The sequence below is a fragment of the Streptomyces marokkonensis genome (assembly GCF_039539045.1).
In the GTDB taxonomy this organism is placed as follows: Bacteria; Actinomycetota; Actinomycetes; order Streptomycetales; family Streptomycetaceae; genus Streptomyces; species Streptomyces marokkonensis.
In genome coordinates, this window is sequence record NZ_BAABCQ010000054.1 from 1 (window position 1) to 41,910 (window position 41,910).

Sequence of the window (41,910 nt, forward strand, 5' to 3'; positions counted from 1 at the left end):
GGGGGGGGGGGGGGGGGGGGGGGGGGGGGGGGGGGGGGGGGGGGGGGGGGGGGGGACGGGAGGGAAACGTCGCCTTCGGGGGAGGGTGACGTTTCCTGCCATGCCGTGTCCGCCGTGCGGGGGGGGGCGGCGGACACGGCATGGGGTGGGTATCGGCATACCCACGGGTACGGGTACGGGTACGGGCACGGGCGCTCGTTCGGTGAGCGCCCAGACGTCGGCGCGTGTGGGCTGCGTACTCTGGGACCCGGTGCCCCCGCCTCCAGTGGTTCGCACGACGCACCGTGGAGGCCTGCCCGAACAGTGAGGACCCACGTTGCCGACGTCCGTGCCCGAGAGGGAGCCGCAGCCCCGCACGGGTGATCTCCGTACCGCCGAGGAGGACGGCTTCGCGGAGCGCCCCGGTGAGGCGTCGCTGCTCACGCTGCTCGGGCTCGGGGCACACGAGGAGGTCGTCTACCGGCTGCTGGTCGACCGGCCCCGCAGCGAACCGGCCGATCTCACCGGAGTGCTGGGTCCGCAGGAGGTACGGCGCGCCCTGGACACGCTCGTGGAACGGGGCTTCGCCAACGTACGGCGGGCGGAGCCCGAGGCCGCGCCCCGCTACCAGGCGGCCTCGCCGCTGCTGGCACTCGGGCCGCTGCTGGAGGCACGCCGAACCGCCCTGCACCAGGCGGAGTTCCAGGTCACCGACCTCGTCGAACGGCACCGCACCGCGCAGGCCCGCATCTCCGGCGCGCCGGTGGAGGTACTGTCCGGGGCCGCGGCGATACGCCGTCGGCTGATCACCATGCAGGAGCGGGCCCGCAGCGAGGTGTGCGCGCTGGTGCCGGCCATGCGGATTCCGACTGCCATCAGCTTCGAGGACAACCTCGACGCGGTGGAGCTCGAGTCCATGCGGCGTGGTGTGCTCCAGCGTTCGGTGGTGGAACGGGGGTGGCTGGAGCGGCCCGAGGCCGCGGCGTCGCTCGACCGTCTCGTCGCCCAGGGACAGCGGATCTCGGTGGTGGAGGAGGTTCCCGTCAAGATGGTCATGGCCGACCGTCACGTGGCGCTCCTTCCGCTGGACCCCGAGCACGACGAGGCCGAGCCGGTGGCGCTGGTGGTGCACGGCAGCGGTCTGCTGACCGCTCTGGTGGCGCTGTTCGAGCAGTGCTTCGAGCGAGGGAGGCTCCTGCGCGCCTTCGACGGCGCGACGGAGGAGGGTACGAAACGCCGTGCCCGGGCCGCACCGCGGGAGACGGTCGATCCGGTCGATCCGGTCGAGGCAGTCGACGCGATCGACGCGATCGACCGCCGGATACTGTCGCTGCTGCACGTCGGCCTGACCGACGCGGCCATCGCCCGCCAACTGGGCATGGGGCACCGCACCGTGCAGCGCAGACTGGGTGCGCTGATGCGGCGGGCGGGGGCGACGACCCGTTTCCAGCTCGGCTGGCATGCGGGCAGAGCCGACTGGCTGGACTGAGCCTGCCGGGGCCGTCGGACCGCTGTTCACGGGGTGTCGCCCTGCCGTCGGCGTGGCGCCTTTGCGCCAAGGCGCCTTTGCGCCGCTCCCCGGGCCTTGTTGGGCTCCGCGACATGACGAACCATCAAGACACCGTAGGCACCGGTGACCACTGGGCGCCGGTGTTGCCTGTGTGATGGGGAGGCATGTGTGAGGAAGAGACCTGTACACCGTGCAGTCGCGATCGGCATCGTGGCCGCGGCCTGCGGTTCCGCGCTGCTGGCGGCGCCGGCGTGGGCCGAGGAGACGCCGGGTGCCGGCGGTTCGCCCGCCGCGACGCCGGCACCGGTCGCCCCCGCGATGACGCAGGGACTGGACGACGAACCGCGGGACGGATCCCCGGCCCAGGCCGCGCGGGAACACCTGAGAGCCCATCAGGACGTCTACAAGGTGCCCGTGTCGGAGCTGAGGACGGTCGGCACCACCGGGGACGGAAAGCAGAAGGCGGTCCGTTTCGAGCAGCTCCACCACGGTGTCCCGGTCTTCGGGGCCCGGTACGCGGTGCAGACCGAGAGCGACGGCGACGGTCGGCGCGTCACCTCCGCCACCGGCACGCTCTACACCGAGCTGACGGTCTCCACCACGCCCGAGGTGGACGAATCCACCGCCCTCGAACGCCTCTTCACGCTGGACCGCGACCTCGCCGGCATCCAGGCCGCCCGCACCGCGAAGAACGGCCTCGTCGTACTGCCGGACGCGCAGGGTGGCCGGCTGGCCTGGCACTTCACCGTCACGGGAGCGAAGAGGAACGGCAGCCCGGTACGGCAGGAGGCGTACGTCGACGCCCGTGTCGGCGCGCTCGCCCTCTCGTACAACAACCTCCACGCCGCGGACGCCTCTCCCGTGGCCGCCACCGGTGTACAGGTCGACGGTTCCGAGGTGCGGCTGAACGCCGACCGGCCGGCCGAGGGCACGTACACGCTGGTCGACTCCAGCCGCCCCATGTACGCCGCGGCCGGCGGTCAGATACGCACCTACGACGCCCAGCGGGCGAACTACAAGGACCTGGTCGGCGGCCCGGTGGCCGACAGTGTGCCGCTGGTGACCTCCCCGACCGACCGCTTCGACGGCGCGAACACCGACTCCGGTGCCGTCGACGCGCACCTCAACGCCGCGAAGGTCTACGAGTTCTACAAGAACGAGCTCGGCCGCGACGGCATCGACGGCAAGGGCGGCAGCATCCACTCGGTGGTGAACGTCTCCAACGGGGGCAACGACTACGCCAACGCCTTCTGGGACGGCTCCAAGATGGTCTACGGCCATATGGACGGCGTACCCCTGTCCGTGGGCCTGGACGTGGTGGGTCACGAGATGACGCACGGCGTCACCGAGCACAGCGCGGGCCTGGTCTACCTGAACCAGCCGGGTGCCCTCAACGAGGCGATATCCGACTACTTCGGCAACGCGATGGAAGTCGAGGACAAGGGCGTCTCCATGGACGACCCGAAGTCCGGTCTGGTCGGCGAGTACCTGTGCAACGGCACCAAACCGCTGGAGGAGTGCGCGCTGCGGGATCTCAACGACCGCCGCAACGCCCAGCGCGACTACGAACCGATCACGCTCGACATCGACAACGGCGGTGTGCACTACAACTCGACCATCGTCGGCGGAGCCCTGTGGGACCTGCGCAAGAGCATCGACCCCCAGCTCGCGGACCGGATCGTCTACCGGGCCGCGCAGAACTACCTCACTCCCCTGTCCGGATTCACGGACATGCGCAACGCCGCGACGCTGGCCGCCAGGTCACTGAAGGTCTCCGAGGCGGAACTGGCCGCCGTCGGCAAGGCGTTCGGTGTCCACGGCATCGTGAAGGGCTGGGAGTACAAGGGGAGCACGCACGACGGCACCACCATCGGCCGTGACGTACTGCCGGCCTACGAGGTCTACAGCGGCGTCGACGAGCAGGCCGCGCAGATCAACGGTGACGTGTACGCCATCAGCCACGGCGACGCGATCGCCTGGGACCGCGGATCCGCCGCCTTCGGCATCACCGTCGGGCGGTTCAGCAAGCAGCACGGCGCGTCGCAGCGCGAGGTGGCCGAGGACGACGCCTACCTCCTGGACCCGTCCCTCGACGACGACCGGATGGTCTTCACCCGCATCACCGCCGACGGCATCGGCCTGTACCGGACCGGCGCCAAGGGCCAGGGCGCGATCAAGAAGCTGGTCGACGACCCGGACGCCGACGAGACCGAGCCGGTTACCGAGGACGGCAAGCTCGCCTACATCCGCACCACCGCGGACGGCGAACAAGACGTCATACTGCGCACGGCGAAGGGCCGGACGGTGAACCTCACCCCGGAGGCCGGCACCCGGGCCGCACGCCTCGCCCTGCACGACGGAACGGTCGCCTGGGCCGGCGGGGCCGACGCGAGCTATCTGCACGTGTACGACATCGCCACGGGGACGACCCAGAACAAGCGCGTCCCGGGCTGGCTGCTGAACAGCATCTCGGACATCCAGCTCACCTCCGACCACGTCTTCTACCGGATCAGCGGCGGACTGTTCTTCCCGACCACCAGCATCGGGTCCGCGCCGGTCTCCGACCTGACGCTGATGGACCGGCTCGAGCACCCGTCGAGCCTCTATCTGGCCCAGTTCTCGGTGACCGACGACTACTTCGCGTACTCCACGTACGACCTCTGGGGCTCGCTCGGCTCCTGGACCGGTCCCGGCAAGGTGCAGGTGGCCACGACCGCGGACGTCCTCGCCGGCCAGAACGCCTTCAGCAGGGTGTCCTGCTCGTCCGGCGCCCAGCTGGCGCCCTCCCTCGGTGACGGGCAGCGCATCGCGTGGCTCGACACCTCGGCCGCCGCCACGGACGTGGTGACCCGCGCGACGTTCGCCGGGAGCTGCGAGCAGTAGCCGCGACGGGGCGAGCGCGACCGAGGAGTCGTGGCGGGCACGCTCGTCCCACGCCGCGTGACCGAGGGCCGGCTCCGGACGTCTCCGGAACCGGCCCTTCACCGCGGGCCAGTCGAGTCGGGACGGCGGGAAGCGAACCTGCGGCCCTTGCCTCCCCCCGGCTTCCCCCCCCCTGCCATCCCGTACAGGATCTTCGTGAACGTGCCGCTGGTGGTGGCGTGGAGGCCGTCCGTCGTGGCAGTCCTCCCGGAATCCCGCGAAGGCCTCGTCCGCCAGCAGCCGCCGCAGAGCACGGCGTACGGAGGGATCCCAGCGGTACCCCTCGGCGCGCGCTGAACGCCCCTTCCTGCACGTGGCCGAGGCGAACGGCGGCGCGATCGCCCTCTACGAGCGCGTCGGTTTCAAGACCCGCCGCGAGGTGACCTTCCAGGGCTTCGCTCCTCTCGGCCGTGGGCAGCGGGGGAACGGCCCCGGTTGGCGTCGAGGACCCGTTCCCGAAGCACTCCCCGCGCATCTCGGCGCGGCGCGGGCACCCGTGGCTCCCTGCCGAGTCCGATCGTCATGACCCACCGACCCGGGTCGAGGGCGCTGGTCCTCAACTGATCCCCAGTAACAATCAAGGGCCGGTTTCGGATTTCTCCAAAACCGGCCCTGATCCGCGACTGTCTCCAGTCGGGACGACAGGATTTGAACCTGCGACCCCTTGACCCCCAGTCAAGTGCGCTACCAAGCTGCGCCACGTCCCGGTGCGTGTCCCACGTCTGCTCGTGCGTCTCGTGTGATCGCGCAGGTCGAGCTTACCTCATCCGCGGAGTGGGGCGGAGTCGCCGGCCGTCCCGTCCAGCCGCCTCCTGCGACGTGCAGGAAGCGTGCCGCACAGCGCCGGACCTCCCGACGATCACATCGCGAGACGGCTCTGCGTCGCCCCGCGCACCAGGCGTTTCCTCGCACGGTGCGAATCGAACGTCCCGAACGTCCCGAGCAACCCGAGCAACCCGAACGACTCGGCAACGGCAGCGACGACGCCACCGGTGACCGCTCCGCGCGGCGCGCCGTGACCGTCTTCCCCGTCCTCGTCCTCCTGGCCGGCGCCGTCGGCCTGCTGCTCCCCGGAAGTTTCACCGGGTGGAGCGAGTCGGTGCCGTATCTGCTCGGTGTCGTGATGTTCTGCATGGGCATCACCATGACCCCGGAGGACTTCCGGGGGGTCGCCAAGCGTCCCTGGGCAGTGGTCCTCGGCCTGGTCGCCCACTACGTGATCATGCCGGGGCTCGGCTGGGCCGTCGCCCACCTGCTCGACCTGCCCCCGCAACTCGCCGCCGGTGTGATCCTCGTCGGCTGCGCCCCCAGCGGCACGGCCTCCAACGTGGTGACATACCTGGCCCGGGGTGACGTGGCCCTGTCGGTCTCCGTCGCCACCGTCTCGACGCTCGTCGCCCCGCTGGTCACTCCGCCGCTGACGCTGCTGCTGGCCGGCGAGTACCTGCCGGTGGACGCCGGGTCCATGGTCACGGACATCCTCAAGACGGTGCTGCTTCCGGTCGTCGCGGGCCTGGCCGTACGGCTGGTGGCGGGGCGGTACGTGGAGCGGGCACTGCCGGCGCTGCCCTGGCTGTCCGCGCTGACGATCTCAGTGATCGTGGCAGTGGTGGTGGCGGGCAGCGCCGACGCCATCAAGTCGGCCGCGGGGCTGGTGTTCGTCGCCGTGGTGCTGCACAACGGCCTCGGACTGGCCCTCGGTTACGGCGCCGGGCGCCTCGGCCGGCTCGGCGAACCGGCCAGCCGTGCCATGGCCTTCGAGGTCGGCATGCAGAACTCCGGTCTCGCGGCCGCCCTGGCCACCGCCCACTTCAGCCCGTTGGCGGCCCTGCCGGCCGCGATCTTCTCCGTCTGGCACAACATCTCCGGCGCCGTGACCGCGGCGTGGCTGTCGCGCCGGGGACGGTGACCCGGGGGGCGGGACGTCTCGGCCTCGCCGGGACTTTGTCCTGTCAAAAGGTTGACATGATGCCGATGCTCCGCCCAGGGTGGGCGGGACAGAGCAGGGACCGGTCCGAAGAGGGGCTTTCATGGTGGATGCACTGGGTGTCGCCGTCGTCGGTTTCGGCTGGATGGGCCGGGTGCACACCCAGGCGTACGCCCGTGTCCGGCACCACTACCCGCAACTCCCTCTGCGCCCGGAGCTCGTGACGGTCGCCGAGGAGGTGCCGGGGCGGGCCGAGGAGGCCGCCGCTCAGTTCGGGTTCGCATCGACGACCCGGAACTGGCGCGACGTGGCCGCCGACCCGCGCGTGGGGGCGGTCAGCATCACCGCCCCCAACTTCCTGCACCGCGAGATCGCCGTCGCGATGGCCGAGGCCGGCAAACACATCTGGATCGAGAAGCCGGTCGGCCTGAGCGCCGAGGACGCCCGGGCGGTGGCGGACGCGGTCGCCAAGGCCGGTGTCCAGGGCGCGGTCGGCTTCAACTACCGCAACGCCCCCGCCGTCGAGGCTGCCCGCGAGTTGATCACGGGAGGCGGGATCGGCACCGTCACGCATGTCCGTATCCGTCTCCTCAGCGACTACGCCGCCCATCCCGAGTCCGCTCTGACCTGGCGCTACGAGCGGGAGCGCGGCGGCAGCGGGGTGCTCGGCGACCTGGCCTCGCACGGCGCCGACCTGGCCCGCTTCCTGCTCGGCGACATCGCGTCGCTGACCGCCGACACGGCGGTCTTCCTGCCTGAGCGGGCCCGCCCGGCCGCCGGGCCCACCGGGGCCGGTCACTCCCGAGCAGCGGGCGGCGAGCCCGGTCAGGTCGAGAACGAGGACTACGTCAACTGCCTGCTGCGCTTCACTTCCGGCGCCCGCGGAGTCCTGGAGGCCTGCCGGGTGTCGGTCGGTGAACAGAACAACTACGGCTTCGAGGTGCACGGCACGAAGGGCGCGGTCTTCTGGGACTTCCGCCGCATGAACGAACTGGGCGTCAGCCGCGGCACGGCGTACCAGGACCAGCCGGTCAGCACCGTCCACGTCGGCCCGGGGCACGGCGAGTTCGCCGCCTTCCAGCCGGGCGCCGCGAACGCCATGGGCTACGACGACCTCAAGGTGGTGGAGGCCCACCGCTTCCTGCGCTCGATCGCGGAGGACACCCCGCACGGCGCCACTCTGCCGGACGCGGTGTACAGCGCGGCCGTACTGGACTCGATGGCGCGGTCGGCCGACCGCGGCGCGTGGGTCGAGGTCCGACCCGAGGGGTGAGGGCGGACCATCGGCGGAGCATCCGGCGGAGCACCACCGGAACCATCGCCCACACCGGTCGGCGCGCCTGCGGCGCGTCCAGCGCGGCCTCCCCGTCTCCGCCCCCCCCCCGTCACCGGCCCCGACCTCCTGGCACCGGTCATCACCGGCACCCCGTCACCGGCCGCGGCAACCACGCACAAGGAGCGAAGAGAACCATGCGTATCGGAATCCTCGGCCTCGGCCGCATCGGCGCCTTCCATGCCGAGAGCCTCTCCGGTCTCGGCGCCGTCGACTCGCTCGTCGTCGCCGACCCGTTCGCGGACGCCGCGAGGGCCGCTGCCGAGCGGTTCGGCGCCGAGGTGGCGGACTCGCCCGAGGCGGTGCTGGCCGCCGGGGTGGACGGGGTGGTCGTCGCGGCGGCGACCGACGCCCACCCTGGCCTGGTCCTGGCCGCCGTGGAGGCCGGGATCCCCGTCTTCTGCGAGAAGCCGGTCGCGCGCACCATGGCGGAGGGCGTCGAGGTGCTCAAGGCGGTCGCGGGCCATGACGTGCCGGTCCAGATCGGCTACAACCGCCGCTTCGACGCCGGCTTCGTCGCCGCGCGCGCGGCCGTGCAGGGGGGCGAGCTGGGCACGCTGCACACCGTGCGGTCGACCACCCTTGACCCGGCGCCGCCGCCGGCCGCGTACATCGCCGCTTCCGGGGGCATCTTCCGCGACTGTTCGGTGCACGACTTCGACATCATCCGCTGGGTGACCGGCCGCGAGGTGACCGAGGTGTACGCCGTCGGCGGCAACCGCGGCGCCGACTTCATCAAGGACGCGGGCGACGCCGACACCACCGGCGCTGTCCTCACCCTGGACGACGGCACGATCGCGGTGGTCTCCAACAGCCGTCACAACGCGCGTGGTTACGACGTCCGCATGGAGATCCACGGTTTCGCCGACTCCATCGCCGTCGGCCTGGGGGACAAGCTGCCGCTGCGCTCGGTGGAGCCCGGCGTGACCTTCCCGGCCGGCACTCCGCACGACTTCTTCATGGACCGCTTCGCCGCCGCCTATCGCGCCGAACTCACCGCGTTCACCGAGGTCGTCGCCGGCACCCGTCCCTCCCCCTGCACGATCGAGGACGCGCTGGAGGCGGGCTGGACCGCCGAGGCGTGCACGCTGTCCCTGCACGAGCACCGGCCTGTGACGCTCGCGGAGGTACGGCGCGGATGAGCCGGGCGTGCGGGCCGGCGGACGCGCGGGCCGGCGGACGCGCGGGCCGCGTGGTCAGCTCGCCGGCTCGCTGATGTCCACCATCCAGGTGACGCCGAACCGGTCCGTGCACATGCCGAAGACGTCGCCCCACATCTGCTTCTCCAGCGGCACGGCGACGGAGCCGCCGTCGGACAGCTTCTCCCAGTAGCCGCGCAGCTCGGCCTCGTCGTCGCCGCTGAGGCTCACCGAGAAGGTGTTCCCCGGGCTGTGCGTCATCCCGGGCGGCGTGTCGGCGCCCATCAGGGTGAAGCCGCCAGGTGTCTCCAGCATGCCGTGCATGACCTTGTCGGCGTGAGGGCTGTCGGAGTCGCCGGACGCGCCGTAGGTGTTGAGCGCAAGGGTGCCGCCGAACACCTGCTCGTAGAACTCCATCGCCTGCCGGGCGTCGCCGTCGAAGTTGAGGTAGGGATTGAGACGTGAGGTCATGACTGCCTCCCGTGATGGGACGAAGTGCCAGTGCTGTGCACGCTAGCGCGCACCACTGACAACGGCCCGCCGAGCGGCGCGCGCCGGCGGGACCCGTCCCACCGGCGCGGTCGGCCTCAGGCGCCGCAGGAACGCAGGAACCTGCGGGTGCGGGCGGCGATGGGCAGGGGCTTGTCGGGCTCGCAGGGGTACATGTCCTGCTCGACGATGGCGAAGAGGTCCACGCCCAGTTTCTGGGCCGCCGTGAGCACCGGTCCCAGCTCGGGCACGCCGGTGGGCGGCTCGCACATCACCCCGCGCTGCACGGCCGGCCCGAACGGCACCCCGCCCGCCCGCACGTCGGCGAGGATGTCCGGGTCGACCTGCTTGAGGTGCAGGTAGCCGATGCGCTCACCGTACGTCTCGATCAGCTTGACGCTGTCGCCGCCGCAGTAGGCGTAGTGGCCGGTGTCCAGGCAGAGGCCGACCAGGTCGGAGTCGGTGGAGTCGAGGAAGCGCTCGACGTGCTCGTCGGTGTCGATGTGGGTGTCGGCGTGCGGGTGGACGACGATGTCGAGGCCGTACGTCTCCCTCACCTCGTGGCCGAGGCGTTCCATGCCCCGGGTCAGGTGGGTCCACTGCTCGCCGGTCAGCTCCGGCGGCTCCAGGATCTCGGCGGTCTTGTCGTCGCGCCAGAAGGACGGGATGACGACGAGGTGCTCCGCGTCCATGGCCCGGGTGAGGGCGGCGACCCGGCCGACCTGCTCCCAGGTGGCGTCCCATGCGGACGGACCTCGGTGCAGGCCGCAGAAGATGGTGCCGGCGGAGACCTTGAGGCCGCGCCGCGTCACCTCGTCCGTGAGCCGGGCCGGGTCGGTGGGGAGGTAACCGTAGGGGCCCAGTTCGATCCACTCGTACCCGGCCTCGGCGACCTCGTCCAGGAAACGACCCCAGGGCACCTGCCGGGGGTCGTCGGGAAACCAGACGCCCCATGAGTCGGGGGCCGAGCCGACGCGGATACGGTCCAGGGCAGAGGGCATGTCAGGCCTTCCCTTCGACGGTGCCGGAAGCAGCAGTGTCGGACACGGAGGTGTCCGTCGCGGCCACGTCGGGCGCGGCCGTGTCCTGCGTGGTGGTGCGCGGCGTGGTGGTGCCGGGCGCGGGGACCTCTGGAGCCGGCTCCGGCCCGGGCACCGTCTCCGGCTCCGGCCCGGGCACCGTCTCCGGCTCCGGCCCGGGCACCGTCTCCGTCTCCGTCTCCGTCTCCGTCTCCGGGAGCGCCTCCACGTCGACCCCGCCGACCCGCGCCAGTTCGTGCTTGAGGGCGGCTAGCTCGGCGCCGCCCGCCATGTGGTTGGTGAGTTCCTCGAGGGTGATGTCAGCGCGGGCGGCGCTGAGTTCGAGGGTGCCCAGGCGCAGCACGCTGAAGTGGTCGCCGACCAGGTAGGCGTGGTGGGGGTTGTGGGTGATGAAGATGACGCCCAGGCCGCGTTCGCGGGCCGCGGCGATGTACTTGAGGACCACGCCGGACTGCTTGACGCCGAGGGCTGCGGTGGGCTCGTCGAGGATGAGGACGCGGGCGCCGAAGTAGACGGCGCGGGCGATCGCGACACACTGGCGCTGGCCGCCGGAGAGGGTGCCGATGGGCTGTTCGAGGTCGTCCAGGACGATGCCCATGTTGCGCAGTTCCTCGTCGGCGGTCCGCTTCATGCGGGCGATGTCGAGGCGGCGGACGGGCCAGGGGCCCTTGGTCATCTCGGAGCCGAGGAAGAAGTTGCGCCACACCGGCATCAACGGGATCGTGGCGAGGTCCTGGTACACGGTGGCGATGCCCCGGGCGAGGGCATCGCGGGGGGTGGCGAAGCGCACGGCCTCCCCGTCGACGAGGAACTCGCCCTCGGTGTGCTGGTGCAGCCCCGAGATGATCTTGATGAGGGTGGACTTGCCGGCGCCGTTGTCGCCGAGCACGCAGGTCACCCTGCCGGGCTGGACGGCGAGGTCGACGCCGTGCAGGGCGCGGATGTTGCCGTAGGCCTTGCCCGCGCCGCGCAGTTCGACGATCGGCCGGCCGGTCTCGGGCGCGGGGTCCGCGAGGACGGCCCCGTGGGTGGCGGGTGCGCCGGGGGTCTTGCTGGTCATTTCCGATCACCTCCGGGTCGCCGCGCGGCGGACCCACAGATTGATGAGGACGGCGCCGAGGAGCATCACACCGAGGAAGGCCTTGAACCAGTCGGGGTTCCAGCCGGCGAAGACGATGCCCTGGTTCACCATGCCGAACATGAAGGCGCCGAAGACCGGGCCGATGGCGGAGCCGTAGCCGCCGGTGAGCAGACAGCCGCCGATGACCGCCGCGGCGATGTAGATCAGCTCCTGGCCGACACCCTCGCCGGACTGCACGGTGTTGAAGGAGAAGAGCTGGTGCATGCCGACGAACCACGCGCCGAAGCCGACCAGCATGAACAGCGTGATCTTGGTGAAGGTGACGGGGACGCCGACCGCGCGGGCGGACTCCCGGCTGCCGCCGACCGCGAAGATCCAGTTGCCGTACTTGGTGCGCAGCAGCACCCAGGTGGCCAGGGCGGCGAAGGCGAGCCACCACACCACGGTGATCTTCACCTGGACGCCGCCGACGTCGAAGGACGAGGCGAAGAGCGCCTTGGCCTGCTCGAAGCCGTCCATGTCGCTGATGTCGTCGGTGGCGACGTTGCCGGTGACGAGTTTGGTGACGGCGAGGTTGACGCCCTGGAGGATCAGGAAGGTGCCGAGCGTCACGAGGAAGCTCGGCAGGCCGGTCCTCATCAGCACCCAGCCGTTGAACGCGCCGACGGCGAGGGAGACGACGAGGGCGAGGACCACGCCCATCCAGACGTTCATGGTCAGCTGGTAGCTGAGCATGGCGGCGGTGAGCGCGGAGGTGACCACGGCGACACCGGCCGACAGGTCGAACTCGCCGCCGATCATCAGCAGGGCCACCGGCAGCGCCATGATGCCGATGGTGGACGACTGGTACAGGACCGTCGCCATGGAGCCGCCGTCGCGGACCGTGGGGGCGGCGACCAGGAAGAAGACGAACACGGCGACGGCACCGAGAAAGACCCCGACCTCGGGCCGGGCGAGCAGCCGCAGCGCCAGGGAGCGCTGCCGGGTACGTCCGTCGGTCTGCCCCGGGCCGGGGGCCGGCGGTGTGGTCACCGCCGGCTCGGCCTGTCGGGTCGTGCTCATCACCGGGTGCCCTTCGAGGCGAACTCGGCGACGGCCTTCACGTTGGACTTGTCGACGAAGGCCGGACCGGTCAGCACCGGCTGCTCACCGCCGCCGCTGTAGTTGCCGTTGTTCTCGTAGAGCCACAGGCCGTCGACCGCGAGGTAGCCCTGGAGGTAGGGCTGCTGGTCGACGGCGAACTCGATGTCGCCCTTCTCGATGGCGCCGGTCAGTTCCTTGTTGAGGTCGAAGGTGGCGATCTTGGCCTTGCTGCCGCCCTCGGCCACCGACTGCACGGCCGTCATGGCGAACGGGGCGCCCAGGGTGACGAGGTGGTCGATGCCGCCGTCCTGCTTGAGCTTGGCGGTGATGGTCGACTTCACCGAGGGCATGTCGGTGCCGTTGACGTAGAGGTTCTCGATCGAGCCCTCGAAGGTCTCCTTCACTCCGTCGCAGCGCTGGGTGAGGCCGACGTTGCCCTGTTCGTGGATCACGCAGACGGCGTTCTTGGCGCCGTCCTCGTTCAGCCGCTTGCCGAGCGCCTCGCCGGCCACGGTCTCGTCCTGGCCGAAGAACTCCAGCAGGCCAAGCTTCTTCCAGTCCGCGAGGCCGGAGTTGAGCCCGACCACGGGTATGCCGGCCTTCTCGGCCTTGCCGAGGACGCTTCTGAGGGCGTCCGGCTTGGCCAGGGTGACGGCGATGCCGTCGACCTTCTGGTCGATCGCGTTCTGCACCAGGTTGGCCTGGTTGCCCGCGTTCGGGTCGGCGGAGTAGACGAGCTTGATGTTGTCCTTGGCCGCGGCGGCCTCCGCTCCCTTGCGGACGATGTCCCAGAAGGTGTCGCCGGCCGCCTGATGGGTGACCAGGGCAACGGTCATGCGGGGGGTGTTCGCCTTGCCCGCGGAGGCGCCCGAGTCACCCTTGTCGTCGGCCTCCTTCCCGCCCGAGCTGCTGGAGCAGCCGGCGAGGGTCAGGGCCGCGGCGGCGGCCAGGGCCACGGCGGGGGCGAATCCGCGGGAGCGGGCGTGCGAAGAGCGGTCCATCTTTTCCTGCACCTCACTGTGCGACTGTGCGACGGGAAGCCGTGTGCCAGACCAGAGAAGAACGGCTGTTGCTGCGCTGGGTCCGGATACAAGTCCTTGAGACGCCCGCTGTCAATACTTTGTCAAGACATTCTTTCACTCGCAGGTCCGAATGTAAGTACAAAGTCTTGACACGGTCGTCTCGGAGTCATACACCTGGGAGGCGGCAGGCCCCCGCCCAGCCCGAGGAGCGTCGCACATGGCCGAGTCAGTCCCGCGTTTCGATCTGATCACGATGGGCCGCATCGGAGTCGATCTCTATCCCTTGCAGACGGGCGTACCCCTGGCGGAGGTTGAGACCTTCGGCAAGTTTCTCGGCGGTTCGGCCGCCAACGTGGCGGTGGCCGCCGCCCGTCTCGGCCATGCCACGGCCGTCGTCACCCGCACGGGCGACGACCCGTTCGGCGGCTATCTGCACCAGGCGCTGAAGCAGTTCGGCGTCGACGACCGCTGGGTCACCCCGGTCGCCGCCCACCCGACCCCCGTGACGTTCTGCGAGATCTTCCCGCCGGACGACTTCCCGTTGTACTTCTACCGCCGTCCCAAGGCCCCCGACCTGGAGATCCACCCTCAGGAGCTGAACCTCGACGCGATCCGCGCGGCCGCCGTCTTCTGGATCACCGGCACCGGGCTGAGCGAGGAGCCGAGCCGGACGGCGACCCTGGCCGCCCTGGCACACCGCGCCAAGGCCGGCATCACGGTCTTCGACCTGGACTGGCGCCCGATGTTCTGGACCGACCCCGGCCAGGCCCGCCCGTACTACGCCGAAGCGCTCCGGCACGCGACCGTCGCGGTCGGCAACCTCGACGAGTGCGAGATCGCCACGGGCGTCCGCGAACCGCGCGCCTGCGCCGAGGCCCTGCTGGCGGCCGGTGTCGAGCTGGCCGTCGTCAAACAGGGCCCGAGGGGCGTCCTCGCCGTGCACCGCGACGGCCGGAGTGCCGAGGTTCCGCCGGTGACGGTCGAGGTGGTCAACGGCCTCGGCGCGGGCGACGCGTTCGGCGGCTCGCTCTGCCACGGCCTGCTCCTGGACTGGGACCTGGAGCGGACCATGCGGTACGCCAACGCGGCCGGCGCACTCGTCGCCTCCCGTCTCGCCTGCTCCTCCGCCATGCCCACCGAGGCCGAGGTCGACGACCTCCTCGCGCGAGCCACTCCCTGAACGGAGCAACGCCTTGTCCCTCAGCATCCCCGACCTCACCGCGGTCCGAGCCCGGCACCCGGAGGCCGTCGCCGAGGCGGCGGCCCGCCGGGTACGCCGCCCGCTGGTCGGCGGCTCCGGCCGCCTGATGATCGTGGCCGCCGACCATCCGGCGCGCGGCGCGCTCGGCGTCGGTGACCGCGGGCTCGCCATGGCCAACCGGGCCGACCTGCTGGAACGCCTGTGCACCGCGCTGTCCCGGCCCGGTGTCGACGGAGTGCTCGCCACCGCCGACGTGCTGGAGGACCTGCTGCTGCTCGGGGTGCTGGAGAACAAGGTCGTCATGGGCTCGATGAACCGCGGCGGCCTCGCGGGCGCCGCCTTCGAGATGGACGACCGCTTCACCGGCCACCGCGCCGAGGACATCGCCCGCCTGCGCTTCGACGCGGGCAAGCTGCTGCTGCGCATCGACTACGACGACCCCGGCTCGCTCACGACGATGGAGTCCACCGCCCGCGCGGTCGATGCCATGGCCGCGCGCGAACTGCCCGTCTTCGTCGAGCCGTTCATCTCCCGCCGGATCGGTGGCCGGGTCCGCAACGACCTGTCCGCCGAAGCCGTCACCCGCTCCGTCGCCATCGCCTCGGGCCTGGGCGGCACCTCCGCCTACACCTGGCTGAAACTGCCCGTCACACACGACCCGGACGACATGGGCGAGGTCCTGGAGACCTCCACGCTGCCGGCCGTCCTGCTCGGCGGTGACATAGGCGGCTCACCCGCGGACCAGGCCGCCGCCTACGAGCGCTGGCGCAAGGCGCTCAGGCTGCCCACCGTGCAGGGCATGGTCGTCGGCCGCTCGCTCCTCTACCCGGCCGAGGGCAGCGTGGAACAGGCGGTGGACACCGCCGTCGGACTGCTGTGACAGAAGAGAAGGAGAGAAGAGGATCCGATGACGTATCACCTTCCCGCGGGCAAGACGGCAAGCGGCTCCTACGCCGTGGACGTGACCCCCGAAACGGCAGGCTGGGGCCACTCCAGCCTGCGCGTGCTCCACCTGCCCCCCGGCGGCGGCCACACCTTCGACAGCGGCGACAGCGAGTGGATCATCCTCCCGCTCAGCGGCGGCTGCACCGTCGTCACCGCGGACGACTTCGGCCAGGACGCCTTCGAACTCACCGGGCGTGACAGCGTGTTCAGCGGCGTCAGCGACTTCGCGTACGTACCGCGTGACTCCCGTACGACCGTGACCTCCCACGGCGGGGGCCGGTTCGCCCTCACCGGCGCCCGCTGCACCCGCCGCCTGCCCTCCCGCTACGGCCCGGCGTCGTCGGTACCGGTAGAACTGCGGGGCACCGGCAACTGCTCACGGCAGGTCAACAACTTCGGGGCGGCGGCCCCCGCCGGAGGCGGTGGTGAACAGGGTTTCGAGTGCGACAAACTCATCGCGGTAGAGGTGATCACCCCGGGCGGAAACTGGTCCTCCTTCCCGCCGCACAAGCACGACGAGCACCGCCCCGGAAAGGAGTCGGTGCTGGAGGAGATCTACTACTTCGAGTTCGCCGGCCATGAAAGCGTCCCCGGCCTCGGCTACCAGCGGGTCTCGCCCTCCGGGCAGGGACGGGGCACGGACGTACTGGCCGAAGTGCGTGACGGAGACGTCGTGTTGATCCCCGACGGCTGGCACGGGCCGTCGATGGCCGTCCCCGGCCACCACATGTACTACCTCAACGTCATGGCCGGCCCGGGGACCGAACGCGCCTGGCTGATCTGCGACCACCCCGACCACGCCTGGGTCCGCGACACCTGGCCGGACCGGCCCGTCGACCCCCGACTCCCCCTCTACACCGCACCGGAGAGGTCCGCATGAGCGCCGCCACCCGCCGACTGACCACCGCCCAGGCCCTGGTGCGCTTCCTGGCCGCCCAGTACACCGAACGCGACGGCGTACGGCGTCGGCTGATCACCGGCACCTGGGGCATCTTCGGCCACGGCAACGTGGCCGGTCTCGGCCAGGCACTCGTCGAGTACGCCACCGTGCCCAGGGGGGAGTCACCTTCCGCACCCCCTGTCATGCCGTACCACCAGGGCCGCAGCGAACAGGCCATGGTGCACGCGGCCGTCGGCCACGCCCGCCAGCTGAACCGCTTGTCCGCGCAGGCGGTGACGACGTCCATCGGCCCCGGCGCCACCAACCTGGTCACCGGCGCCGCGCTCGCCACCGTCAACCGCCTGCCGGTCCTCCTCCTGCCCGGCGACTACTTCGCCTCGCACGCCGCCGACCCCCTTCTCCAGCAGCTGGAACACCCGGTCGAGGCCGACGTGTCCGTCAACGACACACTGCGCCCCGTGTCCCGGTACTTCGACCGCGTCACCCGCCCCGAGGCCCTCATCGCCTCCGCGCTCCAGGCGATGCGCGTGCTGACCGACCCGGCCGAGACCGGCGCGGTCACCCTCGCGCTCCCCCAGGACGTACAGGCCGAGGCGTACGACTGGCCTCAGGAGTTCTTCGCCGACCGCGTCTGGCGGGTGCGCCGTCCGGCGCCCGACCCGGAGGAGCTGGCCGAGGCGGTGCGCGCGATCCGCGCCGCCGGGCGCCCCCTGATCGTCGCGGGCGGTGGCGTCCACCACAGCGAGGCCGAGAACGCGCTGAAGGCGCTCGTGGACGCCACCGGCATCCCCGTCGCCTCCACCCAGGCCGGCAAGGGCGCCCTGCGCCACGACCACCCGGCCGACCTCGGAGCCATCGGCCACACCGGCACGACCGTCAGCGACGACCTCGCCCGCACCGCCGACCTGGTGATCGGCGTCGGCACCCGCTACACGGACTTCACCACCGCCTCCGGGACCCTCTTCCAGCGCCCGGAGGTCCGCTTCCTCAACCTCAACATCACCGCCTTCGACGCCCACAAGCTCGCCGCCCGCACCCTGGTCTGCGACGCCCGGGCGGGGCTCACGGCACTGACCGAGGCACTGTCCGGCCACCGGGTGGACGCGTCGTACGAGGCCGAGTACATCACCGGCAGGGCCCGCTGGGAGGCGACGGTGGAGGCGGCGTTCCGCGCCGACGACGACGGTGCCGTGCCGACCCAGACGCAGGTGCTGGGCGCGCTGGACGCGGTCGTCGGCGACGAGGACGTGGTGATCAACGCGGCCGGCTCACTCCCCGGCGACCTGCACAAGCTGTGGCGCGCCCGCTCCCCGCGCCAGTACCACCTGGAGTACGGCTACTCCTGCATGGGCTACGAGATCCCGGCCGCGCTCGGCGTCCAGCAGGCCGCGCCCGGCACACCGGTGTGGGCCCTGGTCGGCGACGGCACGTACCTGATGAACCCGACGGAGATCGTCACCGCCGTCCAGGAGAACCTGCCGGTCAAACTGGTCCTGGTGCAGAACCACGGCTACGCCTCCATCGGCGGCCTGTCCGAGTCGGTGGGCGCCGAGCGCTTCGGCACGGCGTACCGCCACCGGGCCCCCGACGGCACCTTCACGGGCGCCCCGCTCCCCCTCGACCTCGCCGCCAACGCGGCCAGCCTCGGCATGGACGTACTGCGCGCCAAGACAGTGCGCGAGCTGCGCGAGGCCCTGCGGGCGGCCCGCTCGTCGGATCGCCCGACATGCGTCTACGTGGAGACCGACCCGGCTCCGACCGCTCCCGGTGCCGAGGCCTGGTGGGACGTGCCGGTGGCCGAGGTGTCCGACCGCGAGGCCGTCACTCACGCCCGCACGGAGTACGAGCGGGCGGTCGCCGATCGCCGCCGCCACCTCTGACACGCCATCACCTACGCAAGGGAGGCACGTCCATGGCGAGAACCGGCGACCCCGCACGTGCGGTGACCGTCTCCGCGCTCAGCACCCTGGACTTCGCCCTGGACCGGGGCAGTCCGGTGCCGCTGTACTACCAGCTCGCCCGGCAGTTGGAGGCGGCGATAGAACACGGCGTCCTCACCCCGGGGAACCTGCTGGGCAACGAGGTGGACCTCTCCGTCCGCCTCGGCCTGTCCCGCCCGACCGTCCGCCAGGCCATCCAGTCCCTGGTCGACAAGGGTCTCCTGGTCCGACGGCGCGGAGTCGGCACCCAAGTGGTGCACAGCCAGGTCAGGCGTCCGCTGGAGCTGAGCAGTCTCTACGACGACCTGGAGGCCGCCGGGCAGAAACCCGGTACGCGGGTGGTACGCAACGAGGGCGTCCCCGCCCCCGCCGACGTGGCAGAGGCCCTCGGCGTCGCGGAGGGAGGCGAGGTCACCGTCCTGGAGCGGCTGCGCCTCACTCACGGCCAGCCGGTCGCGCTGCTGTGCAACTACCTGCCGGCGTCCCTGCTGGACCTCGACGACGACCGGCTGGAGTCGACCGGCCTGTACCGGGTGATGCGCGCGTCCGGCATCACCCTGCACAGCGCCCGCCAGACCGTGGGCGCCCGCACGGCCACCCGCGAGGAGGCGGACCGTCTGGACGAGAGGGAGGGCGCCGCTCTGCTGACCATGCGGCGCACGGCGTACGACGACACCGGACGCCCGGTCGAGTACGGGACGCACCTGTACCGCGCGTCCCGGTACGCGTTCGACTTCCAGCTGCTGGTCAGGTCGTGACCCGGTCGGTGGCGCCGGAGCCGGCGGGCGGACTGGCGGGCGTCGAACCTGGTGGCGGGGGTCCTCGGTTCGAAGCGCGCTTCGGGTCAGGCGTCCTGGGTGCCTTCCCGGACGTCTTCTCGCGGGAGCCGTGCGAAAGGGCCCTCCAACGCCGCCCACTGGAGCAGCATGATGGTCTTCGCGTCGGCGATCCCGCCGGTGCGGATCATCTCCAGCGCGCGGCGGAAGGGCAGTTCGAGGGTCTCGATGTCCTCGCCCTCCTCGTCCAGGCCGCCGCCCTCGTGGGTGCGGGTGGCGGGGCCGTAGGCGGCGGCGTAGAAGCTGACGCGTTCGGTGACAGAGCCGGGGCTCATGTACACGTCGAAGACGTGCTGGACCTCGCCGACGGTGTGCCCGGTCTCCTCGACGACCTCGCGCCGCACGGCGACCTCGGGGTGCTCGTCCTCGTCGTCCAGCAGCCCGCCGGGTGTCTCGACCAGTATCCCGTCGGGGTGGCCGTTGACGTAGACGGGGAGGCGGAACTGGCGGGTGAGCAGCACCGTTTCGCGTTCCGCGTCGTAGAGCAGCACGGTGGCGCCGTTGCCGCGGTCGTGGGTCTCGCGCTCCTGGGTGGTCCAGGTGCCGTCGGCGCGCTGGACGTCGAAGGTCGTGGTGCGTTCGACGTACCAGTGGCTGGAGAGGAGCCGTACGTCCCGGACCTTGACCCGGGGGTTGCCGGTCAGGTCCCGGCCCGTGCGGTCGAGTCCGGTGCGGCCCCGGCGGTCCGGGGTGTCGATGCCGGCGGTCATCGGGAACCGTCCGGGCGAGGGCCCTTCGAGGGCGCGGGGTGGGGCGAGTTGGTCATGCCCGCTTCTATCATTCCGCCCGGCTCCGAACGAAGTCGGGGATGTCTCGGCCGCGTGCACCGTCCACCTTCCCGCACCGGAGGACGGCGCGGTGCCTCGTCCAGTCCGCCCGGATCCCGCCCGGGACCGTCAGCCCCCGCCTCCGCCCCCGCCTCCGCACGACGAGCCACCACCGCAGCTCGCCCCTCCGTCACACCCGTCACTCCCGTCACCGGCCCAACCGCCGCGCCGCTTGTGGCCACCGGGACGGGCCGTCCCGCTCACCACACCGACCACGACGAAGAGCACAGCGACCCCCAGCATGATCGTGATACCGATGCCGAAATCAGACATGACGTCCCCTCTCCTGCGTCCTCGGCGCGTTCACCGGCCCTCGCTCGTGCCGTTCTGCGTGACGCGGCGTACTCGGAACAAGACGGCCCGCCTGCGCGTCCGGTTCTCCGGAACGGCCGATCGACGCCCCGCTGTCACCCGTACGGCACGGCAGTGCCAGGCTCGTCCCCGCTCCCGGAGCACGGCGCCGACCCGAACCTCCGCAGGACCACGGCACCGGCTGGTCCCCGCTGGAGTGGGCGATGCATGGGCCGTACCCCGCGGCGACCACCCCATCTGGTCGCCGCGGGGACGCGCGACCCCGGCTGAGGGTGCCGCAGTGGACGTGGCACCGGTTCCTTGCCGCGGCTCATCCGCGCACCACGGCGCCCTGTTCCGCGACGTCCGGCTCAGGGGCGACCGGCTCAGTGGCGGCCGGCCCAGCGACGTCCGGCTCGGCCGCGCGGGCGAGGAGCTCGTCGCGCCGGACGGCGTCGGCGCGCGTCGACGGCACCGTGCAGGCATGGGCGCCGGCGATGGCCCCGTACCGTGCGCAGCGCAGCGGGTCCGCGCCCCCCAGCCAGCCGAACAGGAAGCCGGCGGCGAACGCGTCACCCGCACCGTTGGAGTCCACCACGGGAGCGGGAGGAGTCACCGTGGGTACGTGACTGAGGTGGCCTTCGACGAGCAGGTACGCGCCCTCGGCTCCGGCGGTGCCCACGACGATCCGGGCCCGGCCGCGCGCGGCGATGTCCCGCATGGTGTGCTCGGGGTCGGCCAGGGCGGTTGTGGACAGGAAGACCAGGTCCGCGGCGAGCGCGAACGGCTCGTGGTAAGGGTTGGCGCCGTCCCAGTCGTGCAGGTCCGTCGAGACGGTGACGCCCGACTCGCGCAGCAACGGCAGGGCGTGTGCGCACGGGTGGGTGATCACGACGTGGGCGTGCCGGCTCGCGGCGGCGAGGGCGCGCACGGTGTCCTCGGGCAGCCGGTCGGTCTCCTGGCTGCGGGTGTCGTCGTACAGGGACAGCCGCCGCCCGTCCGGACCGACCAGGTTGACCGCGCGCTTGGTGCCCGCCGCGGAGTGCACCTCGGTGAACGGGATGCCCCGGTCCCGGTACAGCGCGCGCACCAGGTCACCCTCCGGGTCGGCGCCGAGGACGTCGATGTGGTGGGTGCGCAGCCCCAGGGCGCTCACGCCGAGCGCGACGAAGTCCCCGCTCTGACCGGCGCGGGTCACGATGCCGGGCTGGATCATGTAGCTGTCGGCGTAGGGCAGCGGCAGTTCGGGGACGTGGACGATGGTGTCCACGCCCGCGCCGCCCAGGACGAGGACGTCGGTCTCGGTGGTCATGGGAGTCGGCTCGTTCCTCTCGCTTCGAGGTGGCGAGTCAAGCACCTGCCGGTCCACGCTGCAATGACTTGCGAATCTTTCCGCAACTCATTGCGGCGCGGACCGGCCCGGAAAGCAGTACGAGGAGCCCTCGGCGGCAGGCGGTGAGTCGGACCCCGGTCGGGCTCGGTCGCGATCACCCGGGTGTCACTCGGTCACCACAGTCGGCACAGCCTCCTTCCCGAAGACCCACGGCGCCAGGACGACCAGCCAGCGGTCGGGGTCTTCGAAGAGGACGGCGCCGTGGTCCGTCCAGTACGGGTTCGCGGCGGGAACCGGCCTGTGCCCGTGCTCAGTGAGTCGCCGGGACGCGGTGACGACCGCCTCGGCGTCGCGGAGATAGAGCACCAGCTGGTTCTCCGGGTCCGGCTCGGGGACGCGGGGCGGGTCGCCGTGCTGCAGCAGTTCCATGTGCACCGGGGCGCCGGGCAGGCCGAGAACGACACCGTCGTAACCACCGTGGCCACGCCACTGGGCCAGCACAGGCAGGCCGAGGACGTCGCGGTAGAAGACGAGGACGTCGTCGTACTTGGCCGTCGGCCGGGCGAAGCGCACGGCGCCGACATCGAGATGAGGGGGCCAGGAGTGGGGCATGCGCCGATGCTGGCACGAGTCGTGTGGGCAGAGGTATCGGACTTTGGGAGTACGACCGGCTGACCCGTCCCGGGTCCGGTGGGGACCCGATGCCGTGCAAGGACACAGGACGGCACCCCTGGAAACGATCGGAGGGGCCCCGAAGGGCCCCTCCGATCTGCTTCTTCACCGTCGGGACGACAGGATTTGAACCTGCGACCCCTTGACCCCCAGTCAAGTGCGCTACCAAGCTGCGCCACGTCCCGGTGTGTTCACGCGGTGAACCGCGCGATCAGTACTTTACCCCACACCCCGGGCCACGCCTAAGCGGGTGGGGGCGAGGCAGAATCGGTCCCATGGACAGCCCTGCCGACAGCCCCAAGGACAGCACCGCCTCGAACCGGCCCGTGGACGCGCGGGACCGCGACGACGAGGGGCGGGCCCGTAACGCCCGGCCGCGGGACGGGCTCGGCCGCCCTCTGCCGTACGGCGCGGACGGCGTCCCCCGCCAGCCCGAGGGGGTCGTACGGGTCCCCGAGGATACGGTCGCCGAGGCGCAGCGGCTGCTGGACGCGGGGCAGCCCTTCCACGCGCACGAGGTGTTCGAGGACGCCTGGAAGTCCGGCCCCGAGGAGGAGCGGGAGCTGTGGCGGGGGCTCGCCCAGCTGGCCGTGGGGCTCACGCACGCGGCCCGCGGCAACGTCACCGGCGGGGCGAGGCTGCTGCGGCGCGGGGCCGGAGCGGTGACGGAGTGGACCGCTTCCGCGTCCGGGCGGGGACGGCCGTACGGGATGGACCTGGGCGGCGTCGCCGGGTGGGCCCGGGAGTTGGCGGAGGAGGTGGAGGGCGGCACGCCCGTGGACGCGGCCGTGCGGGCGCCCCGGCTGCGGGGCTGAGGTCCGCCGGGCGCCAGTGCCGTGGAGCACCCGGCCGGGGTGTTGTCAGTGGCGTAGGGCAGACTCGTGGCGTGCGGAAGATTCATGTGATCGGTATCGGAGCGGGCGACCCCGAACAGCTCACCCTGCAGGCGGTGCGGGCGCTACGGAGTACGGACGTGTTCTTCGTCCTGGACAAGGGCGAGGCGAAGGCCGACCTGGTGCGGCTGCGCCGGGACATGCTGGAGACGCACATACCGGAGGAGACGTACCGGATCGTCGGGGCGCGCGACCCCGAGCGGGACCGGAGCGCGGGCGGCACCGCGTACTCCCCGGCCGTCGGGGACTGGCGCAGTGCCCGCGCCGGCATCTACGAGCGGATGATCGCCGAGGAGCTGGGCGAGGACGAGAGCGGTGCCTTCCTGGTGTGGGGCGACCCCGCGCTGTACGACAGCACGCTGGGCATCCTGGAGGAGATCCTGGAGCGCGGCGCGGTGGTGTTCGAGTACGACGTCGTGCCCGGCATCAGCAGCGTCTCCTCACTGGTCGCCCGGCATCGGACCGGGCTGAACCGGGTGGCACGGCCGGTGCAGATCACCACTGGGCGGCGGCTCGCGGAAGGCTTCCCGGAGGGGGTGGACGACGTCGTGGTGATGCTCGACGCCCACCAGGTCTTCCGGCAGTACGCGGACCAGGACATCGACATCTACTGGGGCGCGTACCTGGGCACCCCGGACGAGATCCTAGCCTCCGGCCCGATCGCCGAGGCCGCGCCCCGCATCGAGCGGATGCGTGCCGAGGCGCGGGAGCGCAAGGGCTGGATCATGGACACGTATCTGCTGCGGCGCAACCCCGGCGACGGCTGAGGGGACCGGCAGCCCGGCCGGACCGAGGGCCGTACGGGACCGGACCGCCGCCCTGCTCCGGCCAGGCAGACGGCCGCACCCGCACGGGCCGACGGCGGCACCCGGGCGGACCGCCCCCGCATGCGTGGCCGGTGCACCGGTGTGATCGTGACCGTGTGACAGTCGCCGAGGAAACGCCACGGAACGCCGCCGACCAGCCTCCCGTGCTGGACAGGCGCCGCCGCAACGTCGTCTTCGTCACGATCATGCTCGGCATGCTGCTGGCAGCACTGGACCAGACGATCGTCGGCACCGCGCTGCCCACGATCGTGTCGGACCTGGGTGGCGGCGAGCACATGTCGTGGGTGGTGACCTCGTACCTGCTCGCGGAGACCGTGGCGACGGTGCTGGTCGGCAAGTTCGGCGACATGTTCGGCCGCAAGGTGGTCTTCCAGGTCTCGGCGATCATCTTCATCACGGGCTCGTTCCTGTGCGGGCTGGCCACGACCATGCCGCTGCTGATCATCTGGCGGGCGATGCAGGGCATCGGCGCGGGTGGTCTGATGGTCACGTCGATGGCGCTGATCGCGGACGTCATCCCGCTGCGGGAGCGCGGCAAGTACCAGGGGGCCATCGGCGCGGTGTTCGGGGTGGCGACGGTCGTCGGGCCGCTGCTGGGCGGGCTGTTCACCGACCACCTGTCCTGGCGCTGGGCCTTCTACGTCAACGTGCCCATCGCGATCGTCGTCGTCATCGCCGCCGCCCGCACCATCCCGGTGGTGAAGTCGGCCGCCCGGCCCGTCATCGACTACCTGGGCATCGCACTGATCGCGGTCGGCGCGAGCGCGCTGATCCTGGCGACGAGCTGGGGCGGCAACCAGTACGCGTGGGGATCGGCCGTGATCATCGGCCTGTTCGCGGGCGGGCTGATCGCGCTCGGGCTGTTCTGCTGGGCGGAGTTGCGGGCGGCCGAACCGATGCTGCCGATGCGGTTGTTCTCCAACCCGGTGTTCACGGTCTGCTCGATCCTCAGCTTCATCGTCGGTTTCGCGATGCTCGGCGCGCTGACGTATCTGCCGACCTATCTGCAGTACGTCGACGGCGACTCGGCCACCGTCTCGGGCGTCCGGACGCTGCCGATGGTGGCCGGGCTGCTGATCGCCTCGGTCTTCAGCGGGAGCGTGGTCAGCAGGACGGGGCGGTACCGGCTGTTCCCGATCGTGGGCACCCTGGTGATGGGCGTCGGCCTGTACCTGATGTCGCTCATGGACGCGTCCACGGGCGCCTATCTGGAGTCGCTGTACATGTTCGTGCTGGGCTCGGGCATCGGCCTGTCCATGCAGGTGCTGATCATCGCCGTGCAGAACACCGTCGACTACGCCGACCTCGGCACCGCGACCTCCGGCGTCACCTTCTTCCGCACCCTGGGCAGCTCCTTCGGCACCGCCGTCTTCGGCACCATCTACGCCAACGCGCTCGGCCCCAACCTGCGGGACGGCGTCGCGGCCGCCGCGGGGACCGGCGCCGCCGATCCGGCCGTGATCGGCAGGGCGGCGACCAGTCCGGAGGGCGTGCACCGGCTGCCACCGGACGCGTCGACGCCGATCGTCGGCGCGTACGCGGACACCATCCACACCGTGTTCCTGTGGACGGTGCCGGTCGCGGCGCTCGGTTTCCTCGTCGCCCTGTTCCTCAAGCAGGTCCAGCTGCGCGACAGCGCCCGCGCGGGCTCCACCGACATGGGCGAGGGCTTCGCCTCACCGCAGGACGCCGACAGCAGGCGGGCGCTGGAGGCCACCGTGGGGAAGATCATCGGCAGTACGGAGCTGGACACCGCGCGCCGGATCATCGTGGACAGCGACACCCGGCTCGATGTCGCCGGAGCCTGGGCCGTCATGCAGGTCGAGCTGTTCACACGGCTGGTCGGACACGCCGGGCTCGGCCTGATCGCCGCCCGCCGCCGGGTGCCGCCGGAGGTGCTGCTGCCGGTCTTCGACCGCATGGTCGAGGAGGGCTTCCTGACCCGGCACGGCTCCGTGCTCTCCCACACGGAGGCGGGCGCTCGCGAGGCGCGGGTCATCGGCCGGGCGTGGGCGGCGTGGCTGGAGGACCGGGTGGAGCAGGACATCGGCCGCCCCTCGGACACGGACCTGCGCGCCGCGGTCGACTCGATCGCCAAACGTCTGCTGGTCGAGGACCTGAGCAGCGGCCTGCCGGACCGCGTGCGGCAGCCGGTCACGGCCCGCTGAGGCCGAGCCGCTCCACTCGGCCCAGCCGCTCCAGCACGGCCGGCACGTCGGACACCACGTCCGCGCCCCGCGGCAGCGGGGGCCTGCGGACGACCACGACCGGCAGGGCCAGTTCCCGGGCCGCCGTCAGTTTGGCCGCGGTGGCCGCTCCCCCGCTGTCCTTGGTCACCAGTACGTCGACGCCGTGGTCGCGCAGGAGGGCCGTCTCGTCGGCCACCGTGAACGGGCCGCGAGCCAGCAGGACGCGGGTGTCCGGCGGGAGCGGCGGCTCGGGGGGCTCAACCGAGCGGGCGACGAAGTGGAGGCCGGAAAGGTGCGCGAAGGCCGCCAGACCGAGGCGGCCGGTGGTCAGGAACACGCGGCGGCCGAGCCCCGGGAGCAGGCCGGCCGCCTCGGCGAGGGAGGCGGCCGGATGCCAGCGGTCGCCGGGACCGGCCCGCCAGCCGGGGCGGCACAGGATCACCGCAGGGGTACCTGTGGCGGCCGCGGCGGCGACCGCGTTCGCCGTGATCGTCTCGGCGAAGGGGTGGGTCGCGTCGACGAGGGCGTCCACGTGCTGCTCGCGCAGCCAGGCGGCCAGCCCTTTCGGTCCGCCGAAGCCACCGGTCCGCACCTCCCCGGCGAGGGAGCCCGGCCGGGTCACGCGTCCCGCGAGAGACGTGGTGACGCGGACGCCGGGACGCGCCGCCAGGTCGGCGGCCAGCCGGCGGCCCTCGGTGGTGCCGCCGAGGATCAGCACGTGCGGGGGCGGAGGGTGCGGGGACGGACGGCACGCGGACGGACGGGACGCGGACGGACGGGACGAGGTCGGGCGGGACGAGGTCGGGCGGGACATGCCGTCGAGGCTACGCACCGTCAGGGCAGGAGGAGCTGGAGGCCCCCGATCACCGTCGCCGCGATCACCAACCGTTCGAACAGACGCTGGTTGATCCGGTCAACAGCCCATTTGCCGATGAACGCACCGGGCACCACGAAGACCACGAGTGCGGCGTCAAGGAGCAGCGAGCGGCCGTCGATCAGGCCGAGGCCGGCGCTGAAGGGCAGCTTGGAGACGTTGACGATCAGGAAGAAGAAGGCCGACGTACCCAGGAAACCGAGCTTCTTGAAGCCCGCGGAGAGCAGGTACATCGACATCACCGGGCCGCCCGCGTTGGCGACCATCGTGGTGAAGCCGCCGAGGACCCCGTATGAGCGGGCCTTCACACGGCCGGCCCGCGCCGTGGCCTCCTCCGGCTTTCCGCCCGGCTGCCCGTCCGGCATTCGGCCCCGCTGTCCTTCCGGCTGCTCGGCCCGCCGCCCGGCTCCTCGCCCGACCCGCCGCTCGACCGCGTCGGCCTGCCGTCGGCGCCACACCGTCACCCCGGCCATGAGCAGCAGGATCGCGCCGATCGAGGTCCGTACGATCGCGTCGTTCGCCCACACCAGGAACACGGTGCCCGCGACCACGCCGACCCCCACCGCCGGGAACAGCCGCCACAGCGTGGGCCAGTGCGCGTGGCGCCGGTAGGTGAGGACGGCCAGGATGTCACCGGCGATCAGGACCGGCAGCAGGATGCCGGTGGAAGCGCGGGCGGGCAGGACCGCCGCGAAGATCGCGAGGCTGACCGTGTTGGCCCCGCTCACGGCGGTCTTGGAGAAGCCGACGAGGAAGGCCGCGAAGGCGAGCGCGGCGAATTCCCAGCCGGTGAGGTGCCAGAGTGTCATGGTGTCCATTGCGGGCACCGATGCTATGCGCACCCGACCGGCGCCGTAAGCGCCGTCTCGACAAGTGGCCCCTTGGCCCGCCTCAGCCCGCCGCGTACCGTACCCGCAGCTCCCGCTTCAGCACCTTCATGCTCGGGCCCAGCGGCAGCGCGTCCGCGAACTCCACACGGCGCGGGTACTTGTACTTACCGAGGTGCTGCTTGGACCACTCGGTGACCTCGGCGGCGTCCGGCGTCGCGCCCGGAGCGGGGACGACCACGGCGCACACCTCCTCACCGTGCAGTTCGTCCGGGATGCCGATGACGGCGACCTGCGCGACGCCGGGGTGACGCATCAGCACCTCCTCGACCTCCCGCGGATAGACGTTGTAGCCGCCCCGGATGACGATGTCCTTCTTCCGGTCGACGATGCTGAGGAACCCCTCGTCGTCCTTGGTGCCGAGGTCCCCGGTGCGGAACCAGCCGTCGACGAGTGCCTCGGCGGTGGCCTCGGGGCGGCCGAGGTAGCCGGAGAAGACGTTGTGGCCGCGCACGACGACCTCGCCCAGCTCACCCGTTGGCAGCAGCTCGATGCCGTCCTCGGCCTCCGCGCGGGCGATCTCCACGTCCACGCCCCACAGGGGGTGGCCGATCGTGCCGGGCTTCGCGCCGAACACCGGCTGGTTCACGGCCGCCGCCGGGGAGGTCTCGGAGAGCCCGTATCCCTCGTAGATCCGGGCCCCGAAGGCTGCTTCGAAGCGCTCCAGCACGGCGACGGGCAGCGAGGCGCCACCGGAGACGCACACCCGCAGGCCGGGCAGGGCGCCGGCGTCGGCCGCCGCCGCGGCGAGGGCGACGAACATGGTGGGCACTCCGTGGAAGGTGTTGACCCTCTCCTTCACCATCAGCTCGATCGCGCGCGCCGCGTCGAAGCGCGGCAGCAGGACGAGGGTCGCGCCGGCGCGCCAGGTGGAGTTCAGGGAGACGGTCTGGCCGAAGGCGTGGAACAGCGGCAGGGCGCCGAGCGCGACGTCCTCGGGCCGGATGTCGTTGGCGTCGAAGGCGTTGACGGTCGCGTTCATCACGAGGTTGAAGTGGCTGAGCACCGCGCCCTTGGGGACGCCGGTGGTGCCGCTGGTGTAGAAGACGACGGCCGGGTCGTCGGCGTCGCGGGTGACGTACGAGGGCAGCGGCTCGGCGTCGGCGGCGAGCTTGTCGAGCTCGTCGCCGAGGGTGATCACCCGTACGCCCGCCTCCCGCGCGGCGGCCGTCCCGGTCTCCGCCTGGGCCGGGTGGCACAGCAGCAGGGTGGCGCCGCTGTCGCGCAGGACGTGCTCGGCCTCCGCCGGTGACAGCAGCAGGTGGACCGGTACGACGACGCCACCGGTCGCGGCGATCGCGTAGTAGGCCATGGGGAAGTCGGCGGTGTTCGGCGCCATGAGGGCGACCCGGTCCCCCGGCCGGACGCCCAGGCCGGTGAGGGCGCCGGCCTGGGCCCTGGCCCGCTGCCACACCTCGGCGAAGGTCAGCCGCAGGTCGCCCTCGACCAGTGCCTCCTTGTCGGGACGGCGCCGGGCGTTCTCGGCGAGGATGGCGGCGACGGAGAGGGTTGCCATGGGGTGTTGCTCCGTTCCTTGCTGCGGCTCTGCAGAGGGGTGGGGGTCGTGCGGTCAGGGATCAGTGCCGTTCGACGAGCACCGCGCTGCCCTGCCCCACGCCGACGCACATCGTGGCGAGCCCGCGGGCCGCGCCCGTGCGGCGCATGCGGTGGAGCAGGGTGCTGAGGATGCGGGCGCCGGAGCAGCCGAGCGGGTGGCCCAGCGCGATGGCGCCGCCGCTGGGGTTGACGAGGTCGGGGTCGATGCCCAGCCGGTCCACGCAGGCGAGGGCCTGGGCGGCGAACGCCTCGTTGAACTCGGCCTCCGCGAGGTCGTCGACGCTCCATCCGGCGCGGGCGAGGACCTTGCGGGTGGCGGGGACCGGGCCGATGCCCATGACGTCCGGGTGGACGCCCGCCGAGCCGCCGGCGACGTAGCGGCCGAGGGACTCCAGGCCCAGGTCGTTCAGGGCCTCCTCGCTGACCAGGAGGAGGCCGGCGGCGCCGTCGTTCATCGGGGAGGCGTTGCCCGCGGTGACCGTGCCACCGGCGCGGAAGACCGGCTTCAGGCGGGCGAGCTTCTCGAGGGAGGTGTCCTCGCGGACGCACTCGTCGGTGTCGACGACCACTCCGTCGGGGCGCGCGACGGGGAGCAGTTCGTCGTCGAAGTGGCCGTTCTTCCGCGCCTCGGCGGCCAGGCGGTGGCTGCGCAGGGCGAACTCGTCCTGCCGTTCGCGCGGGACGCCGTACCGCGCGGCGACCTCCTCCGCCGTCTCGCCCATGGCCAGCAGGCCGTGCAGGTCCTTCATCGCCGGGTTGACCAGGCGCCAGCCGAGCCGGGTGTCGGCGGTCTCGACACGGTGCGGCAGCGCCTCGTCGGGACGGGGCAGTACGAAGGGGGCGCGGCTCATCGACTCCGAGCCGCCCGCGAGCACGATCTCGGCCTCGCCGGCGGCGATGGTGCGGGCGGCGGTGGTGACGGCCTCCAGGCCGGAGGCGCACAGTCGGTTCACCGTGGCGCCGGGCACGGACTCGGGCAGGCCGGCGAGCAGGGCGGCCATGCGAGCGACGTTGCGATTGTCCTCGCCGGCCTGGTTCGCGGCGCCCCAGTAGACGTCGTCGACGCGGGCGGGGTCGAGCTCGGGCACGTCGGCGACCAGGCCCCGGATCACGGCGGCGGCGAGGTCGTCGGGCCGCACGGTGGACAGGGCGCCGCGCAGCTTGCCGATCGGGGTGCGGCGGGCGGCCGCGAAGTGGACGGGACGCACGAGGGGGCTCCTGACCGTCACTCGGTCGCCGGGCGGCCGGCGAGTGAACACTTAATTAGCACTGCTAGTTTTGGACTATAGACCTCCGGGCGGCTCCCTGGGAAGATCCCCCGGTGACCTTCACCGACGCAGTTGGAGGAGACATGACCGAGGCCCGCGAACACGTCCTGACCGGAACGCGGGGACGGCTCACCGCCCGCGAGTGGCCCGCCGGGCGCCCCACGTACGTCGCACTGCTGGCACACGGCTACGGCGAGCACATCGGCCGCTACGAAGAGGTGACCGGCATCCTGACCGGGCACGGCGCGGCCGTGTACGGCGCCGACCACGCCGGGCACGGGCGGTCGGACGGCGAACGGGTCCTGATCGAGGACTTCGAGGACGTGGTCACCGACGTGCACACCGTGGCCGAGCATGCCCGGACCGCCCACCCGGACCTGCCGGTCGTCATGATCGGGCACTCCATGGGCGGCCTGATCGCCTCCCGCTACGCCCAGCGCCACCCCGGCGAACTGACCGCACTCGTGCTGTCCGGGCCGGTCATCGGCGACTGGGAGCTGCCGCGCACGCTGCTCGCCCTCGAGGAGATCCCCGACACCCCGATCAGCCCCTCCTCGCTCTCCCGGGACCCGGCGGTCGGCGCGGCGTACGCGGCCGACCCGCTGGTGTGGCACGGCCCGATGAAGCGGCCGACGGCCGAGGCGTTCGTACGGACCCTGGACACCGTGGCCAAGAAGGGCGACGTCGGCCGACTCCCGCTGCTGTGGGCGCACGGCGACGACGACCGGCTGGTACCGCCGGCCGGCAGCCGCCCCGGCGTCGAGCGGCTCAACGGCGGCGGCCTGACCGAGCGGATCTATCCGGGCGCCCGGCACGAGATCTTCAACGAGACGAACCGGGCGGAGGTGCTCGCCGACGTCACTCGCTTCCTGGACAGGGCGCTCGCGCGCTGAGCGGGCCGGGGCTCCTGACCCCGGGGTGCGCCAGGGTTCGCCGAGGCGCCCCGGGCGAGCGTTTGCCCGGACGCCCCCTGGGCACCCGCGCCCCCATGGAGTGGTTGCGCCGCGCCGCCTGCGTGGATGAGGACCCCGAACTGTTCTTCCCGGTGGGCACGGGCGGACCGGGCCTGCGGGACACGGAGGCCGCCGGACGGGTCTGCGCCCGGCGCCCGGTGCGCGCCCAGTGCCTGGCGTTCGCCCTCGACCTGGGGCAGACGTCGGGCGTGTGGGCAGGCACCTGCGAGGAGGAGCGCGTCGCTCCGCCCCGTACGACCGCGCTGTACGCACATCGCGCGACGAAAAGCAGTAGGACGAGAAGCAGTACGCACATACGCACGACGAAATGAGGGACACCTCATGGCCGACGCCCTCGAACTCGACGCGCTGTGGGAGGACTTCCACCGTGTCGTCAACATGACCTCCGCGGAACTCGCGGACTGGCTCCGGGTGCGCGACTCCGGCGAGCTCACCGAGCCACTGCCCGACGACGCCGGCTCACCGCTCGGCCAGCATGTCCTGGCGATCCTGCAGAAGCGGCGCACGGACCTGACGGAGGACGACCTCCGGGCGATGCGCAAGGTCGTGGACACCGTGACGTCACAGACCGACCTGGAGAACGAGCCGCAGTCCGACGACGCCCGGCTCCGGCACCGGCTGATGACGGTCGGTCACGACCCGCTGAAACCGTAGCCGTGAGCCATGAGCCGTGACCAGCGGCGCGTCGTACGAGAACTCGTCGGCGCGCACGGGCAGACGTACGCCGAGGAGGCGGGCATCCGGCTGCAGGACACCCCGCAGCCGCTGTACCGGCTGCTCGTCCTCGCCCATCTGCTCAGTGCCCGCGTCCGCGGCTCGGTCGCCGTGGCCACCGCTCGTGCCCTGCACGAGGCGGGGCTGCGTGACCCTCGCCGCATGGCCGACGCCGACTGGCAGGAACGGGTGGACACGCTGGGCCGGGGCGGCTATCGGCGCTACGACGAGCGCACCGCCACCCAGCTCGGTGACGCCGCCGAACTGCTGACCGGGCGATGGGGCGGAGACCTGCGCCGGCTGCGGAAGGAGGCGGACGGCGAGGTGCCCGAGGCACGGCGGCTGCTCCAGGAGTTCCCCGGGGTTGGTCCGACCGGCGCGGACATCTTTCTGCGCGAAGTCCAGCGCGTCTGGCCCGAGGTGGCTCCCTACCTGGACCGCAAGGCCCTCCAGGGCGCGGAAGGACTCGGTCTTCCGGGCGACCCGGACCGGCTCGTCGGCCTCGCCGGGACGACGGAACCGGCCGTTCTGGCGGCGGCGCTGGTGCGCGCGTCGGTGGACAAGGAGGTCGCGCGCGACACCCTCGACCACGCCGGGTGAGCCTTCCCGGCTGCGGCGGCCAGTCACCCGAACAGCCCCGAGCGCTGGTGCGTCCGCGGGGGCGGTGATGCGCTGTGGACACCGTGTCACGTCCCAGGAGGCATCCGCGATGAGCCGTCGTCCGTCCCACCCCGTCCGTCTCTTGGCCTCCGCCCTGGCGGCGGGCGCCCTGCTGACCACAGCGGCCTGCTCGGACGACGCCGGCGGGTCGGGGGCGGCGTCGGACACCGCCGCGCAGGCCCGGGCCGCCGAGCAGGACGCGGCGAGGAAGGCACCCACGGACTCCCCCACGGGGTCTGCCACCGGCTCGCCCACGGGCTCCCCCGGCGCCTCCGTCCTCACCGAGTCCGGCGCGAAGGCCGCCCTGCTCACCGAGGCCGACCTGGAGGACGACTGGAACCGGGTCCAGGACGCGGACAAGTGGCGCGACCGGCTGCTCGTCGGCGAGGTCGACGTCTCCGACTTCCTCACCGCGAAGACCGACGCCGCCGACTGCCAGAAACTGCTGGACTCGCTCTACCGCGACGACCTGCTGGGCGAGACGTCGGGCCCGTCGGCGCTCACCGGTTTCGAGCAGGGGGACTCCCGCCTGCTGGAGCAGGTCGCCGGCTACGACCGCGCCGGGCTGGACGACCGCCTGAAGTGGCTGGACTCCCTGCCGCAGAAGTGCGACGAGTTCACCGCGACCGACGACAACGGCGAGAAGCGCACGGTCCAGGTGACCGAGTCCTCGGTACCCGACCTGGGCGACGCCCGCGAGGGCCTGCACGTGACCGTGCGGGGCACCGCCGCCGACACCCCGGCCACGCTCACCCTGGACGTCGCCGCCGTACGCGTCGGCACCTCCGCCCTCACCATCACCGGCGGCGGCCTGGACGGCGACGAGATCTCGTCCGTGGAACAGGGGGCACGCCAGGGAACCGAGCGTCTGAAGACCGTCCTGAACGGCGGGACCCCTTCTCCGCAACCCACCAACCTGGACTGACCTCCCGCCGGGCGGGCCCTGGCACCACGCCCCGTGTCTCACCGGCGGGCCCCGGCACCACGCCCCGTGGCGCGTCACCCGGCGCGGCGCGGGGCGTCAGCGTGTGCGCTCCTCGGGCGAAACCCGGACACCGTGATCACCGGACGGCACAATGGTGCGCGACGGACATCGTTCGGTCCGCCGGCTGTTGTCCGGCTGCCCGGCGGACCGGTGCGCGAAGGCTGAGCGGCGTGGGACCGGTCACACTCCGGGAGCGCCGCCCGGGGAGCAGGAAAGGCTGAAAGTATGATCAAGCGATGTCTGACATGACCGAAACCACGCCCGGCTGGCTGTCGACCGACGACCTCGAGATGGCACGCGCCCGCATGCCGATCCTGTACGTCGAGGCCGTGCCCGTGCGCGTCGACGACAGTGGCGAAGTCACCAGTGTCGGCCTGCTCCTGCGCATCGGGCCCGACGGGACGGTCAGCCGGACGCTGGTCTCCGGCCGGGTGCTGCACCACGAGCGGGTCCGGGACGCCCTGCTGCGTCACCTGGAGAAGGACCTCGGCCCGGTGGCGCTGCCCCGGGTGCCGGCCTCGCTCCAGCCGTTCACGGTGGCCGAGTACTTCCCGACGCACGGCGTCACGCCGTACCACGATCCCCGTCAGCACGCGGTCTCCCTCGCCTATGTCGTCCCGGTGGCCGGCGACTGCCGGCCTCGGCAGGACGCGCTCGACCTGGTCTGGTTCAGCCCGCAGGACGCTCTGTCCGAGGCGGTCCGCAGCGAGATGCCGGGCGGTCACGGGGTGTTGCTGAAGCAGGCGCTGGCGCATGTGGGCTGCGTAGCCTGAACGCTCCCCCGAGCTACTCCCCTTGCCGCTCCCCGTCGCTCAACTGCGGGTCCAGGTCGTCCCGGAGCAGACCCCGGGACCCCGTCTGGCCGGTGCGGTAGGCGGAGCGGGCCACCAGGTGGGAGGCGACCGGGCTGGTGAGGAACTGGAAGAAGACGATGAGCGCCAGGGTGCCCAGGTCGATGCCGTGACGCAGCCGCAACGCCACCCCGGCGAGGACAAGGAGGATCCCGAGGGTCTGCGGTTTCGTTGCGGCGTGACTCCGGGAGAGGACGTCGGGCAGGCGCAGCATCCCGATCACACCGAGCAAACACTGCAGGCAGCCGAGGAACAGCAGCACCACCCCGGCCAGGTCGGCGGCCTCGGCCCAGGCTCTCACCGGTGGTCCTCCTTGCCGTCCGCCCGCACCGAGGGCCGGTCGCGTACGGCGATGAACCGGGCGATGCCCACCGAGCCCGTGAAGCCGAGGAAGGCGAGCACCAGCATCACGGGGAAGTAGAAGGAGTCGCCGTCGTGGGCGGCCTTGACGGCGATGCCGGCGATGATGAGCGCCGCCGCCACGTCCAGGGCGACCGCGCGGTCCAGCATCGAGGGGCCGTACCAGATGCGGTACAGCAGCAGGGCGCCCGCGACGAGGATCATCACGAGCGAGGCGACCAGCATGGCCTCTTCGACGGCGTGCAGGACGGTCACGGCGAGGGGTCCCCTTTCGGTACGGGCCGGGCGGCGTGGGCGATGTCCTCGGCGGTGCCGAAGGCTCGGGCGACGAGTCCCTCCATGCGCCACACCGACCGCTGCGCGCTCTCGATCTCACCGGGGTTGCCGGCGTCGAGGACGTGCAGGAACACGGTGGCCGTCGACCGGCGTACCTCGATCACCGAGCCGCCGGGGACGTTGGAGACGGCGACGGCGGTGGCCGTGAGCATGAGGTCACTGCGCACCCGCAGCGGTACGGCGACGACCGCGGCGTGATAGGGGCCCTTGGCGAAGATCTGCCGGGTGACCTCGACGCTGGAGGAGAACATGTCGTACAGCAGGTAGGCCGCGAGCCGCAGGATGCCCAGTGGGCGCAGCCGCAGGCCGAGGTCGACTGCGGGCAGCGGAAAGGCGAGACACAGGCACACCGCGACGATGACGCCGTTGACGAGGTTGGCCCAGGACGGGGTGCCCCACAGCAGGATCCAGATGACCGTGAGCCATGCGACGAGCGGCAGGTCGAGAACGCGTCTGCCGCCACCGACACGGAAGGACCAGCTGTAGGGGGAACGGTCGCGGAAGAGGTTGCTCATCGGCCGAGCACCGCCTCGATGTAGGGGGTACGGGCGAGGAGTTCGACGGCGGCGGCCTCGGTGAAGGTGGTGAGGGGGCCGCCGAGCACGGTGTACAGCAGGCCGAGAGCCACGGCGGCGCCGGTCGCCACCAGCATCGGCCAGGGCAGCCGCCTGGTGGTGGTGATGGCCTGCCCCAGGAAACCGGCGGAGACCACGGCCCCCGCGGGCACCGGCAGGCCGCCCCCGGAGCCGGTCGCCTTCTCGCCCTCGTCGTCCTCGTCGTCGCCAGGTTCGTCCCCGGCGGACTCCAGCACCCTGCCCTCCCCCTCGGTCCCAGGTGGCGCGTCGCGCCAGAACGCGAGGTTCCAGACCTTCGCCATGACGTAGAGGGTGAGGAGGCTGGTGACGGCTGACCCCGCGACCAGCGCCCAGGCCCAGCCGCCGCCGTTGTCGACGCCCGCCCGCATCAGTCCGAGCTTGCCGATGAACCCGGAGAGCGGCGGGATGCCGGCGAGGTTCATGGCGGGCACGAAGAACAGCACGGCCAGCAGCGGCGCGGACCTCGCCAGGCCGCCGAGGCGGGTGAGTTCCGTGGTGCCGTCGCGCCGCTCGATGAGCCCGGCGACGAGGAAGAGGGTGGTCTGCACGGTGATGTGGTGGGCCACGTAGACGATCGCCCCGCTGATCGAGCCGCGTCCGGCGAGCGCGATACCGAAGACCATGTAGCCGATGTGGCTGATGAGGGTGAAGGAGAGCACCCGTTTCAGGTCGGTCTGGGCGACCGCGCCGAGGATGCCGATGACCATGGAGGCGAGCGCGGCGAGCATCAGCAGGTCGCCGAGACGGTGGCCGGGGAAGAGCAGGGTCTGGGTGCGCAGCATCGAGTAGATGCCGACCTTGGTCAGCAGGCCGGCGAAGACCGCGGTGACCGGCGCGGGCGCGGTCGGATAGGAGTCGGGCAGCCAGGCCGCGAGCGGGAACACCGCCGCCTTGATCGCGAAGACCGTCAGCAGCATGGCCTCCAGCAGGGTGCGCACCCCGAGCGGGATCTCCTGCAGTCGCACCGCGAGCTGGGCGAAGTTGACGGTCCCCGCGACCGAGTAGGTCATGGCGATGGCGACGAGGAAGAGCACCGAGGAGAACAACGAGATGATCACGTACGTCGACCCGGCCCGGATGCGGGTCGCGGTGCCGCCGATGGTGAGCAGGACGAAGCTGGCGACAAGCATGATCTCGAAGCCGACGTAGAGGTTGACGAGGTCTCCGGCCAGGAAGGTGCAGGAGACGCCCGCCACGAGGATGAGGTAGGCGGGGTGGAAGACGCCGACCGGCGCCTGGTCGTCGCGGTCCGCCATGCCCTGGCCCAGCGAGTACAGGTGGACGAGCAGAGTGACGGCGCTGGACACGGTGAGCATCAGGCCCGCCAGCCGGTCGGCGACGAGGGTGATGCCGACCGGCGGCGCGAAGTCGCCGAGGTGCACGCTGAGCGGGCCGTGGCGGTCGGCGGCCACCATGAGGAGTACGGAGAGCACCAGGACCGCGCCGAGGACGGCGAGGCTGATGAAGCGCTGGAACCGCTGGAGCCGGGGGCCGATGGCCAGTTTCAGGCCCGTGACGCACAGGGGCAGCAGGACGGGGAGGGGGACGAGCGCGTTCACCTGGTTCCTTCGGTGCCGGCGCCCTCGGGGTCGTCGGGCTGGTCGGGCGGCGGGTGGCCGGAGTCCTCGCCGGGGTGGGAGTCGGGTTCGCGGCCGGTCTCCTCGGGGTCGTTGGAGGGCCCGGCAACCCGGGCCGGTGCCGGCCCGGGCCGGCCGGCCGCGTCGGTGGAGCCCAGCTCCCGTCCCTCCCGGTAGTCCTCGGGGTCGGCGCCGAGGATGTCGTTCCAGATGTTCCCGGAGACGTCGTTGGCGCGGGCCTGGTAGGCGCGTTCCTCGCGGACCCGCCGGCGCAGCCGTCTGCGTGCGGCGCGGTAGCGGGCGCGCTGCTCGGGGCTGGTGCCCTGCTCGGCGCGCAGCTCCCGGTAGCGGTCCCGTAGTTCGCCGCGCCGGTCGAGGAACTCGGCGCGCAGGGCGACCAGCCGGTCCTCGGTGTCGTCGCTGATCTCGTCGGAGCCGGTGACCTGGTGGCTGCGGTAGGCCATGGCGAGCAGGAACGCGGTGGTGGCGAGGGTGATGACGATCGCGGTGAGGGCGATGGCCTGGGGCAGCGGGTCGGTGACCCGGTTGCGGATGACGTGCGGGTAGAGCAGCGGCGCGGCGCCCGCGCTGCCCGTCGAGGTGAGGACCAGCAGGTTGACGCCGTTGCCGAGGACGACCGCGCCGAGCAGGATCCGGGTCAGGGACCGGGTCAGCAGCAGGGTGGCTCCGACGGCGGCGAGGACGGCGGCGGCGACCAGGAGGGCGAGGCTCACGGTCATGCTGGGCCCGCCTCCGAGCGTGCGGCGCCCTGGGCGGCGGCCCGTTCGATCTGCCGGTCGATGCGGGCGCCGAGGGCCCGCACGATGTCCAGGACCACGCCGAGCACGAGGAGGTAGACGCCGCAGTCGAAGAGGACGGCGGTGGACAGGTGGGCGTCGCCCCAGACGGGCAGGTGGCCGTGCCAGGTCCAGCCGTGCAGCACGGTGCCCTCGGCGAGGCCGCCCAGCGCGACCCCGGTGGACAGGAACAGGCCGAGGCCGGTGAACAGGCCCGGCTTGGCGGGCACGGCGTCGGCGAGTTCGTGCCGCCCGCCCGCGAGATAGCGGGCGATGAAGGCGACGCCGGCGGTCAGGCCCGCGACGAAGCCGCCGCCCGGCAGGTTCTCCGCGCACATCAGCAAATAGACGGAGAGGACGAGGATGGGGTGGAAGATGAGGCGCGCGACCACTTCCAGGACGAGGGAGCGGCGCTCGGGGGCGAGGGTGGAACTGGCCGCGAGCCAGTTCCGTTCCGGCGCCCCCTCGTCGCCGCTGGGCAGGCCCGCCGATTCGTACGGGCTCGCCCGCCAGGCGGTGCGCAGGCCGGCGTGCGGGTGGTCCCCGGGCAGCGGCAGTACGGGCTGCTCGGCGGCGTCGGTGCGGCGGTGCAGGTAGATGAGGCTGGTGACGCCGATCGCGGCGGCGGCGAGCACCGCGGACTCCCCCATCGTGTCCCAGGCCCGCAGGTCGACGAGGATCGTCGCGACGACGTCCTTCAGGCCGTGGTGCGCGGTCTCCTCCACCATCGCGGCCCCGGCGCTGTCGGCCCGGCGGTGTCCCGCCATGATCCAGACGACGACGGCGACGGCGGCGCCGCCCGCGAGCGCCACCGGCATCCGCAGGACGCGTCGCCACCAGCTGTAGTTCTCCTCGAAGTACACCGGCATCCGGCGCAGCACCAGCACGAAGACGATCATCGAGACGGTCTCCACGCAGAACTGGGTCAGGGCGAGGTCTGGGGCGCCCTGCGCGACGAAGAGCAGCGCGGTGCCGTACCCGGTGAGGCCGGCGAGTACGACGGCCTTCATTCGGCGACGCACACCCAGGCACAGCAGCGCGGCGGCACAGGTCAGCAGCGCGACGCCGGCCTGGGCCGGATGGTCCCACAGCCGCGGCGCGGGGACCGAGGTCCAGGGTTCGTCCGCGACGAGGACGGCGATCTGCCCGGCGAGGACCACGCTCATGGTCGTCACCAGGTACACCGACAGCGAGCCGCGCTGCACGAATCCGGTGCACTGCAGGGCGGTGCGTTCCAGGGCGAGCAGGAACCGTCCGAAGTTCCGGTCCGCGGAGCGCCAGGCGAGGGTGTGTCCGGCCCGCGCCACGGGGCTCGCGGCGAGGAACAGCAGGACCCCGCCCGCCCAGGCCGCGCCGGACAGAACGAGCGCGAGGCCCGCCCCGTGCCACAGCGCCAGGTGGTACGGGTGGGCGGGTACGGGGAACTGCCCGGCGTAGGTGCCGAGGAGACCCTGGAGCCAGGACACGCCGGGCCCGAGTACCAGGCAGGCCAGGGCCAGCACGGCGGGCGGCGCGAGGAAGGCCGGCGGGACGGCGTGCGCGTCGGTGTCGGGGACGCCGGGCTTGCGGGCGAAGGCGCCCCACAGGTAGCGCAGCGTGTAGGCGGTGGTCAGGGCCGAGCCGACGACGGTCGCGGCGAGCGCCCAGCGGTCGGCGGAGGCCCCCTCCAGGAGGGACTGGAAGGCGGCCTCCTTGGCGGTGAAGCCGAGCAGCGGCGGTACGGCGGCCATGGACAGTCCGGCGACGACGGCGACGGCGCACACGGCGGGCAGCCGGCGCCCGAGCCCGGAGAGTCTGCGCAGGTCACGGGTGCCGGTGGCGTGGTCGATGATCCCGGTGACCAGGAAGAGCGGGGCCTTGAAGAGGGCGTGGCCCAGGATCATGGCGGTGGCGGCGAGGCCGGTGTCGTGGCGGCCCGCGCCGGTGAGGACGGTGAGGAAGCCGAGCTGGCTGATGGTGCCGTGGGCGAGGACCAGTTTGAGGTCGTGCAGGCGCAGCGCCCGCCAGCCGCCCAGCAGCATCGTCGCGGAGCCGAGGACGAGCAGGAGCGGCCGCCAGGGTGTGACCTCCGCGAAGGCGGGGGCGAGCCGGGCGATGAGGTAGACGCCGGCCTTGACCATCGCGGCGGCGTGCAGGTAGGCGCTGACCGGGGTGGGGGCGGCCATGGCGTTGGGCAGCCACAGGCTGAACGGCCAGATCGCGGACTTGGAGAGGGCTCCGACGAGGATCAGGACGATCGCCGTGGACAGCGCCGCCGACGCGGGCGGGGGGTCGGCGAGGATGGCCGAGATCCGGTAGGTGCCCGACTGGTGACCCAGGACGAGGAAACCGACGAGCATGGTCAGTCCGCCGAGCGTGGTGACCGTCAGGGCTTGCAGGGCGCTGCGCCGGTTGCGTTTGTGGTCGCTGGTCTGGCCGATCAGCAGGTAGGAGAAGACGGTCGTCAGTTCCCAGAAGATGTAGAGCAGGATCAGGTCGTCGGCGAGGACCAGACCGAGCATCGCCCCGGCGAAGGCGAGGAGGTTCCCGGCGAACCTGCCCAGCTGGCGCGACCGGTCGTCGAAGTAGGAGGCGCAGTAGACCAGGACGACGGTGCCCACTCCCCCGGCGAGCAGCACCATGAGTTCGGCGAGGGCGTCCAGCCGCAGCGCCCAGTCCACGTGGTAGGCGGGCAGCCAGGCCCATTCGGCGGTGTCGGCGCCGCCCGCGGCCGTCGTGCTCCACCGGGTGGCCGCCCAGACGGTCGCCACCGCGGGCGGCAGGGCCAGCACGAGGAAGGCGCGAGTGCCCCACCGCCTCACCAGCGGCGCGGCGAACAGCGCGAGCGCGAAGTGGCAGAGGACGAGTGCGGTCATGCGGGTCCGTGCGCGGGTGGCACGGGGAGGGCGGGAGGACAAGGCACCCGACAGTGATATATCGGGCATCACGCCTGAGCGTCCAGGCACGCCGCAGCGTCCTCGACGCCACCGGACCGGACCCCGGTCCACCCGGTTTCCGTGACCAACTGATCGAGGGGCGGTCCCGGATTTCTCCGGAACCGCCCCTCGATCCGCGACTGTCTCCAGTCGGGACGACAGGATTTGAACCTGCGACC

Annotated in this window: 37 protein-coding genes, 2 tRNA genes and 1 pseudogene; 20 read left to right on the forward strand and 20 right to left on the reverse strand. The window is 72.1% G+C overall.

Going from position 1 to position 41,910, the window contains the following annotated elements; all coding sequences use genetic code 11:
* Nucleotides 1-316 precede the first annotated feature (316 nt).
* The 3 genes and pseudogenes from ABEA26_RS15700 to ABEA26_RS15710 all read left to right on the forward strand — a co-directional run.
* On the forward strand, nucleotides 317-1,468 hold the full coding sequence (locus ABEA26_RS15700; RefSeq protein ID WP_345592889.1) for a helix-turn-helix transcriptional regulator: 1,152 nt from the start codon (nucleotides 317-319) through the stop codon (nucleotides 1,466-1,468).
* Between the two features lie 189 nt (nucleotides 1,469-1,657).
* Nucleotides 1,658-4,372, forward strand: a complete 2,715-nt coding sequence (locus ABEA26_RS15705) for a M4 family metallopeptidase (protein ID WP_345592890.1) — start codon at nucleotides 1,658-1,660, stop codon at nucleotides 4,370-4,372.
* Between the two features lie 325 nt (nucleotides 4,373-4,697).
* A pseudogene (locus tag ABEA26_RS15710) lies at nucleotides 4,698-4,808 on the forward strand (GNAT family N-acetyltransferase); the annotation flags it as partial.
* A gap of 236 nt (nucleotides 4,809-5,044) precedes the next feature.
* On the opposite strand, the gene ABEA26_RS15715 reads toward ABEA26_RS15710, so the two are convergent.
* Nucleotides 5,045-5,118, reverse strand: a tRNA-Pro gene (locus tag ABEA26_RS15715).
* Between the two features lie 212 nt (nucleotides 5,119-5,330).
* Here ABEA26_RS15715 and ABEA26_RS15720 point away from each other — a divergent pair.
* The 3 genes from ABEA26_RS15720 to ABEA26_RS15730 all read left to right on the forward strand — a co-directional run bounded on the left by ABEA26_RS15720 (nucleotide 5,331) and on the right by ABEA26_RS15730 (nucleotide 8,813).
* On the forward strand, nucleotides 5,331-6,320 hold the full coding sequence (locus ABEA26_RS15720) for a bile acid:sodium symporter family protein (RefSeq protein WP_425587845.1): 990 nt from the start codon (nucleotides 5,331-5,333) through the stop codon (nucleotides 6,318-6,320).
* 121 nt (nucleotides 6,321-6,441) lie between these two features.
* Nucleotides 6,442-7,611: a Gfo/Idh/MocA family protein gene (locus ABEA26_RS15725; protein WP_345592892.1), complete on the forward strand. Its 1,170-nt coding sequence runs from the start codon at nucleotides 6,442-6,444 to the stop codon at nucleotides 7,609-7,611.
* A gap of 197 nt (nucleotides 7,612-7,808) precedes the next feature.
* Nucleotides 7,809-8,813 (forward strand): Gfo/Idh/MocA family protein, encoded by a 1,005-nt coding sequence (locus ABEA26_RS15730; RefSeq protein WP_345592894.1) that lies wholly within the window; start codon nucleotides 7,809-7,811, stop codon nucleotides 8,811-8,813.
* 54 nt (nucleotides 8,814-8,867) lie between these two features.
* Here ABEA26_RS15730 and ABEA26_RS15735 read toward each other — a convergent pair whose 3' ends face one another.
* The 5 genes from ABEA26_RS15735 to ABEA26_RS15755 form a co-directional block, all read right to left on the reverse strand.
* Nucleotides 8,868-9,281: a VOC family protein gene (locus tag ABEA26_RS15735; protein WP_345592895.1), complete on the reverse strand. Its 414-nt coding sequence runs from the start codon at nucleotides 9,279-9,281 to the stop codon at nucleotides 8,868-8,870.
* Nucleotides 9,282-9,397: 116 nt separating this feature from the next.
* Nucleotides 9,398-10,300 carry a sugar phosphate isomerase/epimerase family protein gene (locus ABEA26_RS15740; protein WP_345592896.1) on the reverse strand — a complete coding sequence of 301 codons (903 nt, stop codon included), beginning with the start codon at nucleotides 10,298-10,300 and terminating at the stop codon, nucleotides 9,398-9,400.
* A 1-nt stretch (nucleotide 10,301) separates the two neighbouring features.
* Nucleotides 10,302-11,399 carry an ATP-binding cassette domain-containing protein gene (locus ABEA26_RS15745; protein ID WP_345592898.1) on the reverse strand — a complete coding sequence of 366 codons (1,098 nt, stop codon included), beginning with the start codon at nucleotides 11,397-11,399 and terminating at the stop codon, nucleotides 10,302-10,304.
* A 6-nt stretch (nucleotides 11,400-11,405) separates the two neighbouring features.
* Entirely contained in the window at nucleotides 11,406-12,482 is a 1,077-nt protein-coding gene (locus ABEA26_RS15750; protein ID WP_345592900.1) for an ABC transporter permease, read from the reverse strand.
* A complete protein-coding gene (locus ABEA26_RS15755) occupies nucleotides 12,482-13,504 on the reverse strand; it encodes a sugar ABC transporter substrate-binding protein (protein ID WP_345592902.1) in 1,023 nt (340 codons plus the stop codon). The genes ABEA26_RS15750 and ABEA26_RS15755 overlap by 1 nt, the downstream gene beginning before the upstream one ends.
* A gap of 238 nt (nucleotides 13,505-13,742) precedes the next feature.
* Here ABEA26_RS15755 and iolC point away from each other — a divergent pair, with 238 nt between their 5' ends.
* The 5 genes from iolC to ABEA26_RS15780 are packed head-to-tail and all read left to right on the forward strand — an operon-like array spanning nucleotide 13,743 to nucleotide 19,270.
* Nucleotides 13,743-14,705 carry a 5-dehydro-2-deoxygluconokinase gene (gene iolC / locus ABEA26_RS15760; RefSeq protein ID WP_345592904.1) on the forward strand — a complete coding sequence of 321 codons (963 nt, stop codon included), beginning with the start codon at nucleotides 13,743-13,745 and terminating at the stop codon, nucleotides 14,703-14,705.
* A gap of 13 nt (nucleotides 14,706-14,718) precedes the next feature.
* On the forward strand, nucleotides 14,719-15,606 hold the full coding sequence (locus ABEA26_RS15765) for a Cgl0159 family (beta/alpha)8-fold protein (protein ID WP_345592905.1): 888 nt from the start codon (nucleotides 14,719-14,721) through the stop codon (nucleotides 15,604-15,606).
* A gap of 27 nt (nucleotides 15,607-15,633) precedes the next feature.
* Entirely contained in the window at nucleotides 15,634-16,551 is a 918-nt protein-coding gene (iolB, locus tag ABEA26_RS15770; RefSeq protein ID WP_345592908.1) for a 5-deoxy-glucuronate isomerase, read from the forward strand.
* Entirely contained in the window at nucleotides 16,548-18,452 is a 1,905-nt protein-coding gene (gene iolD, locus ABEA26_RS15775) for a 3D-(3,5/4)-trihydroxycyclohexane-1,2-dione acylhydrolase (decyclizing) (protein ID WP_345592910.1), read from the forward strand. The genes iolB and iolD overlap by 4 nt, the downstream gene beginning before the upstream one ends.
* 32 nt (nucleotides 18,453-18,484) lie before the next feature.
* Nucleotides 18,485-19,270, forward strand: coding sequence for a GntR family transcriptional regulator (locus ABEA26_RS15780; protein ID WP_345592911.1), 786 nt, complete (start codon nucleotides 18,485-18,487; stop codon nucleotides 19,268-19,270).
* Between the two features lie 86 nt (nucleotides 19,271-19,356).
* Here ABEA26_RS15780 and ABEA26_RS15785 read toward each other — a convergent pair whose 3' ends face one another.
* The 4 genes from ABEA26_RS15785 to ABEA26_RS15800 form a co-directional block, all read right to left on the reverse strand.
* Nucleotides 19,357-20,058 carry an NUDIX domain-containing protein gene (locus ABEA26_RS15785; RefSeq protein ID WP_345592913.1) on the reverse strand — a complete coding sequence of 234 codons (702 nt, stop codon included), beginning with the start codon at nucleotides 20,056-20,058 and terminating at the stop codon, nucleotides 19,357-19,359.
* A 739-nt stretch (nucleotides 20,059-20,797) separates the two neighbouring features.
* Nucleotides 20,798-21,778, reverse strand: a complete 981-nt coding sequence (locus ABEA26_RS15790; protein ID WP_345592915.1) for an adenosine kinase — start codon at nucleotides 21,776-21,778, stop codon at nucleotides 20,798-20,800.
* Nucleotides 21,779-21,964: 186 nt separating this feature from the next.
* Nucleotides 21,965-22,411 carry a VOC family protein gene (locus tag ABEA26_RS15795; RefSeq protein ID WP_345592917.1) on the reverse strand — a complete coding sequence of 149 codons (447 nt, stop codon included), beginning with the start codon at nucleotides 22,409-22,411 and terminating at the stop codon, nucleotides 21,965-21,967.
* Nucleotides 22,412-22,582: 171 nt separating this feature from the next.
* A tRNA-Pro gene (locus ABEA26_RS15800) sits at nucleotides 22,583-22,656 on the reverse strand.
* Nucleotides 22,657-22,746: 90 nt separating this feature from the next.
* Here ABEA26_RS15800 and ABEA26_RS15805 point away from each other — a divergent pair.
* From ABEA26_RS15805 to ABEA26_RS15815, 3 genes are all read left to right on the forward strand, one after another.
* Nucleotides 22,747-23,286 carry a DUF309 domain-containing protein gene (locus ABEA26_RS15805; protein WP_345592919.1) on the forward strand — a complete coding sequence of 180 codons (540 nt, stop codon included), beginning with the start codon at nucleotides 22,747-22,749 and terminating at the stop codon, nucleotides 23,284-23,286.
* Nucleotides 23,287-23,357: 71 nt separating this feature from the next.
* The gene (gene cobF, locus ABEA26_RS15810) at nucleotides 23,358-24,131 is read left to right on the forward strand and encodes a precorrin-6A synthase (deacetylating) (RefSeq protein ID WP_345592920.1); all 774 of its coding nucleotides are present in this window, start codon (nucleotides 23,358-23,360) and stop codon (nucleotides 24,129-24,131) included.
* 155 nt (nucleotides 24,132-24,286) lie between these two features.
* The gene (locus tag ABEA26_RS15815; protein WP_345592921.1) at nucleotides 24,287-26,359 is read left to right on the forward strand and encodes an MDR family MFS transporter; all 2,073 of its coding nucleotides are present in this window, start codon (nucleotides 24,287-24,289) and stop codon (nucleotides 26,357-26,359) included.
* Here the strand turns inward: ABEA26_RS15815 and ABEA26_RS15820 are convergent.
* The 4 genes from ABEA26_RS15820 to ABEA26_RS15835 form a co-directional block, all read right to left on the reverse strand.
* A complete protein-coding gene (locus ABEA26_RS15820) occupies nucleotides 26,346-27,194 on the reverse strand; it encodes a cobalt-precorrin-6A reductase (protein WP_345592922.1) in 849 nt (282 codons plus the stop codon). The two genes, ABEA26_RS15815 and ABEA26_RS15820, sit on opposite strands and share 14 nt — an antisense overlap.
* A gap of 20 nt (nucleotides 27,195-27,214) precedes the next feature.
* Nucleotides 27,215-28,072 (reverse strand): sulfite exporter TauE/SafE family protein, encoded by an 858-nt coding sequence (locus ABEA26_RS15825; protein WP_345592923.1) that lies wholly within the window; start codon nucleotides 28,070-28,072, stop codon nucleotides 27,215-27,217.
* 73 nt (nucleotides 28,073-28,145) lie between these two features.
* Entirely contained in the window at nucleotides 28,146-29,657 is a 1,512-nt protein-coding gene (locus ABEA26_RS15830) for a long-chain-fatty-acid--CoA ligase (RefSeq protein WP_345592924.1), read from the reverse strand.
* A gap of 61 nt (nucleotides 29,658-29,718) precedes the next feature.
* The gene (locus tag ABEA26_RS15835; RefSeq protein WP_345592925.1) at nucleotides 29,719-30,906 is read right to left on the reverse strand and encodes a thiolase family protein; all 1,188 of its coding nucleotides are present in this window, start codon (nucleotides 30,904-30,906) and stop codon (nucleotides 29,719-29,721) included.
* Between the two features lie 143 nt (nucleotides 30,907-31,049).
* Here ABEA26_RS15835 and ABEA26_RS15840 point away from each other — a divergent pair, with 143 nt between their 5' ends.
* The 6 genes from ABEA26_RS15840 (at nucleotide 31,050) to ABEA26_RS15865 (ending at nucleotide 35,072) form a co-directional block, all read left to right on the forward strand.
* Nucleotides 31,050-31,859, forward strand: coding sequence for an alpha/beta hydrolase (locus tag ABEA26_RS15840; RefSeq protein ID WP_345592927.1), 810 nt, complete (start codon nucleotides 31,050-31,052; stop codon nucleotides 31,857-31,859).
* A gap of 95 nt (nucleotides 31,860-31,954) precedes the next feature.
* Complete coding sequence (locus ABEA26_RS15845) at nucleotides 31,955-32,251, forward strand: WhiB family transcriptional regulator (RefSeq protein ID WP_345592929.1); 297 nt, start codon at nucleotides 31,955-31,957, stop codon at nucleotides 32,249-32,251.
* 10 nt (nucleotides 32,252-32,261) lie between these two features.
* Nucleotides 32,262-32,594 carry a DUF3140 domain-containing protein gene (locus ABEA26_RS15850; protein ID WP_345592931.1) on the forward strand — a complete coding sequence of 111 codons (333 nt, stop codon included), beginning with the start codon at nucleotides 32,262-32,264 and terminating at the stop codon, nucleotides 32,592-32,594.
* Nucleotides 32,595-32,603: 9 nt separating this feature from the next.
* The gene (locus tag ABEA26_RS15855; protein WP_345592932.1) at nucleotides 32,604-33,254 is read left to right on the forward strand and encodes an HhH-GDP family DNA glycosylase; all 651 of its coding nucleotides are present in this window, start codon (nucleotides 32,604-32,606) and stop codon (nucleotides 33,252-33,254) included.
* A gap of 109 nt (nucleotides 33,255-33,363) precedes the next feature.
* On the forward strand, nucleotides 33,364-34,239 hold the full coding sequence (locus ABEA26_RS15860) for a hypothetical protein (RefSeq protein ID WP_345592933.1): 876 nt from the start codon (nucleotides 33,364-33,366) through the stop codon (nucleotides 34,237-34,239).
* A gap of 305 nt (nucleotides 34,240-34,544) precedes the next feature.
* Nucleotides 34,545-35,072, forward strand: a complete 528-nt coding sequence (locus ABEA26_RS15865) for an NUDIX hydrolase family protein (protein ID WP_345592945.1) — start codon at nucleotides 34,545-34,547, stop codon at nucleotides 35,070-35,072.
* Nucleotides 35,073-35,085: 13 nt separating this feature from the next.
* Here the strand turns inward: ABEA26_RS15865 and mnhG are convergent, their stop codons facing one another.
* Genes mnhG through ABEA26_RS15895 form a run of 6 tightly spaced genes read right to left on the reverse strand, consistent with a single transcriptional unit; the run spans nucleotide 35,086 to nucleotide 41,671 of the window.
* Nucleotides 35,086-35,451 carry a monovalent cation/H(+) antiporter subunit G gene (gene mnhG / locus ABEA26_RS15870; RefSeq protein WP_345592934.1) on the reverse strand — a complete coding sequence of 122 codons (366 nt, stop codon included), beginning with the start codon at nucleotides 35,449-35,451 and terminating at the stop codon, nucleotides 35,086-35,088.
* Complete coding sequence (locus ABEA26_RS15875) at nucleotides 35,448-35,735, reverse strand: MrpF/PhaF family protein (RefSeq protein ID WP_425587846.1); 288 nt, start codon at nucleotides 35,733-35,735, stop codon at nucleotides 35,448-35,450. Before ABEA26_RS15875 ends, mnhG begins: the two co-directional genes overlap by 4 nt.
* A gap of 26 nt (nucleotides 35,736-35,761) precedes the next feature.
* Nucleotides 35,762-36,361 (reverse strand): Na+/H+ antiporter subunit E, encoded by a 600-nt coding sequence (locus tag ABEA26_RS15880; protein ID WP_345592938.1) that lies wholly within the window; start codon nucleotides 36,359-36,361, stop codon nucleotides 35,762-35,764.
* Nucleotides 36,358-38,001 (reverse strand): Na+/H+ antiporter subunit D, encoded by a 1,644-nt coding sequence (locus ABEA26_RS15885; protein WP_345592940.1) that lies wholly within the window; start codon nucleotides 37,999-38,001, stop codon nucleotides 36,358-36,360. The genes ABEA26_RS15880 and ABEA26_RS15885 overlap by 4 nt, the downstream gene beginning before the upstream one ends.
* On the reverse strand, nucleotides 37,998-38,759 hold the full coding sequence (locus ABEA26_RS15890; RefSeq protein ID WP_345592942.1) for a Na(+)/H(+) antiporter subunit C: 762 nt from the start codon (nucleotides 38,757-38,759) through the stop codon (nucleotides 37,998-38,000). Before ABEA26_RS15890 ends, ABEA26_RS15885 begins: the two co-directional genes overlap by 4 nt.
* Nucleotides 38,756-41,671 (reverse strand): Na+/H+ antiporter subunit A, encoded by a 2,916-nt coding sequence (locus ABEA26_RS15895; RefSeq protein ID WP_345592944.1) that lies wholly within the window; start codon nucleotides 41,669-41,671, stop codon nucleotides 38,756-38,758. Before ABEA26_RS15895 ends, ABEA26_RS15890 begins: the two co-directional genes overlap by 4 nt.
* Nucleotides 41,672-41,910 lie beyond the last annotated feature (239 nt).

Bases quoted from the DNA above. Each gene is read 5' to 3' on its own strand.
- ABEA26_RS15735 (WP_345592895.1), bottom strand. From the start codon at position 9,281: ATGACCTCACGTCTCAATCCCTACCTCAACTTCGACGGCGACGCCCGG.
- ABEA26_RS15740 (WP_345592896.1), bottom strand. From the start codon at position 10,300: ATGCCCTCTGCCCTGGACCGTATCCGCGTCGGCTCGGCCCCCGACTCA.
- iolB (WP_345592908.1), top strand. From the start codon at position 15,634: ATGACGTATCACCTTCCCGCGGGCAAGACGGCAAGCGGCTCCTACGCC.
- ABEA26_RS15730 (WP_345592894.1), top strand. From the start codon at position 7,809: ATGCGTATCGGAATCCTCGGCCTCGGCCGCATCGGCGCCTTCCATGCC.
- ABEA26_RS15745 (WP_345592898.1), bottom strand. From the start codon at position 11,399: ATGACCAGCAAGACCCCCGGCGCACCCGCCACCCACGGGGCCGTCCTC.
- ABEA26_RS15865 (WP_345592945.1), top strand. From the start codon at position 34,545: ATGACCGAAACCACGCCCGGCTGGCTGTCGACCGACGACCTCGAGATG.
- ABEA26_RS15860 (WP_345592933.1), top strand. From the start codon at position 33,364: ATGAGCCGTCGTCCGTCCCACCCCGTCCGTCTCTTGGCCTCCGCCCTG.
- ABEA26_RS15750 (WP_345592900.1), bottom strand. From the start codon at position 12,482: ATGAGCACGACCCGACAGGCCGAGCCGGCGGTGACCACACCGCCGGCC.
- ABEA26_RS15830 (WP_345592924.1), bottom strand. From the start codon at position 29,657: ATGGCAACCCTCTCCGTCGCCGCCATCCTCGCCGAGAACGCCCGGCGC.
- ABEA26_RS15825 (WP_345592923.1), bottom strand. From the start codon at position 28,072: ATGGACACCATGACACTCTGGCACCTCACCGGCTGGGAATTCGCCGCG.
- ABEA26_RS15880 (WP_345592938.1), bottom strand. From the start codon at position 36,361: ATGAGCAACCTCTTCCGCGACCGTTCCCCCTACAGCTGGTCCTTCCGT.
- ABEA26_RS15855 (WP_345592932.1), top strand. From the start codon at position 32,604: ATGAGCCGTGACCAGCGGCGCGTCGTACGAGAACTCGTCGGCGCGCAC.
- ABEA26_RS15850 (WP_345592931.1), top strand. From the start codon at position 32,262: ATGGCCGACGCCCTCGAACTCGACGCGCTGTGGGAGGACTTCCACCGT.
- ABEA26_RS15755 (WP_345592902.1), bottom strand. From the start codon at position 13,504: ATGGACCGCTCTTCGCACGCCCGCTCCCGCGGATTCGCCCCCGCCGTG.
- ABEA26_RS15795 (WP_345592917.1), bottom strand. From the start codon at position 22,411: ATGCCCCACTCCTGGCCCCCTCATCTCGATGTCGGCGCCGTGCGCTTC.
- iolD (WP_345592910.1), top strand. From the start codon at position 16,548: ATGAGCGCCGCCACCCGCCGACTGACCACCGCCCAGGCCCTGGTGCGC.
- iolC (WP_345592904.1), top strand. From the start codon at position 13,743: ATGGCCGAGTCAGTCCCGCGTTTCGATCTGATCACGATGGGCCGCATC.
- ABEA26_RS15895 (WP_345592944.1), bottom strand. From the start codon at position 41,671: ATGACCGCACTCGTCCTCTGCCACTTCGCGCTCGCGCTGTTCGCCGCG.
- ABEA26_RS15725 (WP_345592892.1), top strand. From the start codon at position 6,442: ATGGTGGATGCACTGGGTGTCGCCGTCGTCGGTTTCGGCTGGATGGGC.
- ABEA26_RS15820 (WP_345592922.1), bottom strand. From the start codon at position 27,194: ATGTCCCGCCCGACCTCGTCCCGCCCGACCTCGTCCCGTCCGTCCGCG.
- ABEA26_RS15785 (WP_345592913.1), bottom strand. From the start codon at position 20,058: ATGACCGCCGGCATCGACACCCCGGACCGCCGGGGCCGCACCGGACTC.
- ABEA26_RS15890 (WP_345592942.1), bottom strand. From the start codon at position 38,759: ATGACCGTGAGCCTCGCCCTCCTGGTCGCCGCCGCCGTCCTCGCCGCC.
- ABEA26_RS15805 (WP_345592919.1), top strand. From the start codon at position 22,747: ATGGACAGCCCTGCCGACAGCCCCAAGGACAGCACCGCCTCGAACCGG.
- ABEA26_RS15780 (WP_345592911.1), top strand. From the start codon at position 18,485: ATGGCGAGAACCGGCGACCCCGCACGTGCGGTGACCGTCTCCGCGCTC.
- ABEA26_RS15845 (WP_345592929.1), top strand. From the start codon at position 31,955: ATGGAGTGGTTGCGCCGCGCCGCCTGCGTGGATGAGGACCCCGAACTG.
- ABEA26_RS15790 (WP_345592915.1), bottom strand. From the start codon at position 21,778: ATGACCACCGAGACCGACGTCCTCGTCCTGGGCGGCGCGGGCGTGGAC.
- ABEA26_RS15875 (WP_425587846.1), bottom strand. From the start codon at position 35,735: ATGCTGGTCGCCTCGCTCGTGATGATCCTCGTCGCGGGCGCCCTGCTG.
- ABEA26_RS15840 (WP_345592927.1), top strand. From the start codon at position 31,050: ATGACCGAGGCCCGCGAACACGTCCTGACCGGAACGCGGGGACGGCTC.